Origin of the sequence: Streptococcus sp. Marseille-Q5986 (assembly GCF_946902915.1) — a bacterium.
Classification (GTDB): Bacteria; Bacillota; Bacilli; order Lactobacillales; family Streptococcaceae; genus Streptococcus.
This window is the reverse complement of sequence record NZ_CAMPPY010000003.1, coordinates 1-57671: the sequence shown is the minus strand read 5'-3', so window position 1 is coordinate 57671 and position 57671 is coordinate 1. Positions and strand designations below refer to the sequence as shown.

The following is a 57671-nucleotide window of genomic DNA, read 5'->3' as shown; positions in this document are numbered from 1 at the left end:
TTTATGCAGTATCCAGTCACGGTTTATTTGTTGAAGGTGCAGCAGACCTCCTTGATGCTACAAACATCAAGGAAATCCTTGTGACAGACTCCGTAGCAACCAAAGAAAGAACTCCAGAAAATGTATGCTACATTACTGCTAGCGAATTAATCGGAGATGCTATCGTCCGTATCCATGAAAGAAAACCAGTCAGCCCACTCTTTGCTTACAACAAAAAGAAATAAGGTGATTCTTTGATTTATTTGGACAATGCTGCTACAACTCCTATGTCAGCAGTAGCTATTTCTTGCATGACCAAGGTCATGCAAGAAACTCATGGTAATCCTTCTAGTATTCATGGTCATGGTCGACAGGCTGGCAAACTCTTGCGAGAAGCTCGTCAGGAACTAGCCCACTTACTAGGAACCAAGCCTCGACATATCTTTTTCACATCTGGTGGTACAGAAAGTAACAATACAGCCATCATTGGCTATTGTCTCCGTCATCAAAATCGTGGAAAACATATCATTACGACAGCTATTGAGCATCATTCTGTGCTTGAGACTATCAATTATCTGGTGCAACATTTTGGTTTTGAAGCGACTATCATCCAACCAGTAAATCAAGAAATAACTGCCCAGCAAATTCAAGAAGCCTTACGTGACGATACCATTCTCGTTTCCACTATGTATGCTAATAATGAAACGGGCAGTCTCTTACCTATCGCTGAGATTGGACGTGTTTTAAAAGAGCATCCTGTGGCTTATCATGTAGACGCTGTTCAAGCTATCGGAAAAGTTTCTATCCATCCCGAGGAATTAGGAATTGATTTCCTCAGCGCTTCTGCCCACAAATTCCATGGACCAAAAGGAGTTGGCTTTCTTTACGCTTCTTCCGCGGTCTTTGATTCCTACCTTCACGGTGGAGACCAAGAACAAAAGAAACGGGCTGGAACAGAAAACCTCGCTGCCATTGTAGGTATGGTCGCTGCTCTCAAAGAGGATTTAAATTACCAAGTTGAGCATTACCAAAAACTAGAGGGATTAAAATCTGCTTTTCTAGATGAGATTGCAAATCTAGAATATTATCTCAACGAAAGCCAACACCAGCTTCCTTATGTTGTCAACATTGGCTTTCCTGGTCAAAAAAATGATTTGCTCTTGCTACGGTTAGACCTTGAAGGAATTTCAATTTCTACCGGTTCAGCTTGTACCGCTGGTGTCGTGCAAACCAGTCATGTGCTTGAAGCATTTTATGGACCAGATTCGCATCGTTTAACAGAATCTGTCCGTATCAGTCTTTCTCCTCTTAACACTGAGGAAGAACTGAAACAACTCGCACAAACCTTAAAAAATATTATTGGAGATTAATCTAATGGCATTCGAAAAAACCATTAAACTACAAAACTGCCGCTACGACTATACACTTAGCCCATCTGTCAAAAAATTCACGCTCAAAGACAATACTTTCTTTGAAACAAAAGTTGGAAACTTCGAACTGACTCGTCTGCTTGAGAAAGTACCTAACAGCGGTGAAGGTTTCAAGCTAAAAATCGTCATTAATAAAGACCTTACAGGTGCTAAACTCAACATCACTGACAAATCTGGCCTTCGTTTGGTGAATATCTTTAAATCAGAAGACCATCATATCCACCAAGAGAAATTCTACTTCCTCATGGATAGCTTGGTAGAACGTGGTATCTTTACAAAATCGGAAAGATAGAGCCAAAATGTTTGAACTGACCTATAAGGACAGCTATCATATAGAGCGCACTCTCAAGTATGAGGATTATGAAGCTCTCATGCTGGCTCTGTCAGGATGTGTGCCCCTACCAGATACACTTTATGTGACTTCTCTGACTTTTAATGGCCAGAAAGTTTATCAGGGTCTGGTCGGAGACCTCTACCGTTTTCTATCACATGCAAATTTTTTACATCAAAACTAAGATTTTTCTTAGTTTTTTCTTGTTTTTGTTGATTTTTTCACAATGTTTCTATAAAATAGAAGAATAGAAAGGTTGTGATTTTGTGAAAGATAAACAGTCTGCTATTCCAAAAGCTACAGCGAAAAGACTCTCTCTCTATTATCGAATTTTTAAGAGATTTCATGCAGAAAAGATTGAACGTGCCAACTCTAAACAAATTGCAGAGGCCATTGGGATTGATTCAGCGACCGTACGTCGTGATTTTTCCTATTTTGGTGAACTAGGTCGTCGTGGTTTTGGTTACGATGTCAAAAAATTAATGACTTTTTTTGCTGACCTCCTAAATGACAACTCCATTACCAATGTTATGTTGGTTGGGATTGGGAATATGGGGCATGCCCTTCTCCACTATCGCTTCCATGAGCGTAACAAGATGAAAATCATCATGGGCTTTGATCTAGATGACCATCCAGAAGTCGGGACCCAGACACCTGATGGAATTCCAATCTATGGTATCTCACAGATTAAAGAAAAAATCAAAGAAGCAGATGTTAAAACTGCTATCTTAACTGTTCCAAGTGTTAAATCACAAGAAGTTGCCAATCTTTTGGTCGATGCGGGTATAAAAGGTATTCTCAGTTTTTCCCCTGTTCATCTCCACCTTCCAAAAGATGTGGTCGTTCAGTATGTCGATTTGACAAGCGAACTCCAAACCCTCCTCTATTTTATGCGTAAAGAGGATTAGAAAGCGAAAGCATTTATGAAAAAACCAGTTATTGGGATTACAGGAAATGAAAAAGCTCATCCAGATGATGACATCATGATGAGCTATGCAGCGAAAAGCTTTGTTGAAGGAGTCAAGGACGCTGGCGGAATTCCGATTATCCTACCGATTGGTGATCAAGAAATGGCTGCCCACTATATCAGTATCATTGATAAGCTCATCCTAACGGGGGGGCAAAATGTTGATCCAAAGTTCTATGGTGAGCCTAAAACCATTGATAGCGATGACTACCATCTTCAAAGAGACCAGTTTGAATTATCCCTTATCAGAGAAGCGATTAAACAGAAGAAACCAATTTTCTCTGTTTGCCGTGGTACTCAGCTTTTCAATATCGCTATGGGAGGTACGCTTCACCAAGATATCGAGGATCATTGGCAGGACTGTTCAGCCGAATACACGACCCAACGCCTCGTAACGGAACCTGATACGATTCTCCGAGAAATTTATGGAGAAATCTCTCATATCAACTCCTTCCACCACCAGAGTATTAAAGATCTAGCTCCTAATCTTAAGGTTGTAGCACATGATCCTAAAGATGGAATCATTGAGGCTGTGACAACTACGGACGGCTTTCCTTACCTTGGTGTCCAATGGCATCCAGAATTTCTATTTGAAAATCGCCCTAAAGATAAAACATTGTTTGACTATGTCGTTAATGAACTCTAAATCAAGTCCGTCTTTTCACGGTAACTAAAGTAATCCGAGTGTGAGACAATCAGATGGTCCAAGAAAACGATTCCCATCAGTTCGCAAGCTTCCTTTACTAGCTTAGTGACATGGTCATCATTTCGACTAGGGGATACAGCACCGGATGGATGATTGTGAACGAGAATCACTGAGGTAGCCATATGCTTCAAAGCATAATGAAGGATTTCCCTCGGTTCAGCAATGCTACGTGTCGCAGATCCTATAAAAATAGTTTGCTGATGAATGATTTGATTTTGAGTATTGAGATAGAGCGCCACTAGGTGCTCTTGTTTTTTGTCGCCAAGTTCCTGTTGCATTTTCTTAGCTAGCTTTTGACTGCTGAGAATACTTTCCATCTCAAGGGTTTCATGTTTGTGAATGCGATGTCCCAGTTCAATCACTGCTTGTAGTTCAATGGCCTTAATCCGTCCGATACCAGACAGACTTTGCAATTCCTGCAGGGTCATTTTCTTTAAATCAGTTAGACTGTTAAGACTATTCAAGACTTTTTGGGAAATTTCAAAAACGTTGGTCTGACGTGTTCCTGTTCTGAGTAGTATAGCTAGCAATTCTTGATTGCTCAGAGCCTCTACTCCTTCTTTAACTAGTCTTTCTCTAGGTAAGAGTGAATCTTCTTGGAATGAAATACTGTACATAAAAATCCTCCTTACTTTATTATTCGTGAGAAGGATGAAAAATTAGATTTTTTTCTCAATTGGGGCAACACTGGCTAAGAGTTTTTTCAGACCTACTTCTGGGAAATTGATTTTCAGTTCCTGAGTAGCGCCGCTGCCTGAAACTTCAAGGACTGTCCCTTGCCCCCACTTTTTGTGAAGGGCAATATCCCCAATAGACCAGTTGGTATCGCTTGAATCTTTTTTATTTCCTGCCGCAAACTGTCCAAATGGGAGACCACTTGACTGGATAGAGCTTGGTGCAGCATTGCGTTTTCGTTCTTGAAGGGCCTGAGCTAAGCTCATACCTTGACCGAAAGCAATCCCACCACTGCTATAAGATACCTTAAAGCTAGTATTCGCCGGACGAGCCAGACCTTGATACTCAAGCAAGTCCGAACTGATTTCATTAATAAAACGAGTTGGACGATTGTAGCTAGTACGACCAAAAAGCAAGCGTGAGTTGGCATTGGTCAAATAGAGGAACTTTTCTGCGCGCGTAATCCCTACATAAGCCAGACGGCGTTCCTCTTCTAGCTCATCAGGATCCTCAGCTGCACGGCTAAGTGGAAAGACATTTTCCTCCATCCCAATGATAAAGACAACTGGGAACTCGAGTCCCTTAGCAGCGTGCAAGGTCATCAAGGTCACTTCTGATATCTCCTGACTGCCCGAATCTGTGTCTGCAATCAAAGCCAAGTCATTCAAGAAACGACTGAGTTTATCCAAACCTGTTTCTTCTTCTTGACTATCAGGATTGTCATCAAAGTTCTTGGTAACAGATAGGAACTCTTCGATATTTTCAACCCGAGCCTTGCTCTCTAAGGTCGCTTGAGCATTGAGAATATCGACATAACCTGTTTTTTCTAGAACAGCCTCAACCAGCTCGGTGATGGTTAATTGGTCCAGTTGCTCCCGCAAATCCAAAATCATATTGGCGAACTCCCAGATAGACTGAGCTGCCTTACCCTTGATTCCTGATAACATGATATTTGCTGAAGCATCCAGCATAGACATATCTTGCAAACTAGCAAAGTCACGTATTTTCTCAACAGTACCTGGCCCAATTCCACGTTTAGGCTCGTTGATAATACGCTCAAAACTGATATTGTCACTCAAATTAGCAACAAGATTAAGGTAGGCAATAATATCGCGAATTTCCTTACGGCTGTAGAACTTGGTCCCTCCAACCATAGTATAAGGAATATTGGACTTGAGCAGGGCTTCCTCAATGGTACGGGATTGTGCATTAGTCCGATAAAGAACCGCAAAATCCTTGTGGAGGAAGTTTTGACTACGACCAAGTTCATCGATGGTTTTTGCTACAAAAATAGCCTCGTCTTGTTCATCATTTGCGCGATAATAAACGATTTGCTCCCCATCGGCATTCTGGGTCCAGAGATTCTTAGGACGACGGTTTTTATTGTTTTTGATAACGTCGTTTGCTGCTTGAAGAATGGTTTTAGTTGAACGATAATTTTCTTCCAACAAAACGACCTTGGCTTGAGGGTAATCTTTCTCAAAATCCAAGATATTCTGCATATCAGCCCCACGCCAACCATAGATAGACTGGTCCGCATCACCGACCACGCAGATGTTTTTAAAGCGTGAAGCTAAGAGTTTGACCAGTTGGTACTGGGCATGGTTAGTATCTTGATACTCATCAACGTGGATATATTGGAATTTTTGCTGGTAATAGGTCAAAACATCAGGATTCTGATCAAAGAGACGCAAGGTCAACATAATCAAATCATCAAAATCAACAGACTCAGACTGACGAAGCTCTTTTTGGTAAGCAGTGTAGCACTGGGACACGATTTGCGTGTACATATCTCCAGCTTGGGCAGCATAGGCCACATCATCAATCAAATCATTCTTAGCATTGGAAATGGTTCCCAAAATGGTCCGTTCATTCCACTTTTTCGGATCCAAGTTTAACTGCTTGAGAATGCGTTTCATGAGGGTTCGCTGTTCACCAGGATCTATAATGGTGAAGTTCCGATTGTAGCCAATATGATTCGCATCGCGACGTAATATACGAACACACATGGAGTGAAAGGTCCCAATCAGACAGTCCTGGGTGGCTGGGTTGAGCCCATAGGCACGCTCCTTCATCTCACGCGCAGCCTTATTGGTAAAGGTTATGGCCAAGATATTCCAAGGATTGACCATCTTTTCATCAATCAAGTAGGCAATACGATGAGTCAAAACTCGAGTCTTTCCAGAACCAGCCCCGGCCATGATCAATAATGGACCTTCTGTCGTTTGCACCGCCTCAGCTTGACGGTCATTCATTCCATTCAATAATGCGTTCATTTTCTCTTCCTTACTCTTGAAGTCAATGTTTCTATTATATCAGAATTCAGGGAAAATAGAAACTTTACAGAGACTAGACAGATAGTAAAATCCCATAGGATTTTTATCAGACTAACTTCCACTTGGATTAGCGGTGAAACTTAGTTTAGGAATTTACCGCAAAACCCCATCCAGATATAGATGGGACTTCTTACAATACTTAACGTGATTATCTAGTTGAATTATTTAAATCATAAAGAATCTCTAGTAAAGGTGTAATATTCCAAGTATAAAAATAGTTATTTTTTTCTTCAATCCATCTACTAAAGTAATTTGGAAATTCACTTTTGAACTTACTTTCCAATTCATCAATCGTTTTAATACCTAATTGTTCACAATAATTGACAATTTTAGAAATTCTATCATCTTTAAATTTTCCACCAGGATACCTAATTTCTATATTATGTTGATCATAATTTTCTTCAATAAAATTGATATAAGATTCACTTTCTAATAAGGCTGAAATACTTATAGAATCAATTTTTATACTTTTAGAATTCTCTTTGAATCCTTCTTCAACTCTATTAGTATATTCCTTTTCATATCGTTTAATTTCCATGAATTCATCGTCAGCTAACTCAATTAAACCAGCTAATCTTGAAAATCTTCTTCTAATTTTTTCAGGAACATCATTATCAGATTTATATCCAAAGTCATGTTCTATCTCCGCCCAAGCATGCTGCAAAATAGTCCTGATCTGAACTTCAAATTTTAATTCTTTATAATTAATATTTTCAGTTAATTCTGCTCTACTTCCTCCTAATTTTAAAATATAGTGTAAAGATACATAGCCAAATTTAGTAGGATCTTGAGTTTTTCGTTTATCAATAGAATTGTCCTGATCTAAATCAAATTCCTCTTCAAGCAAAGAAGCAATTTTATCTACATCGTCCGAAAAATATGTAATAATTCTAATTCCACAAATATCAGTTATTTCTGACAAACTGGAATACTTATAATCTTTAGTTTCAATTTTTTTGCTTAAACTTTCTCTATCTTTAATCCTTCCTTTAATTTCATGAATTTGTATTTTTTCATTTTCCATAAGACTTTTAATTGTCGCTTCGATATATTCTAAAAGTCTCTCGTAATTATTTTTAGTTGAATCAAATTGTGACAATATTTCTTTCAAATTTTTTTCCATAATTTTATATCTCTCAATATACTAGAACAATCCTAAAACGGTTCCATCGCTTTCAACATCCATGTTGAGAGCGGCAGGTCGTTTTGGAAGGCCTGGCATGGTCATAACATCACCTGTTAAGGCAACGATGAAGCCTGCACCCAATTTTGGTACCAATTCACGAATGGTAATTTCAAAGTTTTCTGGCGCTCCAAGTGCATTCGGATTGTCAGAAAAACTGTACTGAGTTTTAGCCATACAGATTGGCAATTTATCCCATCCGTTTTGAACGATTTGAGCGATTTGCGTTTGAGCTTTCTTCTCAAAGTTCACTTCGCTACCACGGTAGATTTCAGTGACAATCTTTTCAATCTTTTCTTGGACAGAAAGGTCATTGTCATAAAGACGTGTATAGTTGGCTGGATTTTCAGAGATAGTCTTAACAAGCGTTTCAGCAAGTGCTACACCACCTTCTGCGCCATCAGCCCAAACACTAGCCAGTTCAACTGGAACATCAATAGAAGCACAGAGTTCTTTCAAGGCTGCGATTTCAGCTTCTGTATCAGAAACAAATTCGTTGATAGCTACTACTGCTGGAATACCAAACTTACGGATATTTTCAACATGGCGTTTCAAGTTGGCAAAACCTGCACGAACTGCTTCTACATTTTCTTCAGTCAGAGCGTCTTTAACCTCACCACCATTCATCTTAAGGGCACGAAGTGTTGCGACGATGACTACTGCATCTGGAGACGTTGGTAAGTTTGGCGTCTTGATATCAAGGAATTTCTCAGCACCAAGGTCCGCACCAAAACCAGCTTCAGTAACTGTGTAATCAGCCAAGTGAAGGGCTGTGGTCGTTGCCAAGACAGAGTTACAACCATGAGCAATATTGGCAAATGGGCCACCGTGTACAAAGGCAGGTGTACCGTAAATTGTCTGAACCAAGTTTGGCTTAATAGCGTCCTTCAAAATCAATGCTAAAGCACCCTCAACCTGCAAATCACCAACAGAAACAGGCGTACGGTCATAGCGATAACCGATAATGATATTGGCCAAACGGTGTTTCAAGTCCTCGATGTCCGTTGCCAAGCAAAGAATGGCCATGATTTCTGAAGCTACGGTAATATCGAAACCATCCTCACGTGGAATACCGTTAAGAGGACCACCGAGTCCAACAGTCACGTGACGAAGGGCGCGGTCGTTCAAGTCCACAACACGTTTCCAGAGAATGCGACGTTGGTCAATTCCCAGCTCATTTCCTTGGTGCAAGTGATTATCAATCAAGGCAGAAAGAGCATTGTTGGCAGTAGTAATGGCATGCATGTCTCCAGTAAAGTGGAGGTTGATGTCTTCCATTGGAAGAACTTGAGCGTAACCACCACCAGCTGCGCCACCCTTAATCCCCATGACTGGACCAAGTGACGGTTCGCGGATAGTAATCATCGTTTTCTTGCCAATTTTATTCAAGGCATCCGCAAGACCAATGGTAATAGTTGATTTTCCTTCCCCTGCAGGCGTTGGATTGATGGCAGTAACCAAGATCAATTTCCCAACTGGATTGCTCTCAACTGCACGAATTTTATCAAAACTAAGCTTAGCCTTGTACTTTCCATACAACTCCAAATCGTCGTAAGAAATACCCAATTTCTCTACAACATCAACAATTGGCTTCAACTCAATACTCTGTGCGATTTCAATATCTGTTTTCATTCAAAACTCCTCTAGCCTCCAATGTGATAATTCATTATAACACAAAACAAGATTTTTAACATCCTTAAACCCTCTAAACGTTCGTAAATATCCCTGTTTTTAAGGTTTTTAGAGTCCTTTCTTAAATTTTATATGGCTTTATAGTTTGAAACTATAGTAGAGCTTCGTTTTTACCCAAAATTTATCACTTTTATTTTACTTACTGTTTATTTTTGTGTACAATAGTCCTATGAAAATTTTAGTCACATCGGGCGGTACCAGTGAAGCTATCGATAGTGTCCGCTCTATTACTAACCATTCAACTGGTCGCTTGGGGAAAATCATCACTGAAACCTTGCTTGCTGCAGGGCATGAAATTTGTTTGATTACGACAAAACGAGCTGTGAAGCCAGAAGCTCATCCCAACCTAAGCATTCGAGAAATTAATAATACCAATGATCTCCTTTTAGAGATGAAAGAGCAAATTCCGAATTACCAGGTCTTAATCCACTCAATGGCTGTATCCGACTACACTCCTGTTTATATGACGGGGCTTGAGGAAGTTCAGGCTAGCTCCAATTTGGAAGAATTTTTAAGCAAGCAAAATCATCAAGCTAAGATTTCTTCAACTGACAAGGTTCAGGTTTTATTCCTGAAAAAATCACCCAAAATCATCTCTCTAGTTAAGGAATGGAATCCTACTATTCATCTGATTGGCTTTAAACTGCTGGTTGATGTTACCGAAGATCATCTAGTTGAAATTGCTAGAAAAAATCTTATCAAGAACCAAGCAGACTTAATTATCGCAAATGACCTGACTCAAATTTCAGCAGATCAGCACCGTGCAATCTTTGTTGAGAAGGATCATCTTCAAACGGTTTACACCAAAAAAGAAATTGCAGAACTCCTCCTTGAAAAAATTCAAGCATACGATTCATAGAAAGGAATGCCATGGCAAATATTCTCATCGCAGTGACAGGTTCCATTGCCTCCTATAAATCAGCTGACCTAGTCAGTTCCTTGAAAAAACAAGGCCATCATGTCACTGTCTTAATGACTGAGGCTGCTACAGAGTTTATCCAACCGTTGACACTACAGGTCCTCTCTCAAAATCCTGTCCATCTTGATGTCATGAAGGAACCTTATCCCAATCAAGTCAATCATATCGAACTTGGAAAAAAGGCAGATTTATTTATCGTGGTACCTGCAACTGCTAACACTATCTCAAAACTAGCCCACGGATTCGCTGACAATATGGTGACAAGCACAGCGCTTGCCCTGCCAAACCACGTCAAAAAGTTAGTCGCACCTGCTATGAATACAAAGATGTATGACCATCAGGCAACTCAGGCTAATCTGAAAACATTAGAAACCTACGGGTATCAGCTGATTGCTCCTAAGGAATCCCCACTAGCCTGTGGCGATTACGGAAAAGGCGCCCTAGCTGACCTGAATACTATTTTAGAAAGAATAAAGGAAACCCTCGATGAACAAACGCTCTAACATTGCACCTATTGCTATCTTTTTTGCAACCATGCTCGTGATAGAATTTCTGAGCTCGCTTATCTTTAACCTTGTTCCATTGCCAATCAAACCGACCATCGTTCATATTCCTGTCATTATTGCCAGCATTATTTACGGTCCACGCGTTGGGATTACACTTGGATTTTTGATGGGACTACTTAGATTGACCATGAACACTATTACAATTCTACCGACAAGCTACCTCTTCTCTCCATTTGTACCAAACGGAAATATCTACTCAGCTATCATTTCCATTGTCCCACGTATTTTGATTGGTTTAACTCCTTATCTAATCTATAAACTAATGAAAAACAAGACTGGTCTGATTCTAGCTGGTGCCCTTGGTTCCCTGACCAATACTGTCTTTGTACTTGGAGGAATCTTCTTCCTATTTGGAAATGTTTATAATGGAAATATCCAAAAACTCCTAGCAACTGTTATCTCAGCAAACTCCATTGCTGAATTGATTATCTCAGCTATCCTGACTGTAGCAATTGTCCCACGTCTCGAAACCTTGAAGAAATAAAAATAATCTCCGCTTTCAAGCTTGAAGGTGGGGATTTTGCTCTGTATAGTTTGGATTTTTAGTGAAATGTTTACGAGACTTTAATTAAAAAATGACTTATAAACCTAAGTAAATCCTTGCTTTATTGTTTTCTTTATTGTACTATACTAGTGTATATACAGTAAAAAGGAGATTCTTATGAATACACGGAAAAAGACACAATTTATGACAATGACAGCCCTTTTAACGGCTATTGCAATTTTGATTCCAATTGTTATGCCTTTTAAGATTGTTATCCCACCTGCTTCCTATACTTTGGGGAGCCATATCGCCATCTTTATCGCCATGTTCTTGTCGCCCTTGATGGCAGTTTTTGTCATCCTAGCCTCTAGTTTTGGATTTTTGATGGCTGGCTATCCCATGGTTATCGTTTTTCGGGCCTTTTCACATATCTTTTTTGGTATTTTGGGAGCATTTTACTTAAAAAAATTTCCTGAAACCTTGGATAAACCAAAATCTTCCTGGATTTTCAACTTTGTTTTGGCTGTCGTTCATGCCCTTGCTGAAGTATTGGCCTGTGTCGTTTTTTACGCAACTTCTGGTACCAATGTAGAAAATATGTTTTATGTTCTATTTGTGCTAGTTGGATTTGGCACAATTATCCATAGTATGGTAGAGTATACATTAGCACTAGCTGTCTATAAAGTGCTTCGAAAACGCCGTTAAAAGGAAGAACTATGACAAAAGATCGCAAACAAGCCCTGCTCCAACTCTTGAAAGAAGCTCCTAAAGCTCTCAACGGCCAAAGTTTGGCGGAACATTTTCATGTCACACGTCAGGTCATTGTGCAGGATATTGCAATTTTGAGAGCCGATGGCGCTCCTATCCTATCCACTAATCGTGGCTACATCTATAAGCAAGTTTATGTCACTCCATATGTCCACAAACTTTTCAAAGTCAAACATGAAGTTGAAGAAATCGGTCAGGAACTCCTTGCTATCGTTGATAATGGTGGACGTGTTCAAAATACCTTGATTGACCATCCTGTTTATGGAGAAATTGAAACCTTGCTGAAACTGTCTTGTCGCAGAGATGTGCAACATTTTCTAGAACAAGTCGAGCATTCAGACTTTAGACCTCTGTCTGAATTAACAGATGGCACCCATTACCACCTAGTCGAAGCCGAAACACAACAAGACCTCCGCTATATCGAGGAGGCCTTGGAACAGCTAGGTTATTTAGTAAAGGATTAGAAAATTTTCTTTTCCCAATCGTCTTCTGTACGGCGAGGGTAGAAAAATTCAGACTTGTCAGGAGCTTCCATCATCTCCATCAAGGGTAGCATATCTATCATAGAGGATGGGGAAGAAGCCTTTAAAATTACAAAACGCATAATATCAAGTGTTGACAAACCTCGATACTATGCGTTTTATTATGGGGATATTTACTTCATTTTCTCCTGAAACTGAGTTTTTCTCCAGCCGCTTTTTACACTCAAAAGCTCAAATACTAACAATAATATTTAAAAACTACATTGAATGAAAATTAACAACTACCTACTTACTAAAAATATATCACCAGTTATGTTGATCAACATTATCCTTGGTCACAAGATAAATTGGAGAAACTGTTTCTTTTTCCAGTTTTTTCCCTTGATAATGATCGATTGCTGATTGAATAGCGATCTCACCCATCTTAGCTGGTTGCTGAGCAATAGTGGCAGTAATATCACCTTTTGCAATAGCGTCATGTGCATCTGGTTGGCCATCAATACCAACAATTAATACACTGCTAAGACCAGCTGCTTTTACTGCTTGTGCAGCTCCTAACGCCATCTCATCATTCTGTGCAAAGATTGCTTGTACTTCTTTGTTTCCTTGAATCATATTTTGCGCTGTATTCAAAGCTTTTGCGCGATCAAAATTAGCGGATTGACTAGAAAGAACATCTAAATGTGTCTTTGAAATTTGTTCAAATCCTTTACCTCTATCTACTGTTGCAGAAGCGCCAGGGACTCCTGATAATTCAAAAGTTTTTGCTTTTTCTCCCAATTGCTTGGTAATAAATTCGGCAGCCATTTTACCTGCTTCTACGTTATCAGAAGCAACAGTTGTCAAGACTTCACCACCATTACTACCGCGGTCAATTAAGATTACTGGAATGTTTGCATTATTAGCAGCTTTAATAGATGTAACAATTGCATCAGAATCAACTGGATTAATTAGTAAAGCATCTACATTTTGACTAATAAAATTTTGAATATCATCTGCTTGTCTAGCAGCATCATCTTGTGCATCTGCTATCTTCAAAGTTACTTCTTTTTCTCTTGTGGCTTTTTCAAGACCATCTTTCATAGCTACAAAATAGGGATTGTTAGTAGTCGAAATAGAAACTCCTAATTTTAAGTCTTTTGCCGACTTTTGAATCGTAGATTTATTATCATTTGATGAATTTCCTAAACCAGTTTTTCCACAAGCTACTAAAGCAAAAATAAATGTTACAAACAAAGCAAAAATGCTAATTTTTTTAATAATTTTCATGTTATTACTCCTCGTAATATATATCTATAGGGATAGTTTCAATCCCGATTATTGTACGTCATCTAATAAATTGTTACTATTTCCAAAAAAATTGAAAATGATTCTACTGTTTTACAACTTTAAAACGATCAATCAGAACAGCAATTAAGATTACAACTCCTTTTACTACTTGTTGCCAAAATGCTGAAACACCAATAATATTAAGTCCATTATTCAAAACTCCAATAATTAAAGCACCTATTAGAGTACCCAGTATACGACCTTTACCTCCAGATAAAGAGGTTCCTCCAAGAACAACAGCTGCAATAGCATCCATTTCATAACTAGCACCTGCTGTTGGTTGAGCAGAACTTAATCGTGATGTGATAATCAATCCAGAAATTGAAGCCATCATACCTGATATTGAATAAATGATAATTTTCACTTTATTTAATTTCACACCTGATATATATGCTGCTTTTTCATTCCCCCCTATAGCATATACAGATTTACCAAATGCTGTTTTATGAAGTAAAACATATAAAACAATAAATACAATAAACATAATAATTACAGGAAATGGAATTCCGACTATGTAACCTTGCCCCAAAAATTGAAATAAGAATGTATCACTTAATCCTTTTGTAATAGGATTCCCATTTGTATAAACAAGTGTTGCTCCCCTAAAAATAGTCATAGTCGCTAAAGTGACGATAAATGGAGCTAATTTCCCGTAGGAAATCAATAACCCATTCATCATACCTAGAATGCAACCCAAAATTAAAGAGATGAGAATTGCTAACGTAACAGGCATTCCAGATCCTAATAAACCAGCTGTTAGCGCACTGGATAAGGCTAAAATTGATCCTACTGATAAATCGATTCCACCTGTTAGAATAACAAAAGTCATTCCAAAAGCAATCAGTGCATTTGATGTTACTTGCAATAGTAAGTTTAACAGATTATTTGCTGTTAAAAAATTTGAATTGATAATAGTGATGACAGCCATTAAAATTATCAATGCTATTACTGTCGTCAATTCTGACATGTACTTCATAGTATTTTTCACACTATTGTCCTCCTGTAGCTAGTTGCATAACTTTTTCTTGTGTAGCTTCTCGGCGTGTTAATTCCCCACTAATTCTACCTTCATGCATGACCATAATGCGATCGCTGACTCCAATTACTTCTGGTAAATCTGAAGATACCATAATAATCGGCACACCTCGTTCAGCCAATTCATTCATTAATTGGTAAATTTCACGCTTAGCCCCAACATCTACCCCACGAGTTGGTTCATCTAGAATCAGTACTTTTGGTGCAATGCCTATCCATTTTGCTAAAACTACTTTCTGTTGATTACCACCGGAAAGTGTTCCAACTTCCTTATCTGGATAACCTGATTTAATTCGTAGCCTATCAATTAAACGTTGTACAAATATATCACTTGTTTTATTATCAAAAATGCCATTTTTAACAAAATCACGAGTACTAGGTAAAGTCATATTATCTTTAATAGAAAAATCTAAAATCAATCCCTCATCTTTACGATCTTCTGTTAAGAAACCAATTCCATGCTTAATTGCTTCAAAAGGATTTTTAATTATCAGTTGTTCTTCGTTTATTATAATTTGACCAGATTTTAAAAAATCAATTCCAAAAATTGCTCGCATTATTTCAGTACGACCAGCACCCATCAAACCAGAAAAACCAAGAATTTCCCCTTGACGTACATAGAAAGAAATATCCGTAAAAGCATCACCAAAAAGATTCTTAGCTTGAAAAACAATATTTCCAATCTCAGCCTTTTTTTCTGGATAGTAATCTTCTAATTCACGCCCCACCATCTTTTGAACTAATTCATCCGCATTACTTAACTTCGTTTTCTTGGTATCAATTACAAACCCATCCCTCATAACAGTTATAAGATCTGTAATCTTAAAGATTTCTTCCATCCGATGTGAAATATACACAACACCTACACCATCAGATTTTAATCCTTCTATCACTTTAAAAAGCGTTTCAGTCTCACGATCAGTTAAAGCTGCTGTGGGTTCATCCATAATTAACAAGGAAACTTCTGATAATAAACATTTTGCTATTTCTATCATTTGTTGTTGTCCGACTGATAATTGACCAATGATTGCATCGAGAGGAATAGAGATATTAAGACGTTTAAATGCTTCTTTAGCTTTCCTTTCCATACTAGCTTTATCTAGAAACCCAATCGAATTTTTAATTTCTCTTCCTAAAAAAAGATTATCAAGTACAGTCATATCTGGCCAAGTATTCATTTCTTGATGAATAAAACTCAGTCCAAACCGTTCTGCCTCTTGAGGATTAGAAAATGTTTTTTCTTTTCCATCAATAAAAATAGTTCCTGAAGTAGCTGGAAAAAGTCCAGTTAAAATATTCATTAAGGTTGATTTGCCTGCACCATTCTCTCCCATTAAAGCATGAACTTCTCCTGAATTAAGAACCAAATCAATACTTTCTAAAACACGATTATTCCCAAAAGATTTTGAAATGTTCTTCATTTCAATTTTCATAGGCAACCCCCTTCTAAATAATAACTCCTGATTGCAAGATTATATTCGAATATGGTGTATCTTCCCCAGTGCGAATAACTGCCTTAACTTTAGTATTCATAGCTTTCAATTCTTCATGACTAATATATTCAATAATTATATTCGATCCTAAAAGATCTAGAACTGCTTGCCACTGTTCTTTGTTTTTTTCCTTAATTTCTTCTGCTAAGAAAATTTTTTCAATAAGTACATGATCTGAATATTCTTTTAAAACTTCTAAAAAACTTGGACTACCTTTTCTTAATGCTAAATCAATTTTATCAACACCTTTTGGAACTGGCAATCCTAAATCTCCGATACAAACCAAATCCATATGACCTAAATCATCAGCTAGTTTTGCTATATTACTATTTAAAATCCCATATTTCTTCATATCCTGAATGCTCCTTTATTTCTTTCAAACTCAGCATGCCTCCTTGCGCTCCAAATCTTTGAACAGAAAGATGTGAAGCAATCGTTGCAAAGGACAATGCAACATTCATCTCTTTTCCTTTTGAGATAGCATAAGCAAAAGCACCATTAAACGTATCTCCTGCTCCTGTAGTATCAACTACTTCTGCTTTTATAGCAGGAATCTTATGAACTGCTGTCCCATCATAATAAATAGAACCTTCAACTCCTAATGTCACAATCATTTTATTAGGATACATTTTAATAATTTCTTCTAATTTCTTATCTGGAAAAAGCTCTGAACATTCATGCTCATTAGGAGTAATAAAATCACAAAAAGGAATCATCTCTAGGTCTGTTTCTCTAGCTGGTGCAGGATTGTAAAGCACCTTAACTCTATTTTCTTGACAAAATTTAGCTATAGATAAGTTGGCTTCATGTGGTATTTCATTCTGTAATACAACAACACTTGCATCACTAATCAATTCCCACTCATTTTTCCAATCATTTGTTTTAACTACATTATTCGCTCCGGGATAATAAATAATCCTATTATCACCTCCATATAAAGTAATTTGTGCAACCCCTGTAGATTGTGGTACCGTTCCCACATGTTCTGTAGAAATATTATTATTTTGCAGATTGCTTAGTAAATCTGCTGAAAAAATATCTTCTCCGACGTTTCCAAATATGTAAACATTATCTTCTACACTGGATAATCGACCAATAGCTACAGCTTGATTTGCACCTTTTCCACCTGGAGCTATATTAAACGAATCCCCAAAAATCGTTTCACCTCCTTCTGGAATCCTTTTTGTTCTCATAACTAAGTCCATTGAAATACTTCCAACAACAACAATTTTACTCATTACTTTCTCCTTAATGTATTTCTTTCTACGTATCTAACAGGTAGTTTAATTTTAGCTTCATCTATAGAGAACTTATTTGCCATATTATAGATTAGTTTTGCAGCCTGTTCTCCCATTTTATATGAAGATTGATGGATAGTTGATAAAGAAGGATAAATAAATTGACTAAGTATAATATCATCGTAACCAATGATTTGAATATCATCTGGAATTTTTTTCCCAATTGCTAAAATTTCATGAATATAAGCTATCGCATGAATATCAGAAGGTGCTATAATACTATCAATATTTGGATTTCTTTTTAGATTCTCTTTAGCTTCTTTTTGAATTTTTTCAAAGTCAAACGTTTCACTTTTTTCAATACAAATCTCTAAAGATTTATTCCTCAAATAGTTTAAACTTGCTTCAAATCGTTCCGCAATGTTCTCAGCTTTATCATCTAAAACTTTAATAATCATAACTTGCTTAGCGCCAGCATTCCAAATTGCTTTAGCAGCCAAACGTCCACCCAACTGATTATCAGAAAAGACACCGTAACCTGTATCTTTACTAATTCGGTCAACCACAACAACAGGTAATGATAAATCTGGATATTCTTTTGTGAAATCATGTGTAGTAATAATTCCGGCAGCATTTGTTTTTAGCAGCAAATTAACATATTCACTTAAAGAGTCCTGGTCTGAAATCGTACCAACCATAATTCTATAGCCCTTATCTTTTAAATAGGATTCAGCTCCTCGAACCAATCTTGGGAAAAAGGGATTAGAAATGTCTGGTAGTAAGAGTCCGACCATTTGATTTTTTTTAGTTTTCAAAGATTGTGCTAATACATTTGGTGTGTAATTTAATTTTTTGATAGCATTTTTTATCTTTTCTCTCGCATCATCTCCGACATAGCCTTTTTTCGAAATATATCTTGAAACTGTTGATTTCGATACTCCAGCTTCTTCAGCAACCTGTTTTATTGTAGTCATCATTCCTCCTTCTTACATTGTGGAACCGTTCCCTTATTCTATAGTAAGCGTTTTCTTTTGATTTGTCAATACTTTTCTAAAAATATTTTAAATTTATTTCAGAGTATATATATTTTCTACTAATCTATTATTACTATTAGACAGGAAACTAAGCAAGACCTCCACTATATCGAGGAGGCCTTGGAGCATCTCGGTTATTTGGTAAAGGATTAGAAAATTTTCTTTTCCCAATCGTCTTCTGTACGGCGAGGGTAGAAAAATTCAGATTTGTCCGGAGCTTCCACCATTTCCATCAAGGGTAGCATATCATAGGCCAGATCCAAGTTTGGAATCTGGTCTTTTTGCACCCAAGAAACTTCTCCTTCATCTGAAGAGCGAAGGGTACCAGAGAACTCCGTCGCCTTATAACAAATGACAATATAGCGCCCACCTGTATCTAATGACCAATTTTTAATACCGACCAGTTGGGGATTCTGAATCGTCAAACCAGTTTCTTCATAGATTTCACGGATAACTGACTCGGCAAAAGACTCGCCATTTTCTACATGACCTCCAGGAAAGGCATAACCAGACCAGCGATTAGTTTCAGGAGAACGATATTGCATGACTACACGCTTATTTTCTAGATCTTCGATTAGACAGATGTTGGTTAAAATGGTTGATTGGGCACGGGACATATTTTCTCCTTCTATGATTTGGTTAATACTTTTGTCATATTAAAAATTATATCTATTAGTCTTTTCCTAATATACTCAAAAATAGCTCCTACAAAAAATAATAAAAATGTTACTATCAAAATAATAATAGCAAACATAAATAATTCTTTCCCATCAATTAAGAAATTTATGCTAGGTAGAACTCTCCTGAAAATAAGAGGATGAACATGAAATAGATAAACCCCAATGTGAGCGGAGATAAAAATAGAACTATTTTTTCAAGTGAAAGTGGAATGTTTTTTATATTTAAGCATAATAAAAATATCAATATTCCTTGAAGAGTTACTGTCGGTGAACTATAACTCCTCCACTGTTCATAATTAAAGAAGTACAATACAAAGGTTAGACTTGTTAATAATAATATCCCAAAAATAACTTTCCATGATTGAAAATAGCTTTCATACTTAAATTTTCTGATTATAGCACCCACTATATAGAGTAATATCATCCATAGAACACTATAACCTCTCCATATTCCTAATGAATCTTGCTTGAAAATTGTAGGAATAATAGAGAAATATATAAATCCTCCTGTTATAATCGGAAGTAATAATTCTTTCTTCATTGTTAAAATTGCCTGATTTAATAATGGTGCTATTAACATTAGACCAAAATAACAACTCATATACCAATACTGACCGTTACTGATTGGGGTTAAGGCATAAAACCATTCAGTTGGAGTTACAGATAGTTTTGAAAAGACTGCAAAAGTTAATGTAATTGATATGGTATAAAAAATAATTTGTATCCAAAACTTAGACATTTTTTTATAACTAAACTGCGAATATAACCCCACATAACCACTAATTAAAACAAAAATATTAACAGCTGGATAAGAAAAAGCTTCTAAGATATTAGCAAGAAAATAATATATATCTTTTTGATACTCGACTTTATCTAAGACTCCTCCCATACCTAAAACATGCAAATTACAAATCATCAACATAGCTATAATTCTACAGCATTCAATCCCTATATATCTTGTTTTATTTGTTACCATATCTTCCTTATCTATTATCCTATAATGTTTGTTAATCCAACGCCTTGACTTCCAGCATCATATCACGAATCTGAGCTGCGAGTTCAAAGTCAAGCACTTCGACGGCTTCTTGCATTTGTTTTTCTAATTTCTTGACTAGTTCTTTGCGTTCTTGTTTGTTGAGGCTATTGATGTCGACTTCCTTGTCCTCTTCCTTAGCAACTGCCTTGGTCACGGCAATCAGGTCACGGATTTCTTTCTTGATTGTTTGTGGTACGATACTATGTTCTTCATTATAAGCCATCTGGATTTTCCGACGGCGGGCCGTTTCATCGATGGCACGTTGCATAGACTGAGTCATCGTGTCCGCATACATGATGACATGCCCTTCGCTATTACGGGCAGCACGTCCAATGGTCTGGATGAGTCCACGTTCGTTACGGAGGAAACCTTCCTTGTCAGCATCGAGAATAGCAACCAAGCTTACCTCAGGAACGTCAATCCCTTCACGGAGCAGGTTGATTCCGACCAAGACATCAAAGACACCCAAGCGCAGGTCACGGATAATCTCTGTCCGCTCCAAGGTCTTGATATCCGAGTGCATATACTTGACCTTGATGCCCATTTCCTTGAAGTAGTCGGTCAAATCTTCTGCCATTTTCTTGGTCAAGGTGGTGATAAAGGTTCGTTCATTCTTTTCAACACGGACATTGATTTCACCTAAGAGATCATCAATCTGTCCCATAGTCGGACGGACTTCCACCTCAGGATCCAAAAGACCTGTCGGACGAATGATTTGCTCAATCACTGTCTCGGTCTGTTCATTTTCATAGTCACCTGGTGTCGCTGAAACGTAAACAATCTGGTGCACATGGCTTTCAAACTCTTCACGACGGAGAGGACGATTGTCCAAGGCCGACGGCAAACGGAAACCATAATTAACCAGCATTTCCTTACGAGAGCGGTCTCCATTGTACATGCCCTTGATCTGCCCCATAGTCATGTGACTCTCGTCAATCATGATCAAGAAATCATCTGGGAAGAAGTCGAGAAGCGTATAAGGAGGCTCTCCTTCGCTGCGTCCATCCATATGACGTGAGTAGTTTTCGACACCATTTGTATAGCCCATCTCACGTAGCATCTCAATATCATACTCTGTCCGCTGTTTCAAACGCTGGGCTTCTAGCAGTTTGCCTTCCTTCTCAAAGACAGCTAACTGCTCTTCTAATTCTGCCTGAATTTTGGTAATGGCAACTTCCATATGGTCGTCATTGGTCACAAAGTGAGTAGCTGGGAAAATCGCCAAATGATCCACTTCTCCCAACACCTGACCTGTCAGAGCATCCACTTCACGGATACGGTCGATTTCATCTCCGAAAAATTCTACTCGAAAGGCGTGTTCATCACGGGAAGCTGGGAAAATCTCCACTACATCCCCACGCACACGGAATCTTCCACGTTGAAAATCAATATCATTGCGCTCAAACTGGATATCGACCAAGTCATTAAGCAGTTTATCACGAGAAATTTCAAGACCTGGACGCAGACTAACGACACTATCAGCGTATTCCTTGGGTGAACCCAAACCATAGATACAAGAGACTGAGGCTACGACGATGACATCATTGCGCTCAAGAAGGGCTGAAGTCGCTGAGTGGCGGAGCTTGTCAATCTCATCATTGACAGAGCTGTCCTTTTCAATATAGGTATCGCTAGAAGGGACATAGGCCTCTGGCTGGTAATAGTCATAGTAAGATACAAAATACTCAACAGCATTCTCAGGGAAAAATTCCTTAAACTCCCCGTAGAGCTGGCCTGCCAGAGTCTTATTGTGAGCGATGACCAGAGTGGGTTTATTGACTTTGGAAATGACCTGACTCATGGTATAGGTCTTCCCTGTACCCGTCGCCCCCATCAGAATCTGAGCTTTTTCTCCACCTTCGATATTATCAACCAACTGCTCAATTGCTTGGGGTTGATCTCCTGAAGGTTCATATTTTGATACTAGTTTAAATTTATTATCTGTAATTCGATTAATCATGATTGCCTCATCTGCATTTTTCTATCTTTCTATTTTACCATAAATTTGCCTTTCAGACTCTTCTCCAAACTGATAAGAAAGAGCATCCTATGTTATATTTCCTTACATGAAATTCATAAAATTTGCCTTTTTTTACTTTTTCTGATATAATGGGAAAATATTCGGAAAAGGAGACTAAAAATGAAGAAAAAATTTCTAGCATTTTTGCTAATTTTATTCCCAATTTTCTCATTAGGTATTGCGAAAGCAGAGACGATTAAGATTGTATCTGATACCGCCTATGCACCTTTTGAGTTTAAAGATTCAGATCAAACTTATAAAGGAATTGATGTTGACATTATCAACAAAGTCGCTGAGATTAAAGGGTGGAACATTCAGATGTCCTATCCTGGATTTGACGCAGCGGTCAATGCGGTTCAAGCTGGTCAAGCTGACGCTATCATGGCAGGGATGACAAAGACGAAAGAACGTGAAAAAGTCTTCACCATGTCTGATACTTACTATGATACAAAAGTTGTCATTGCAACTACAAAGGCACACAAAATTAGCAAGTACGACCAATTAACTGGCAAAACCGTTGGTGTTAAAAACGGAACTGCCGCTCAACGTTTCCTAGAAACGATTAAAGATAAATACGACTTTACCATTAAAACATTTGACACTGGTGATTTGATGAACAACAGCTTAAGTGCTGGTGCCATCGATGCCATGATGGATGACAAACCTGTTATCGAGTATGCCATTAACCAAGGGCAAGACCTCCATATTGAAATGGATGGGGAAGCTGTAGGTAGCTTTGCTTTCGGTGTTAAAAAAGGAAGCAAATACGAGCACTTGGTTACTGAATTTAACCAAGCCTTGGCTGAAATGAAAAAAGATGGTAGTCTTGATAAAATCATCAAGAAATGGACTGCTTCATCATCTTCAGCAGTGCCAACTACAACTACTCTTGCAGGCTTAAAAGCTATTCCTGTTAAAGCTAAATACATCATTGCCAGCGATTCTTCTTTTGCACCTTTTGTTTTCCAAAATTCAAGCAACCAATACACTGGTATAGATATGGAATTGATTAAGGCAATCGCTAAAGACCAAGGTTTTGAAATTGAAATCACCAACCCTGGTTTTGATGCCGCTATCAGTGCTGTTCAAGCTGGTCAAGCTGATGGTATCATTGCTGGTATGTCTGTCACAGATGCTCGTAAGGCAACTTTTGACTTCTCAGAATCATACTACACTTCTAATACTATCCTTGGGGTCAAAGAACCAAGCACCATTGCTTCTTATGAAGATTTGAAAGGGAAGACAGTCGGCGTTAAAAACGGAACTGCTTCTCAAACCTTCCTAACAGAAAATCAAAGCAAATACGGTTACAAAATCAAAACCTTCGCTGATGGTTCATCAATGTATGACAGTTTAAACACTGGTGCCATTGATGCCGTTATGGATGATGAGCCTGTTCTCAAATATTCTATCAGCCAAGGACAAAAATTGAAAACACCAATCGCTGGAAGTCCAATCGGAGAAACAGCCTTTGCTGTTAAAAAAGGAGCAAATCCAGAATTGATTGAAATGTTCAACAACGGACTTGCAAACCTTAAAGAAAACGGTGAATTCCAAAATATTCTTGACAAATACCTAGCTAGCGAATCTTCAACTGCTTCAACAAGCACTGTTGACGAAACAACTATCTGGGGCTTGCTCCAAAACAACTACAAACAACTCCTTAGCGGTCTTGGTATCACTCTTGCTCTAGCTCTTATCTCATTTGCTATTGCCATTGTCATCGGTATTATCTTCGGTATGTTTAGCGTTAGCCCATACAAATCTCTTCGTCTTATCTCTGAGATTTTCGTTGACGTTATCCGCGGAATTCCATTGATGATTCTTGCAGCCTTCATCTTCTGGGGAATTCCAAACTTCATCGAGTCCATCACAGGTCAGCAAAGTCCAATTAACGACTTTGTAGCTGGTACCATTGCCCTATCGCTCAATGCGGCTGCTTATATCGCTGAGATTGTTCGTGGTGGTATTCAGGCCGTTCCAGTTGGACAAATGGAAGCCAGCCGAAGCTTGGGTATCTCTTATGGAAAAACCATGCGTAAGATTATCCTGCCACAAGCAACTAAATTAATGTTGCCAAACTTTGTTAACCAATTTGTTATCGCTCTTAAAGATACAACTATCGTATCTGCTATCGGTCTGGTGGAACTTTTCCAAACTGGTAAGATCATCATCGCCCGTAACTACCAAAGTTTCAAGATGTATGCAATCCTTGCTATCTTCTATCTTGTAATTATCACACTTTTGACTAGACTAGCGAAACGCTTAGAAAAGAGGATTCGTTAATGGCAAAACTAAAAATTGATGTAAATGATTTGCATAAGTATTATGGACAAAACGAAGTTTTAAAAGGAATTACGACTAAATTCTATGAAGGAGATGTTGTCTGTATCATCGGTCCTTCTGGTTCTGGTAAATCCACTTTCCTCCGTAGCCTTAACCTTCTCGAGGAGGTAACGAGTGGTCACATCACTGTGAACGGTTATGACTTAACTGAAAAAACAACCAACGTTGACCACGTCCGTGAAAATATCGGAATGGTGTTCCAACACTTCAATCTCTTCCCTCACATGTCCGTTCTAGAGAATATCACTTTTGCTCCTATTGAACACAAACGAATGACCAAAGAAGAAGCTGAGAAATTGGGGATGGAGTTGCTTGAAAAGGTTGGACTAGCAGATAAGGCTAAGGCCTGTCCAGATAGCCTATCAGGTGGTCAAAAACAACGTGTGGCCATCGCTCGTGGACTAGCAATGAATCCAGACATCATGCTTTTCGACGAACCAACTTCTGCTCTTGACCCTGAGATGGTCGGAGATGTACTGAATGTTATGAAGGAATTAGCGGAGCAAGGCATGACCATGATTATTGTAACCCACGAGATGGGATTTGCTCGTCAGGTAGCCGACCGCGTCATCTTTACTGCAGATGGCGAGTTCCTAGAAGACGGAACACCTGATCAAATCTTTGACACCCCACAACACCCTCGTCTAAAAGAGTTCTTGGACAAGGTCTTAAACGTATAAAACGAAAGTGTGAGGTTCTCCTTACACTTTTTTATTGCGTATTGGATTTTTGATTTTTTTGAAAATTATGATAAAATAAAAGCTATGACAATGAGAAAATCTCATCCCTAGTCCAACTAGGAAAAAATATAGAAATTAGGTAGCTAGATGTCATCAAAGGTTATTGTTACAATTTTCGGTGCGAGTGGAGATTTAGCTAAACGCAAACTCTACCCTTCCCTTTTCAGACTCTATAAATCAGGCAATCTCTCTGAGCATTTTGCAGTTATCGGAACGGCTCGTAGACCTTGGAGTAAGGAATATTTTGAATCTGTAGTTGTCGAGTCCATCCTTGATTTGGCAGATAGTACCGAGCAAGCCCAAGAATTTGCTAGCCACTTCTACTATCAAAGCCATGATGTGAATGATACGGAACATTACATTGCTTTGCGCCAATTACAAGCTGAGCTGAATGAAAAATACCAAGCTGAACACAACAAGCTCTTCTTCTTGTCTATGGCACCCCAGTTCTTTGGAACCATTGCCAAGCACCTCAAATCTGAAAACATTGTCGATGGCAAAGGTTTTGAGCGCTTGATCGTTGAGAAACCATTTGGTACAGACTACGAAACAGCAAGCAAACTCAATGAAGATCTCCTTGCGGCCTTTGATGAGGAGCAAATCTACCGTATCGACCATTACCTAGGCAAAGAGATGATTCAGAGTATCTTTGCTGTTCGTTTTGCCAATATGATCTTTGAGAATGTTTGGAATCGCGAATATATCGATAATGTTCAGATTACCTTTGCGGAACGTTTAGGTGTTGAAGAACGTGGTGGCTACTATGATCAATCTGGTGCCCTTCGTGATATGGTACAAAACCATACTCTACAACTCCTCTCTCTTCTAGCCATGGACAAACCAGCTAGCTTTACAAAAGATGAGATTCGTGCTGAAAAGATAAAGGTCTTTAAAAACCTCTATCATCCAACTGAGGAAGAATTGAAAGGACAGTTTATCCGGGGTCAATATCGCTCTGGTAAAATCGATGGCATGAAATACATTTCCTATCGTAGCGAACCAAATGTCGATCCTGAATCTACAACAGAAACCTTTGCATCTGGTGCCTTCTTTGTAGATAGCGATCGCTTCCGTGGTGTTCCCTTCTTCTTCCGTACAGGGAAACGCCTGACTGAAAAAGGAACTCATGTCAATATCGTCTTTAAGCAAATGGACTCTATCTTTGGAGAACCATTGGCACCAAATATCTTGACCATCTATATCCAACCAACAGAAGGCTTCTCTCTTAGCCTCAATGGGAAACAAGTCGGTGAAGAATTTAACCTAGCACCAAGCTCTCTGAATTACCGTACAGATGCTACTGCTACTGGAGCCTCACCAGATCCATACGAGAAATTAATCTACGATGTCTTGAACAACAACTCAACCAATTTTAACCACTGGGATGAGGTAAGTGCTTCTTGGAAATTGATTGACCGTATTGAAGAACTCTGGGCTGAAAACGGTGCTCCACTCTACGATTATAAAGCTGGAAGCATGGGACCACAAGCTAGCTTTGACTTACTTGAGAAGTATGGAGCCAAATGGACCTGGCAACCAGATATCGCCTATCGTGAAGACGGCCGTTTAGAATAGCAAAAATATCCTGCAAGATCGACTTGCAGGATATTTATTTTGTATTAAATCAAGCCTTCTAAGAGACCCTTCATAAAGTTTTCTGAGTTAAATTCACCTATATCATCAATTTTTTCACCGAAACCAATCAATTTTACAGGGATATTGAGTTCTTCACGAATTGCCAGAACGACACCACCACGGGCAGTTCCATCAATCTTAGTCAATACAATTCCTGTTAAAGGAGTGATTTTTGAAAATTCTTTGGCCTGTACAAGAGCGTTTTGACCTGTTGATGCATCAAGAGCTAAGAAGGTTTCATGGGGCGCTTCTGGTACAACACGTTTGATGATACGTCCAATCTTTTCCAACTCAGCCATGAGGTTATCCTTATTTTGCAGACGACCAGCAGTGTCAATCATAAGAATATCAATACCTTCAGCCACGGCACGTTCCATGCCATCAAAGACTACACTGGCTGGATCAGCTTTTTCAGGTCCAGTCACAACGGGAACATCCACACGTCGACTCCATTCAGCTAGCTGGGCAACAGCTCCAGCACGGAAGGTATCTGCCGCAACCAACATGACCTTCTTGCCAGCTTGTTTGTAGCGATGAGCTAATTTCCCGATAGAAGTTGTTTTCCCAACACCATTAACTCCGACAAAGAGCATGACGGTCAAGCCGTCTTGGAAATGGATTTGTTCATCGTAGTTGCCATCCTTTTCGTAGAGCTCAACCAATTTCTCGATAATGACACGACGAAGTGCGTCAGGTTTCTTAGCATTTTCGAGTTTAGCTTCATAGCGTAGTTCTTCTGTTAAGTTTGAAGCGACCTGCACGCCGACGTCGCTCATGATGAGCAGTTCTTCCAATTCCTCGAAAAATTCTTCATCAACAGAACGGAAGTTGGCAAAGAAGGCATTCAAACGAGCACCGAATCCCGTACGCGTTTTCTTGAGACTGCGGTCATATTTTTCCTGAACGGTTTCTTCAACCTGAGGAAGCTCTTCTTCAGTTTCTACAGTTTCTTGGTTCTCTTCTTCTAGAGCTTCTTCTGTCTCTTGGATTTGCTCCAGTTCATCAGCTTCTAGCTCAGGCTCCTCTTGGTCTGTTTTCTCGACTGCTTCTGGTTCAATAACTTCTTCTGTCGAGACCTGAGGAATTTCTTCTTGAGCAAGTGTTTCTTCCACTTTGTCCCTTACTGTTTCTTCCTGAGAAGTTTCTTCGACTGCCGTTTGGGTTTCTTCAACCTCTTCTGACAAATCAAGATTTTCTAGAGCTTCTTTTACAACATCTTCAATTTTCGGCTCTTCCTTTTTCCCGAATAGACGGTCAAATAATCCCATATTCTAATTCTCCTTTAGCACGTATTCTTCGATAGCCCAGGCAACGGCTTCCTCGTCGTTGGTCATCGGGGTAATCACATTGGCAACTGCCTTAACCGCTGGAACTGCATTTTGCATGGCAACTCCCAGACCTGCCCACTCAATCATGGAAAGGTCATTGGCCTCGTCCCCACAAGCCATGACTTGACTTTGGTCGATTCCCAAGTGTTTAATTAATTTCGCTAAACCTGTTGCCTTGTGGACATTTTTCGGCGACCATTCCAATAAGAGTTCACGCGATTTGAAGATTTCATATTGGTCAAACAATTCTGGAGAAATCTGTTGAATCGCTACATCCAAAGGTTCTTGGGCAAAGGCAGTCACACATTTATTATATGTCATCTGACTAGATAGATCCTCAAAAGCGACTGGTACAAAAGTCAAGGCTGGGTTGAACTTAGCATAGAGACTTTCTTGGTCCGATTGGATTTGATAGACTGTTCCTTCTGAAATGGCATCTAACGGAAGTCCGAGTTTTTCAGTTTCCTCGTACAAGCGTGCCACATCGTCGATTGAAAAGACGGTTTTATCGAGAATCTCTCCTGTATTTTTCTGTACCAGACCACCATTAAAGGTGATGGTGTACTCGTCCTCTTGACCGTCAGTCCCTAGCTCATGGAGAAAGAAATCCATAGCCTTTAGAGGACGACCCGTTGTCAGCACGACCTTGATGCCACGGTCACGCGCAGCTTTGAGGACCGCCTTGGTACGATCTGTCAGCTTTTTATCCGTTGTCAGTAAAGTACCATCCAAATCCAATGCAATCAATTTAATATCTGCCATTACAAACCCTCCATATAAGCTATCACTGACTGGTCCTTATGATGGCCAATCACTGTCTCTGCTAATTCTAAAATCTCTGGTCGTGCATTTTCAGGAGCGATTGGGTGTCCCACAACCTGCATCATGTGAAGGTCATTGAGATTATCGCCAAACGCCATAACCTGATCCATGGTTAGACCAAGTTTTTTTGCCAGCTCAACAATAGCCACACCCTTATCAACATAGTCTAAGACAATATCGATGGATTCAAAACCTGTGGTCATAGCATTGACTCCAGGAACGTTTTTGTTGACCCAGGCCTCACCAGCTTCTATCGTTTCTTCAGTAAAGTTAGTGGTGAATTTAAAAATCTCATCCGTGATATCTTCCAAGCTCTCTACTTTTTGAATGTTTTCATTGTAGTGACGGCTAAACATGAGATAGGTCTCATCCACTGTATCCAAAACATAACAAGCTTTTTTCCCAGTCAGAAGCATTTTTCTTTCATCAAAATAAGGCGATTTCTTTAAAGCTTCAAAAGTGCTCAAGTAAAAATCCTGAGACATAGTAGCCTCGTACATATCCTCGCCATGAAACTCAACATAGCTCCCATTTTCAGCTATAAAAATCACATCATCACGCACATCCGCAAATAGCTTTTTCAGGGACAAGATACCGCGACCCGAAGCCACAGCAAAGTAAATCCCCTTTTCCTTGTAGGTAACAAGTACGTTTTGGAGGCGTTCCATATCAAACCGACCCTCTCCATCTAGAAATGTTCCATCCATATCTGTTGCTATCAATTTAATCATAAAATCCTTCGTACTCCAATTGATAAATCTACCCTCTATTATACCATAGATAAACTGAAAAAGGACTAGCACAGTAGGATAGCACTACTTTTCGGAGAAACTTCAAAGGGCTTAAAAATTAGAATTGTAGAACTTTTTTCAGATAGTTTAAAAAGTTTGTATTCCCCTACTCTTTTCTCTATAATGGAGAGAAAGGAGATGACTATGACAAAAATAAAACATGAAATTGATGTAAACTTTGCAGGACGACTCAATATCCTGCGCGCGGGTGTTCTCAGTGCCAATGATGGGATTATTTCCATCGCTGGAGTCGTTATCGGGGTTGCCAGTGCGACAAGCAATATTTGGATTATCTTTTTATCTGGATTGGCCGCTATCCTCGCTGGTGCTTTCTCTATGGCTGGTGGCGAATATGTCTCTGTATCCACTCAAAAAGACACGGAGGAGGCTGCTGTCGCTAGAGAGCAATTACTCTTAGATAAAGACATCGAATCTGCAAAACAATCCCTCTATGCTGCTTACCTTCAAAATGGTGAGTGTGAAACGTCTGCCAAACTCTTGACCAACAAGGCCTTTTTAAAAAATCCACTCAAAACCCTTGTCGAGGAAAAATATGGGATCGAGTACGAAGAGTTTACCAATCCTTGGCATGCTGCTATCTCTAGCTTTATCGCCTTTGTACTGGGAAGCCTTCCTCCTATGCTTTCGATTACCGTCTTTCCAAGTGACTATCGCATTCCTGCTACTGTTTTTATCGTAGCCCTTTCCCTTCTCGTCACTGGCTATACCAGTGCTAAACTAGGCAAGGCTCCTACGAAAACAGCTATGATCCGCAACCTCTGTATCGGACTTCTGACCATGGCAGTGACTTACCTGTTTGGACAACTCTTCAGCATTTAAGATAAAAGAAATACCTCGATAAACATCGAGGTATCTTTTTTACATTTGCACAATCTTGCGATAGCTTCTTGAGGTAATCATAAAGATCAAGACGTAGACGATGAGGAAGATAGCACAGATAGACAGAGTGACAGTCAACATCATAGTCGCATCTAGCACCCCAATGACTTTTAGGATAAGGCTAAGCATATGATAGGCAAAGGCGAGGTGTAGGAAGGCAAAGAGCAATGGGAGGAAGAAAACAGTTAGCACCTGTTTGTTGATGGTTTGCTTGATTTGCTTTTGATCGAGACCGACTTTTTGCAAAATGATAAAGCGTTCACGATCTTCATAGCCTTCAGAGATTTGTTTGTAGCAGATAACAAGAACTGTTCCCACCATAAAGATGATAGAGAGGAAGATACCGATGAAGAATACTCCACCAAAGAGAGCACTCATCTGCGCACTACTATCAGCCAGATTACTTCCGTAAACATAGCTTCCTTCTTTGCTTAATTCTCTATTAAAATCATCAAGGAATTTTGAATAGTCGTTGGCAAGTTTGAGTTGTTCTTCCTCACTAGCCGTTACATTCATACCACCATAGTATTGATTAAAGATGGAAGAATTAAGATACTGGTCAAGAAAGGCGTTCAAGTCAGGAACAACCAGATAGTTATAGTCCGAAGTTAGAATATTGTACTGATTTGGGACATGTTCAAGAATAAAATCTTTTTTGATTTCTTCCTTGATTGTGTAGGTCTGGTCATTCAGAGTCAGTTCTTTCTGCCCTTGAAGTTCTTTGTTTTTAGTAAACAATCCAACTTCCTTTCCTGAAAGTGCGAGTTTTTGACCCGTCATATTCTCATAGTCTTTTTGGTCAAAGACCATAAAAACAGTTTTCGGTTGAACACGATTTTGACCTTTCTCAAAGATTGTCAATTTCGTACCTTCTTGGTTTGCCACACCAAAGTTACTGTATGTAAGGACTTCTTTCTTTGTAACAGTCAACCTCTTATCACTAGCATACTGGTCTAGGAGTTTATTTATGTCTTCTTTTTCAACATTCTGTCCTGTAATTCCAAAATCATGTGGATTCATGACTTTCTTGAAAGTTTCAGAGCCTTTAAAGATACTCGTTGCAGCAGACATAGTCACCAAGACCATGGTTGAGAGAATAGCAATCGTCGCTAGACCAACCGCATTTTTCTTCATACGGAAAATCAAGTTAGACACTGAGATAAGGTTATTTGGTTGGTAATAGTATTTCTTGTTTTTCTTTAAGATTTGAAGGAAAACGGTAATCCCTGCATTAAACAATAGATAAGTACCAAAGATAACCAGCAAAACAGCTAAGAAGAAGGTTGTTAGGGCTGTAAGAGGATCTTTTACCGTAAGGGCAAGATAATAGCCAATCCCTAAACTAATGGAACCAAGAATAGTTTGGAGAGGTAGGAAACGACCTTTTTTCTCTCCGCTTGCTTTCTCACGAGAGAGCTGGAGGGCATTCATACGGGCGATTCGAAGGGCATTCAGGAACATGAGACTTAGGAAAATCAAACCGAAGACAACAAGCACTGTAATAACAACTTTCATCTGGAAGGTAGCGACTAGTTCTACCTTTAATTTCATCAGTTTGAGCAAGAAAGCGAAAATTAACTTGTCAAACAAGACTCCAATACCGATTCCTGCTCCAACAGTTAGAATCCCAAATACCACTAACTCCTTAAAGGTCATACTGATTAGATGACGTTTCTCTAAGCCCAGCATGCCATAAATTCCTAGTTCCTTGGAACGGTTTTTCATGACAAAACTATTGGCATAGAGGACGATAATGGCTGACGCAAGGGTGACGACAAACATACCAAATCCAAGAGTAGCTTGAATGGTGTTTCTTCCACGGATTTCCGCAATCTTTGGATTAAAGGTTAGAGAATAAAAGAGGTAGGTGACGGTGACTGCCAAGAGAACAGCCAGCGCAAAGGGATAGCAGAGTTTGCGGTTTTTAATCAAGTTCGATAGCGCTAACTTATTGGTTAATCGAAACATACTAATTCACCTCGCTTGCCATGACAGTCAAGGTATCAGAGATTTCTTGGAACATCTGACGCTCTGTCTTCTCTCCACGGTAGATTTGGTTGTAAAGAATGCCGTCTTTAATGAAGATCACGCGCTTGGCCCTGCTGGCTGCTGCCGTTGAGTGGGTTACCATGAGAATAGTTTGGCCGCGCTCATTGATTTCATCAAAGACATCAAGTAAGGCTGCAGAGGACTTGGAATCAAGGGCTCCTGTTGGCTCATCCGCAAGGAGAATTTCAGGTTCTGTGATGATGGCGCGGGCTACTGCTACACGCTGTTTCTGCCCACCTGAAATCTCGTAAGGGTACTTCTCTTGCAATTGGTTGATGCCTAGATTCTCAGCTGTCACCACCAATTTCTTCATCATCTCCGTAATGGGTCTTCTTGACAAGACAAGCGGAAGCAAGATATTGTCCTTAACAGACAGAGTATCTAGCAAATTAAAGTCTTGGAAGACAAATCCTAACTTCTCACGACGGAAGCTAGAAGCCTGTGAATTTTTAATGGTTGCGGTGTCAGTTCCATTCAAGTAAACCTGCCCACGACTTGGTTTATCCAGCATAGCTAGAATATTGAGAAGAGTTGATTTACCAGAACCAGACTCACCCATGATGGCAACGTAGTCACCCTTTTCCACGGTAAAGTGAATATCCTTGAGGGCTTCTACTTGGTTGCCTTGAAAACGTGTTTTGTAAATTTTTTGAACGTGTTTTACATCTAAAAGTGTCATGAGAATCTCCTTTCTTAATATCCCATCAAATGAAATGTCGCTTGCATCATAGCGCATCCCAGCTGAACGCGCTCGATTTCTTTGTGGCTTGGTTTTCTTGTTTTCTTATGTAAGATTTGTTTCATGATGTTACTCCTTTATTCTTTATGAGTCTAGTTTACATCAAAAAAAGACCGCTTGCCATAACCTAACCTTACAAAAGAGACTTTAATCTTACATTTTTGTAAGATTGAGGGAAATGTAAGCAGATTTAATCTAGAGAAGTACACTGTAGCTTCTAAAATATTGTTAGAAATTGGTTTGAATTTCCCAATCAATTATTGAGTTTTTATTTCATTTCACTATGCAATAAATCACTTGACTTTTTACTATAAAAATTATATAATGCAATTGTGAAAGGGATTACTTTAGAAAGGAGAAAAAATCGGAAACTATAATTTGAGTAAGCTTATTTTAACTATCACTTTATTACCAAAATATTTCTACTAAAAATTTATTTTAGCTCTTTTCCAGAAAGTGTGGATATTATGAAAAAAATCTTGATTACTTTTGTTGCTATCTTTTCACTATTTTTCTACTCAACTGTTTTTGCAGATGATACCAATACAATAGTGAGCGAAACCATGACCGCTCAACAGCTTGTGAATCAATACGCAACTGATTACGATATCACATTGGAGCAAGCATCAGATTTACTTGGTATAAATTTATACGAACGCTCTTCACAGACATATAGAACAATTTCTACGCAAATAACTGTTACAAACTCCTATAAACCATCTATTTCTTTCTACTGCGAAACAACCGAATATGGAACCTATCATGGTATAATAAGGGTATTAAGAACAGAAATAAATAGAAATTATAACGGAATGTCCAAACAGTTTTCCGGTTCATTGTACGTAAATTTAGAACAGGCTGATAGAATATTCTATATAATTAATGGAGATTTCTTTAATAATGGTAGTTCAACTTTAAGTGGTGGACTAAATATCGGAATAGGAGAAAGCGCTAGTGTAAATTTCGGAGGTTCCTACGTTTCTAATCACTATAAATATGTATATCATGAAGGGAGAGTTCATTTTTAATGAAACACAAAGAACATATACTCATCGGACTTCTCTATCTGCTCTCTCCATTCATCGGTCAGCTCTTAGTTGAACACACACACTTTATCGGTACAGAATTTACAGGTACTGCTTATGTTATTTGCTGGTTATCAGTTGTTATCAGCATCTATCATTTTTCAAAAACAGTTTTCTCTCAGCAGCAAGACACAGATTAGAAACTTGAGGTCAAAATAATGATTTTAGTTTGTATATGAAGCTGAGAAAATCTTATTAAAAGTAAAAAAGCTTTAAATCAAGCAGTTTAGACTATTGATTTAAAGCTTTTTGCTTATTCCAAATCTTCTGTAGAACCTCACCAAAACCACCCATCATTGTCATCAATGGCCTCGGCTTCCTTGCGTTTGCGTGGTCCTGTTCCGTACATTTCTGCTTCGATTTCTTCCTTAGTTGGCAGGATGGAGGCGAGGATGATGTAAATAATCACACCAACTCCAAAATTTGATATGGTAAAAATGGCGAAGAGAAAGCGAACTAAGGTTACATCAAAATTCCACTTGTCTGATAGACCTGCTAAAACTCCCGATACCATGCGATTTCGTCTCATTTTATAAAATTTTTTATTCATGATTATTTCCTCTTTCGGTATTCTTACAGGTAGTATAGCATGAAACAGGTTCACAAACATCAGTCCTTAGGCCGATTTAAGATAACAAGTTTACCACGGCAGACGCCACAGCGATAGCGTTTCGTGTCAATCTTCCTCTTGCGTTGGTGGCAGGATGGACACTGATAGACTAGGTAACTACTTTGGGTTTGGGCTCTCAAAGGGGGAACAAAGCGTAGTCCGACCACTTCTTTCAAAAGTTCCTTAAAATCTCGGTCCTTATACCGATGACCCTTTTTTTGAAAATAAAGGTGATAGTGACAGAGTTCATGGCGCACGATTTTCCGAAAAACCTCCAAACCAAGTTCATTATAGACCTTGGGATTAAAATCCAAATGCCCATCCTTGAGGAAAAATCACCCACCTGTCGTTCGCAGACGAGAATTCCACTGGGCATGATGGCTAAAAGGTCTCCCAAAGTCTTCGAGTGAAACAGACTGAACGTACTCAGTTAGATTCATCTGGAGCTAAGAGAGACAGATTGACTTTTTCACGTTCGGTATCGATTTTCTCAACCCAAACCGTTACCAAATCTCCAACAGACACCACTTGGCTGGGATGTTTGATAAATTTACGACTCATATGTGAAATATGAATCAAGCCGTCCTCGTGAATCCCGATATCAACGAAGGCACCGAAGTCAACGACATTACGCACCACGCCTTCCAGCTTCTGGCCGACTTTTAAGTCTTTGATATCCAGGACATCTTGGCGAAGCACAGGTGCATCAAAGGAATCACGAAAATCTCGACCTGGTTTGAGAAGATCGGCAATGATATCTTTAAGGGTTTCTGGACCAAGATCTAGTTCTTGCGCTATTTCTTTGACTGATAGAGACTTGAGTTTGCTTTGTGCTTCTTCATTCAAATCCTTGATATCCAAGCGTTTGAAGAGCTCCTTAACCGCAGCATAGTTTTCTGGGTGAACTCCTGTATTATCGAGGATATTGCCACTTTCTGGGATACGGAGGAAACCTGCAGCTTGCTCAAAGGCTTTGGCACCTAGGCGAGGAACTTTCTTGATTTGAGCGCGTGAAGTAATTTTTCCTTCTTCCTCACGATATTTGACAATATTTTCAGAAATGGTTTTATTGAGTCCAGCTACATGTGACAGTAAGGCAGGACTAGCTGTATTGACATTAACACCGACTTGGTTGACCACGGTATCGACAACAAAGTCCAAACTTTCAGATAGTTTCTTCTGACTAACATCGTGCTGGTACTGACCGACACCGATTGACTTGGGATCGATTTTGACCAATTCTGCAAGGGGATCTTGCAAACGACGGGCAATAGAAATAGCAGAGCGTTTTTCAACAGTCAAGTCTGGAAACTCCTGACGAGCAAGTTCGCTGGCAGAATAGACAGAAGCACCACTTTCATTGACAATAGCATAGCTGACCTCAGGAAACTCTTTCAGAACTTCCGCCACAAAGGCTTCACTTTCCCGACTGGCCGTTCCATTTCCGATGGCAATGATTTCTACGCCATACTGACCGATCAAGTCGACTAAGTCTCGCTTGGCATCTTCAATCTGACGAGCAGAGGCTGGTTTGACAGGATAAATGACCTGAGTCGTCAGCATTTTTCCTGTCGCATCAACGACAGCCAACTTGGCCCCTGTACGAAAGGCAGGGTCGAATCCTAGAACCACGCGCCCTTTCAGCGGAGCAACTAAGAGGAGATTGCGCAGATTGTCAGAAAAGAGTTGGATAGCTCCTTCTTCTGCTTTCTCTGTTAATTCTGTCCGAATGCGTCGTTCGATAGCAGGCAAGACTTTTTTCTTAACTGACTGTTGAACAACTTCATCTATATAGGCATTTTTCACCTTGAAACGAGCAGCAAAAAAAGCTAGAATACGGTCCGTCGCATGTTCAAAGCCAACCTTCAAAATACCTAATTTTTCCCCACGATTGAGGGCCAAGGTACGATAACCCTGCATGTTGCCAACTGTCTCTGAAAAATCATAATAAATCTGAAAAACTTGTTTTTCATCGAGATTTTCACCCTTGACTTGCGAAGTGATTTTAGAGTGTCTCAACACTTCTTGATAGGTCATAGCACGTAGATTGACATCTTCGGATAAGGCTTCGACCAAGATATCAACCGCACCAGCCAAGGCTTCTTGACCAGTCACAAATCCTTCACAGACAAACTTCTCAGCTTCTTTCTCTAATCCATCTACGTTTTGCAAGATCAAGCGAGCAAGAGGAAAGAGTCCAGCTTCACGAGCAATGGTTGCCTTGGTTCGACGCTTTTCCTTGTAAGGTAGGTAAAGTTCTTCAACGTCTGCTAATTTTTCGGCAGCTAAGATAGCTTCTTCCAATTCCTTTGTCAGCTTGCCTTGTTCTTGAATCTTAGCCAAGACAGTTTCCTTACGGTCATTGAGGTTAGTCAGACTTTTATCCATGTCAATAATAGCCTTAATTGCCACCTCATCCAAACTACCAGTCATGTCCTTCCGATAACGCGCGATGAAGGGAATTGTCGCCCCTTCAGCCGTCAAACTTAGAACTATATCGATTTGCTTTAAGGTTACACCCAAATCTTGGGAGATTTTTTCATATTTTTTATCCATAAACCTATTATACCATAAGGAACTGCTCTTGTTTTGCCTTACCTGTTTTTGCATCTTTGAATATCAAAATAATCCCATTTCCACAAAATAATAGTATAATAGAGGTAGAATGTAGAAAAGAGGTAGGCCCATGGCTGTTAAATTTACAAAAACGGATGACTTGGACAAGATGTTTGAAGAATTCGCCAAACTTCCTGACTTAACACAAGTCACTTTCCCAGATGACAAAAACAAAAAAGAAAAACTTGAGAAGAAAAAATAGATGACGATTTTCCAATCTCTTCCTCCTAGCATCTTACAAGCAGGGGCTATTTTTCTCTCCATCATGATTGAAGTCCTTCCTTTTGTCTTGATTGGGAGTCTCATTTCGGGATTGATTGAGGTCTATATCACGCCTGATAAAGTTTATGAGTTTCTTCCTCGCAATCGTTGGGGGAGGATCTTTTTTGGTACCTTCATTGGTTTTCTCTTTCCTTCTTGTGAGTGTGGAATCGTCCCGATTATCAATCGTTTTTTGGAAAAAAAGGTGCCCAGCTATACAGCAGTTCCCTTTCTGGTGACTGCTCCCATCATCAATCCTATCGTTCTTTTCGCCACATATTCTGCCTTTGGGAATTCAATAAAACTTGCCTTCTTGCGAGCTCTGGGAGCCATTGTGATTGCTTTGGTGCTTGGGATTTTCCTAGGATTTTTCTGCAAGGAACCCATTCAAAAAGAGAATTTTATCACTTGTCATGAACATGACTTTTCACACTTGACTCCTGCTAGAAAGGTCTTTCAGATTTTTATACAGGCTATTGATGAGTTTTTCGATATGGGACGTTACTTGGTCTTTGGCTGTCTCTTTGCGGCTATCGTGCAAGTCTATGTCCCAACTCGGATCCTGACCTCTATCAGTGCTAGTCCAGTCCTTGCGATTCTTTTGCTCATGTTTCTAGCCTTTCTCCTCTCTCTTTGTAGCGAGGCGGACGCCTTTATCGGCGCTTCTCTCCTCTCGAGCTTCAGCCTAGCGCCAGTCCTTGCTTTTCTGGTCATTGGCCCCATGCTTGATATCAAAAACCTCCTCATGATGAAGCACTATCTCAAAGTGCGTTTCATCTGGCAATTCATGGGCATCGTGACAGTGCTTGTCTTGCTTTATTCTTACATTATGGAGGTGATACTATGATTCGATTTATCATTTTACTGGGTTATTTTGCCCTGACTCTGTATCTGCAGCTATCTGGCAAACTCAGCCACTACATCAACCTCCACTATTCCTATCTAGTCTATATCTCCATGGTCCTTTCTCTTTCGTTGGCTCTGGTTCAATTCTATATCTGGATCAAAAAAATCAACTCTCACAGCCATTTAGAAAGTCGTCGAGCTAGACGAATCAGCATCCTTTTACTGTCACTACCCCTATTGATTGGAGTTGCCTTTCCGACAGTAAGTCTGGACTCGAGAACCGTGTCTGCTAAGGGATATCATTTCCCACTTGCTGAGGGAATCAATACTGCTATTCAGGCAAGCGAAGGCACATCCAGTCAATACCTCAAACCCGATACCAGTTCCTATTTTTCCAAATCTGCTTATGAAGAGGAAATGAGGGCTACAGCTGATAAATACCTTTCCCAAACACCCATTCAGGTCACTGACGAAAACTATATGGAGGTCATGGAAGTTCTCTATGACTATCCTCAAGAGTTTGAAGGAAAGAAAATCGAGTTTACAGGTTTTGTCTATAATGATCCTAGCCATCCAGATAGCCAGTTCCTCTTTCGCTTTGGGATTATCCACTGTATCGCAGACTCTGGTGTATATGGACTCTTGACCAAGGGGAACTCACGCCAGTATCCTGACAATACTTGGATCACCGCTATGGGAACCCTGACCCTCCACTACCATAAAGAGCTCAAACAAAAACTCCCAACACTGGAAGTTGAGAGTTTCACAAAAGTAGACAAACCAGAAAATCCTTATGTCTATCGTGTGTTTTAATAAAAAGTAGCCTTTTCAGGCTACTTTTTTTGTCCATTATATGAATTTCATTCTACCTTCTCTTTCGAATTGATAAAAAACTCGCACTCTCCATCCTTCCAGTTTCGAGCAATCTCTTCGTCTTTCTGGAGTTGGTCTACCAATTCTTCAACGGAGTCAAATTTGACCATATCGCGGACACGATCCAGCCAGTAGACAATGACGGTCTCTCCGTAAATATCATCTGAAAATTCGAAAATATTGACTTCAAAACGTGGTTCTTCGCCATCAAAGGTGACATTTTTTCCAACACTCGCCATGCCACGATATCTCTGACGTTGTACTTCTACATCAACTACATAAACACCGTCTGCTGGCATATAGGTTCGATCTCTTAGGACCAGATTGGCTGTCGGATAACCGATAGTACGCCCACGAGCATTTCCATGAACGACCATCCCACGAGATGGGAGTGATGTGCCGAGCAAATGATTGACTTCCTTGACATCTCCATCAAGAATAGCTTGGCGAATCCGTGTAGAACTAATCTTGCCCTTTTCGTCCTCGACTGGAGGAACAATGATGACCTCTCCATCAAAATAGTCCTTCAGGTCATCCGCAGTTTTCTTATCAGAGCCAAAGGTATAGTCAAATCCTGCTACGATAATCGCTGGTTTTAAAGCTCTAACATAGGTATCAAAGAATTCTTGACCCGTTAAACTAGCAAATTTGCTACTAAAGTCAAGCAAGAAAAGAGCTTCTACCCCATGCCACTTCATCTTGTGCTCCCGTTCTTCGTGATTGACGATGTGAAGCATTAGCTCAGGTTGATAAGGTTGTAAGGCAAGTTTTGGCGACTCTGTAAAAGTCATCACGACAACTGGCAGATAATCCTTCATCGAAGCCTTGCTGGCCACCTCAAAAAGTTTCTGATGCCCCTTGTGGATGCCATCAAAATAACCTAGTACAAGGACTGTTTTCCCTGGTACTGCAATATCTTTTTCGTTCTTAATAGGTACTGTTGTAATCATGAAACTATTATATCATAGAGAAAGTCTTTTCTCTATGAGGAAATCCCAAATGTCATTTTTTGCGCCTGAACTGACCTTAAGAGAAAATTTAGCACTTTAGTTTTAAAAAATAGCACCTCGTAAGAGATGCTATCATTTGGTAACTAGCCTACTGTTTCTTCCAAATCTTTTAACTTAACCGAAACAATCTTAGAAACACCTGACTCTTGCATGGTAACTCCATAGATAGAATCCGCTGCCGCCATCGTTCCCTTACGGTGGGTCACGACGATAAACTGACTATCCTTATCAAAGCGATTGAGGTAATCCCCAAAACGTTTAACATTGGCTTCGTCTAGCGCCGCCTCTACCTCGTCCAAGATAACGAAAGGAATAGTCTTGACTCGAATGATAGAGAACAACAAGGCAAGAGCCGAAAGGGCTTTTTCACCACCACTCATGAGGTTGAGAGACTGGATTTTCTTACCTGGTGGTTGGACAGAAATCTCCACACCAGCTGTTAAAAGATCGCCCTCAGTCAATATCAAGTCTGCCTGACCTCCGCCAAACATCTGTCTGAAGGTCACTTTAAAGGACTCACGAATAGCCTCAAAGGTTGATTTGAAGCGTTCCTTAACCTCATCATTCATCTCTGTGATGGTCTCAAGAAGCAAGTTTTTCGCAGACAAAATATCATCTCGCTGACTATTGAGGAAATCCAGACGGTTGTGAACTTCTTCGTACTGATCAATAGCGTCCAAGTTGACAGGACCCAGTGAGCGAATAGCCTTCTCTAAATCCTTAACCCCTTGCTCTGCCAGATTGAGATCTTCCAGTTCATGAGCCTTTTCTAGAGCCTCAGTGTAGCTGAACTGGTATTGGTCAGTTAATTGAGCTTGTAGATAGCGCAAGCGTTCGCTGACCTTTTCCTTCTTAGCTTCGGCACGTGTTTGCTTGCGAATCCACTCCTCATTCTGCTGGCGAGCCTGATCCAAATGGCTGGCAATATCATCCAGCTGACCCTCGATATCATCCAACTCAAACTGCTGGCGAATCAGACCTTGTTGAAGATTGGTTTTCTGAGTTTTGGCCTCTTCCACCTGCTGGCTTAGTAAATCCGTATCCACTTTCTCAAGATTATCAACTTTTTCTTGGAGGAGACGCTGGATTTCCTCTTGCTCGATATCCAGATTATCCAGTTCCTTACCTAAGCGTTCAATATCAGTAACTTCGTACCGCTTTTGTCCTTGCAGTTCTGTCTTAAGCAATCGAGCTTGCGCCACCTCTTCCTGCAAGTTTTGATAGCGTTCTTGGATGGCGTTTTTGTTAGACTTAATTTCTTCAATCTCAGTTTCCAGATTTTGCTTTTCACTGGCAATGGTAGCAAGGCGCTCTTGGCATTTTTCCTTGTCCGCTTGCCAATCTCCTTCAGTAAGGCGATTTAATTCCTCTTCTTGAAGTTTCCAAAGCGTTTCTAACTCTTCCACTTGCTGATTGGTTTGTTGATAAGCAAGGGACAAGCCTTGCTCCTGAATACGAGCCTGCTCTCCTTGAGATTTGATTGCTTCTAATCTTTCTGTCAATCTAAGCATCTCATCTTGCAAGGTCTTCAAACTCTCTTCATCTTTACGCAAGCTTGCTTCTTCTTCACCAATTTCTTTTTTCAATTGCTCCAGCTCTGGCTTGATGAAAATACTGTTATTCTGGCGATTGGCTCCACCTGCATAGGAACCACCTGTACGCAATTCGGTACCATCCAGTGTCACCATACGGACTTGATAGCGAACTTGACGAGCTGCGGCACGCGCATGTTCTACAGTATCAAAAATTGCTGTCGTAGATAGCAAGTTCTTGAAAATGGCTTCTAATCTCTTGTCAAACGACACCAACTCATCTGCCATGCCCAGAAATCCTGGACTTGATGCGATAGTATCTTGATTCTGACTAGAAATCGTACGAGCCTTGATAGTCGTCAACGGAAGGAAGGTTGCACGACCGGCTCTGTTACGTTTTAGGAAATCAATCGCCTTGGTTGCCGCGTTTTCATCTTCTACGATGATATGTTGACTACTAGCTCCAAGTGCAACCTCTAAGGCAGTTTGATAATGCACATCAAAGGTCAGATGCTCACTGACTGCCCCAATAATCCCACCAAGACGGTCTTTTTCTTGGAGGATACTCTTGACACCTGCGTAAAAGTTACTATGATTTCTCAGGATATTTTCCAAACTTTGGGCTCTAGCCTGCTTATTTTTGAGACTATCTAGACGGTCAAAGAGTTGACTTTGTTGAGCTTGATAAAGAGATTTCTGCTCCTCGTTCTCTTTGGCACAGATTTGGTAGTCAGCCAATAATTTCTGAACCTGCTCCTTGGCAGTTTCAAGCTCTTCTTTTTGCTGACTAGCCTTCTCTTTAGCTGTAGCCAACTGTTCTTTCAGCTTTTCTAATTGATTTGCTTGTTTTTGAGAAAGCTGACGACTATTTTCCAACTCGTTTTCGATACGGGTCAACTGGTTTGAGACATCTGCTTCTTCTTGTAAAAGGGCTACAAAGCGTTCACGTAAGAGCTCAATCATCTGATCAGGATCATCTGAAAAAGCTAGTAATTCAGCCTCTAATCGATTCAGTTTTTGATTATTTTGGACTAGATTTTCATCTAACTGTGCCAAATTCGCTTCTTTTTCAGCTTTTTCCTTACTTAGAGACTTTCTCTTATCCTCCAAAGCAGACAAACGAGCTTGTGCTTCTTGTTGATTCAGGGCTACTTGCTCAGATTCTAGTTTCGACAGGGCTAATTTTCTCTCTAAATCACTAATCAGACTAGTCAAGTCCATTAAACTGCCCTGATCTTTGGCCATTTCAGCCTGTAAATCCTGGCGTTGCTTTTTAAGAGTTTGATTTTCTTCTTCTAATTTTTCCCGCTTTTGGTAGTAGCTCGTCAAGAGTTCCTGAACCTGTGCCAACTCTTCTTCTGTCGAGTCTAGTTCAGCCTTATTTTCCTTGATTTGAGCAACCAAAACATCCAAGTAAATAGCTTTACGTTGGCCTTCCAAGTCTAGAAACTTACGAGCATTTTCAGCTTGTTTCTCAAGAGGCTTGATTTGATTATCCAACTCGTAGATAATGTCCTCTAAGCGGTCTAGATTATTCTGGGTTTGTTGTAGTTTACTCTCAGTTTCTTTTCTGCGAGTCTTGTATTTTAAAACTCCAGCAGCTTCTTCAAAAATAGCTCTGCGTTCCTCAGGCTTAGAATTAAAAATCTCCTCAACCTTCCCTTGGGAAATGATAGAGAAGGAATCTCGTCCCAAACCAGTATCCAAGAAAAGATCATGAATATCACGCAGACGGACTTTCTTACCAGCAATCTTGTATTCGCTATCTCCACTACGATAGATATGCCGTTCCACCCTAATTTCTTGACCTGCATCCTTGATAAATCCATCATGATTATCCAGAGTCACAATTACAGAAGCATAATTGAGCGGTTTGCGACTTTCAGTTCCAGCAAAGATGACATCTGGCATCTTGCCCCCACGGAGACTCTTGACACTGGACTCCCCCAAGGTCCAACGCAGACTTTCTGTAATATTTGACTTTCCAGATCCATTGGGTCCAACAACTGCCGTCACACCTTGGTCAAAAACGATCTTGGTCTTGTCAGCAAAAGACTTGAATCCCTGAATTTCGATTTCCTTTAAATACATGAATCCAGCCCTTTCTCAACGGCATTTTTGGCAGCCTCCTGCTCTGCTAATTTCTTAGAACGACCTTGGCCTTGACCAATACTCTTGCCTTCAACTAGAACTTCTACATCAAAGACCTTATCATGGGCAGGACCCGTTTCAGAAATCACCTGATAACGAATAGCCACATCCCCATTGACCTGAAGTAACTCTTGGAGATGGGTTTTGTAGTCTGTAATCATCTCAAACTCGCCTGCTTCAACCTTAGGAATCATGACTTGATAGATAAATTCCTTGACCTTGGACACATCCTTATCCAAAAGGAGGGCACCTAGAAAGGCTTCAAAGGCATCACCAAGAATGGTGTCTCGATTACGACCGCCAGATTTTTCTTCCCCTTTACCCAGCTTGATAAACTGATCAAACTGGCAATCACGCGCAAAACCAGCCAAACTCTCCTCGCGGACAATCATGGCACGGAGTTTAGACAAGTCACCCTCAGGTTTTTTAGGATATTTTTTATACAGATATTCTGAAATCAATAACTGTAGAACAGCGTCTCCTAAAAATTCCAAGCGTTCATTATGTGAAATTTTTAAGAGGCGGTGCTCATTGGCATAACTCGTATGAGTAAAGGCAGTTTCCAGTAACTTTTTGTCTGCAAATTCGATTGCAAAATGGTTCTTTAGTACAGTTTGTAATTCTTTCATACCAACCTCTTTCTAACTGATAACAGTCCTTTTTATTATATCAAAAAAAGCCTCCTGAGTCACTTTAAAACGGAACTGGAGGGGGATTGGGGCATTCTTTAGACAAAGATCTTCAGTTTTAGGGGCAAATTTGAGACGGTGTAAAAAAGCCCTATTTAAAGGCTTTTTTAGGCTATTTACATCCACCCTGAGGGAATCGAACCCCCATCTCAAGAACCGGAATCTTACGTGATATCCATTACACTAAGGGTGGAAACTTGTTTTATTATAACAGAAATTTGCTCTAATAACAAGTTTTTTTCTAGTGAGATAGCCCGTCTTAGTGGGAAGCATCCCCATTCCAGATAGAGTTTTTCACGATTACATAATCAACGTGTTTAAGGTCAGCAACCTGACGTCCACCTGCATAAGAAATAGCACTTTGAAGGTCTTGTTCCATCTCAGTTAAAGTGTCTTGCAGATGACCTTTGGCAGGAAGCAAGATACGTTTGCCTTCCACATTTTTGTAAGCACCTTTTTGATATTGTGAAGCTGAACCATAGTATTCTTTGAACTGTTCACCATCAACTTCAATCGTTTTCCCTGGACTTTCGATGTGTCCTGCAAAGAGGGAACCAATCATGACCATGCTGGCACCGAAGCGGATAGACTTGGCAATATCACCGTGAGTACGAATTCCTCCATCAGCAATGATCGGTTTACGCGCAGCCTTGGCACACCAGCGTAGGGCAGCCAATTGCCAGCCACCTGTACCAAAACCAGTCTTTACCTTGGTGATACAAACCTTACCAGGACCGATTCCAACCTTAGTGGCATCCGATCCAGCATTTTCCAATTCACGCACAGCTTCTGGAGTTCCAACGTTACCAGCGATTACAAAAGTGTCAGGTAATTCTTTCTTGATGTGCTGAATCATTGAGATCACACTGTCAGCATGTCCATGAGCAATATCAATCGTGATGTACTCAGGAGCATCATCCTTGAGCTGGCTAACGAAATCATACTCATAGTCCTTGACACCAACAGAAATGGAAGCAATGAGCCCTTGATCGTGCATACGTTTGATAAAAGGAATGCGCCCTGCTTCATCAAAACGGTGCATAATGTAAAAGTAACCGCCTTTAGCAAGCTGCTCTGCTACGTTCTCATCCAAAATCGTCTGCATATTTGCTGGCACAACAGGTAGTTTAAAGGTGTGATTTCCTAGGGTGACGCTTGTGTCCGCTTCTGCACGGCTTTTAATGACACATTTATTTGGGATCAATTGAATATCTTCGTAATCAAAAATTGGAAATTCATTTAACATATCGATGTCTCGTTTCTTTTATAATGACCTACCTATGCTTGCGCATCCCTACATCTTTTACCGACGTTTCCTTGATTTATTATAAACCAAAGTACAGTTTTTGTCAAATAATTTTATAAACAAAAATATATCGTTCGGATTTTACTTATATTAAAAACAAAAGAAAGAGGAGAGATTATTTTCTCCCCACTCCTTCTCTGTCCTAATAATACTCACCCTGACGGTAGTCCCATGAGTTAAAGGTATCTGCCAGGTGCATCATGATTTTATCAATGTCAAGCCCTTTACGGATAACTACTGGAGCTGGTGAGGTTGAACGGGCTCCTCCTTGTTCTGGGATGAGTTTTCCGTCCTTTTGATGTGGTGGTTCATGCAGCTCATTTGCATGACGCAAAATCAGGCTTTTTAGTGGCTCGCAAAGTGATGCTACAATTCCCAACCATCAAGGCTTTTTCAGCCGATGCTGGTTATGGCAAAAGCTCTGAGGAGATGATGGTGAAGGAGTTTGGTTGCCCAGTAGGTATTTCTGAAAAAATCAAGGGCAGCTGGCAAATCATCCCCAAACCTTGGGTTGTTGAGCGAACTTTTTCTTGGTTGAATCACTCTCGAAGATTAGCTAAGGATGTTGAAAAATCCCTATCGTCAGAGCTTGCTTTTGTCAAACTTTCACACATTAATCGGCTTTTAAAGGCTCTATCATTTTGTGAATACAGGTTCTAAGCCTTAAAAACTTCTTTTTTACGTGAACTTCCCCAGCTTTCTATAAATAGAATCCCCAATAGCAAAAAGATAATCAGGCAAGGAAGTAAGACTAGCCCCATACCCCAATTCAGATTGACATTATCAATTTGCTTAGGTAATCTTCCAGATAAAATCTCCACTGAACGCAAGTAAGTAAAGGGAATCAGATGTGCAATCTTTTGAAGAGGCTGAATGGTTTGGATGCCAAACAATAAGCCAACAATCCCAATGAGTGAAAGAAAGAGGATAGGCATTTTTTGCTTGAAAAAGTAAGCAATCAAGTAGACGACTTCCACAATGACGATAAAGGCTAAGAAAGCTAAGAGCAAGCTAGGAAATAACACATCCTGCATCTTTCCAATAGTTACCTCTTGGTTCACTAAGCTATAAATTGGGTAGGGATAATCTAACTGTCCAAAACCACTTATCAGACTTCCCACTAGGAAAGAAAAACCACAGATTCCGATAAACAGCACACTTACATAGCCCACTCCAACTCCAAGAGAGGACATGGCAAATGTCACTTTTGAAAAAGGATATAACTGAGCTGTGTCCAGATGATTTTGATATCTTTCTGCAAATAGTTGCGTTAGCATAAAAATAATAGCAACTACAAACAAGCTTGGGACAATAACCTCTAAAATCCAGACAATCTGGTCAATCCCGTGGGTCGGATAATCTAAATGGTGTGCTTTTATGTTCAAGGGATATAGTGCTTGGTAAGTCTTTCGTTCGCGGTCAACCCCCATTTTTAGTCCAGAGCTAGCAGTCGGGTCATTTGATACAAATTCATAATTCTTCTCTTCATCTTGCCACTGCAGATAGTAGGCTTCTTTCCAGCGCCCTTCTTTTAACAAAGCCAGAATTTCTGTCTTTCGCTTCAAAAGATTTTTTTGCAATTCTAAATCACTTTTAGCAATCTGGTATTCCTCCGAGCTGGTGTCAGACATTTGGGAGAGTTTCTCTTCATTTTCATTGATAGCTCTCTCGTTGGCTGGAAGATGAGTTTCCAACCGAGTCTCCAAGCTGTGTGAGTTTGCAGTCTGACTATTTAAATAAAAGGTGACACCGAGTACAGATGCAAATAAAGCTAAGATAATCCAGTTTAAGCGACTTTTGAAAACTTTTTTCAATAAAAATAGACCAACATCTTTCATAAACTAAACCTCTTCTATCTGCCCCTGATGAATGGTTAGGATTCTATCGCAGATATCAATCAACTCTTCCTTATAGTGGGAACTCAAAAGAACCAGCTGCTCTTGTCTATCGATTTGTGCTAGTCTATCAAAAAACTTCTGTCGATAATACTCATCTAAGCCATTTGTAATTTCATCCATAAGCCAGCATTTGGCCTGACTGAGGAAATACATGGCAATCACCAAGCGTTGCTTCATGCCTAAGGAATACTTGCGAATGGGAAGGCTGATATAATCAGACATTTCCCAGTAGGCGATTTCATCCCTCAAGTTCAGACCTGACTTCCAGATGTTTTTTATAAGGCGAAGGTAGTCCATCCCACTTAAGTTTCCATCCAGCCATTCAACACTCTCATAATAAAATAAAGAAGGAGGGGCTGCGATATTTCCGCTACTTATAGGAATTAAATTGCTAATGGCGCGGAATAGTGTCGTCTTTCCAGAGCCATTGATAGCAAGAAGACCATAAATCCTACCCTTTTTAAAGGTGAAATCCGCATCTTGCAAGATGACTTGTCGCGTCTTTAAGGTCACATGAGTAAGATGCAACATATCTAGCCCTCCTTTTTATCACTCTTTAAGGATTAATAGCCTCCGCTGTAGAGGTTTAGTACCTCATAACGACCATAGTTCCAGCCTCCGCCAACTTTATACTCAGAATAGCTGTAATAATGAGACCATTCCGGAATGTCCCTATATCTATATCCATGGAAATTCATACTAGACCTATAGAAGATATTCCAATCATACCGATAACTTTTAAGAACGCTTTTAGCAGATACACTAGACTGAAAAAGACCAAGTGATAACAAACTAGCTAATAAAACGACTTTTGCTGATTTTTTCATGTTTTTCACCTCACTAATATATTTACTTTCGAAAGCGCTTTAATTATATCATTTTTTTATTTGTTATGCAATAGTTTTTTTGATTTATTTTACTAATATATAATATTTGTCCTTCCTATCGAACGCTTTCAATCTTCCAACTATTCCATCCTTTAAAGCGTATAGCTCCATGCTGGTCAGTTCGGTAAATCTTACTCTTGATACCTTCCAATCGTGTCAAGGTTTCCTGATGGGGGAGTTTCGTTCGATTGTTCTTTCCAACTGAGATGAGAGTCATCTCTGGTTTGAGCTGTTCTAGAAAGGCTGAACTTGATGAGTGTTTCGAACCATGTTGACCAGCTTTCAAAACATCTACTTTCAAGTCTGGATAATGCTTCAGCAAGTCCTTCTCTCCTTTTTCCTCCAAATTGCCTGTGAAAAGAAAGTGCTTATCCAAGAATTTTCCATACAGAACTAGGGAGTCTTCATGCCCTCCATCTCCCATTTTCCTTGGGGATAGGACTTCTAACTGACTTCCGAAAATTGGCAAGTTCTCTCCTACTGTCACACTACGAACTTTAGTTTGAGTCGCCTGTAGTTCTGCCACAAATTCCTTCTGTTTCAAACTGCTTTTTGATACTATAATTTCACCCACATGGAAAGCCTTGGTCACCTCCAACAAATCTCCAACATGCTCCTTGTCTGTATTAGTCAAAACCAGCTGGTCAATCTTGGCTACTCCTCGACTTTTTAGATAGGGTATCAAGTTTCTCTGTGCATTGCTGGTCGTCGCCTTTTCTTGCCATTTTTCAATTTTCTTATTTGACTCTGCCTTGCCACCTACATCTATGAGAATGGTTTTCCCAGTTACATCCCGTAGGAAAAGACTCTCGCCTTGCCCTACATCCAGCATGGTAATTTCATTTTCCAGTGGATGCTTGCTCAAGAAAAAGAGAACCACAATAAGTAAGCTGAATCCAGCTGCTCTTTTGATATTTTTCCTCAAATCATAGACCAAAGCCAAAGAAAACAACAGTATCAGCAACAGCCATGTATTGGGTTGACCAAAAACTAGAGGCCTACTTGCCACCTGTGATACCAAGCGAATCATTCCCTCCAACCATTCAAAGATAAAGTTCAGCTGAATGACTGGATATAGAAAGGAAAGGGCAAATAAGATAGACAAGAGCGGTAAGAAGACCAAGTCAAAAAGAAAGGAAAAGACAAAGGTCAAGAGGATGGACCAAGGTTGAAATTCCGCAAAATAGAAGGACAGAATGGGCAATATTCCCAAGGAAATGACTAGACTTTCTCTGGCAATAGCCTTGAGACCCTCCCCTTCTTTGCTGGTCATGGTCAAGATAAAAGCATAAGCACATGACAAGACTCCTCCTGCTGTCAAGAAAAAGTTTGGCATGACAATAAAGAGGACAAGCACAGTCAGGGCAAAATTATCTAAGCCCTTAATCCCATGTTGAGCCAGTAACTTTTGCAAGAGACTGCGAATGACCGAAGCTGAAAATCCTGTCAGACCTGCATAGATAAGGGAAAAGGGATAGGTTAGCCACTTCAACTGTTCTTGGATCAAGCCCAATCGCAAGAGAAGTTTCTTAAATCCATTCATGAAAAAACCTACCTGCATGCCAGATAGGGCAAAGAGGTGGATAATTCCTAGACTGGAATAAAGCTCATTCATCTCCTCAAAGTCGGTGTCCAGATGTCCCAGCAAGAGTCCTGTCATGTAATTGCGCATAGGGTCTGGAAAGTGCGTCTTAATCCAAACCACAGCCTTTCGACGTAAACTGGACAAGTTTTCTCCTATATCCCAACTGCCAATCTTTTGAAGTGACTGGATTTTTTTGATATTGAGAGTCTGGTAAATTCCCTGAGTCTTCAGATAGGATTGGTAGTCAAAGCCACCAAAATTTCTCTGCCCTTCTAGTTCTGAAAGTTTTCCTTCAAGTTCTATCTCATGAACGTTTGTTAAGGTTTGAAATTGCTCTTTTTCATTCTCGGACTGGAGTTTATAATAGACTTGAAAAATTCGTCCATCAGACTTACCACGAAAGGATAGGCTATCACCATTAACCTTAATAGTGTCAGGCAAAATCCGCACCCTTTCAACAGAGTCCGCTAGGTTTTGACTAGCTTGACTCTGTTGCCAAGTTTGAAACAGAAACCAGAAGGCAAAGATTCCGCAAAGCACTAGAACTTTGCTAGCAGACTTCCACGGAAATTGGATAAAGAGACAGATTAGCAGAAAAACGAAGCCCAACAAAGCAAGATAGGATGCTGAGAAAATGGCGTAGTAAAACCAAAGCAACAAAAAGCTCAGATAGATTAGGGGAATAGGGAAACTCTTAGTCCACTGTAACATAGTCTTTTAACTTTTCTATGGTCTTTGCACCAATTCCAGAAACCTTCTTGAGCCCATCTACCGACTTGAATTTGCCATTTGCCTCACGATGGTCGATAATATCCTGTGCTCGTTTTCCTCCCAAGCCTTTGACCTGCTTTAGTTCTTCCAGACTAGCTTTATTAAGGTTGACCTTCTTTTCTTTACTTGTAGAAGGAGTCGTTCCAGAGGCAGCCTGCTGACTAGCTACTTCTTCTCCCTTAGTTGGAACATAGACAAGCGCCTCGTCACTGACTTTCTGAGCTAGATTGAGCGACTTGCTGTCTGCCTCATCTGTCAAGCCACCAGCCTTTTGAACCGCATCATTGACCCGACTACCTACTGGCAAGTCATAAATCCCTGGCGATTTGACAGCACCTTTGACATCTACTGTGACTAGATCTTGTTCAACCGGTTCTTCCTTCTTCACATCCTTTTCGGTCGATGAATCCTTGGAAACAGCTGCAACTTCTGCCTGTAAATTCGTTTCTTTTACAGGTGTTTGTGAAGTTGGTTTTAGTAGGAAAAATCCGCCTAAGACCAAACCTAAACCTGCGCAGATGACAATAATTTTATACTCTTTAACTTTCTCGATAATTGCTTCCATTTTTTCTCCTCTCTTAAATTATTCGCAAGAGGAAGAAAAAAACAGCTGAAAAATCTTTTCAACTGCTCACTTATTTATAAAATGGTCTGCCTTGGTCAAGACATAATGAACTCTTGTGACGACTCGTCCTGGTTCTTTTTTGTCCATTCTAGCATATGGTTCTTCGTGGGAAAAGTGCATACCTGATTTCTCCATGACTTTTCCTGATGCGGGGTTGTCTTTATCGTAAAGAGCGGTCAACTTGTTCATTCCAATCTTTTCAAAAGCCAGCTCAATCACGGCACGATTAGCTTCTGTCGTCAAACCTTGATTCCAATATTTTTTATTGATAATGTAACCAATAGCTGCCTTCTTAAGAACAGGGTCAATCTTGTGCAAATCAATAGTTCCGACAAACTGACCATTGCTTTTTAGTTCGATTCCCCACCGTCTCAAAGGATTAGCCAAGTAGAGCTGAGCGATGTTGTTCTTTGTTTCTTCTAAGCTTTGATTTGTTGGAAAAGTGTAGCGTGTATTTTCTCTGTCTGAGGCATACTCAAACATAGCTTCTGCATCATCCAAGGTTACAGGTCGGAGCAATAAACGCTCCGTTTCTATAGATGGATACTGGGCAAATTTCACAAATATTGATTCCATACTTTTTCCTCCATTAAAGCTTGATTCCCATTAGTATAGCATAAATAAATTTGGATAACAAGTCTCCCTTGCAATTTAAAACGGTTTCATACACAATAAAGTCATCACATTTTCGATTTATGAAATGGAATGTGACAACTAAAACAATCCCGTCAATTGAAAGATAGGTTATCTCTATGTTAATCGGAATCCCAAAAGAAATTAAAAATAACGAAAACCGTGTTGCCCTCACTCCTGCTGGCATCCATAGTTTAGTCAGTCGTGGACATCGTGTCCTCATCGAAACAAATGCTAGTCTCGGTTCAGGATTTACTGATGCGGACTATCAAAAGCAAGGAGCTGAGATTGTCGCTACTGCTACTGAAGCTTGGGCAGCTGAGTTAGTCGTAAAAGTAAAAGAACCTTTAAGTTCTGAATATGGTTACTTGTGCGACGTTCTTCTCCTCTTCACCTACTTGCACATGGCCACTGCTCCAGAATTAGCAGATGCTATGTTAGCAGCTAAAACAACAGGAATTGCCTATGAAACTGTTCGTGACAATCAAGGACAACTACCGCTCCTCGTTCCGATGAGTGAGGTTGCAGGTCGTATGGCTGTTCAAATCGGAGCTCACTTCCTTACTAAGCAAGCTGGTGGCTCTGGTGTTCTACTTGGTGGTGTCCCAGGTGTTCCAAAAGGAAAAGTAACCATCATCGGTGGTGTCGTCGGTACACATGTTGCCCACATCGCCCTTGGTCTTGGTGCTCAAGTGACTATTTTAGATATCAGTGCGAAGCGTCTCTCAGTTCTAGAAGAAGTCTTTGGAAACCAAATCCAAACTCTTATGTCTAATTCATTCAACATCGAAGCAAGTGTGAGAGATGCTGATGTGGTGATTGGTGCAGTTCTCATCCCTGGTGCCAAAGCACCGAAATTGGTGACAGATGAGATGGTCAAACAAATGCGCCCAGGCTCTGTCATCGTTGCCGTTGCCGTTGACCAAGGTGGCGTTATCGAGACAGCTGACCGTGTGACTACGCACGATGAACCTGTCTATGAAAAACACGGTGTTCTCCACTATGCCGTTGCCAATATCCCTGGTGCGGTTGCCCGTACTTCTACTATCGCCCTAACCAATGTCACTCTTCCTTATATCGAGGCTCTAGCTGGCAAAGGATTCGCACAAGCAATTGCTGAAGATGAGGGCTTGTGGTTACTTGACCAGCCTCCCAGTTGCTCAAGGTCTCGATAAAGATCACACGTCAATCGACGAACTTGTTTAAAGCTAGACACTCAATCAAGTAGGGGATAATCTCTAGCCCCTCTCACACCACCGTACGTGCCGTTCGGCATACGGCGGTTCAACTAACTTTTAACGCATGTCGTTCAAGGTAATAATCCAAACACGAAACCAGTCCACGTTTTTCAAGGACTGGTTTTGATATAGCACGCTTAAGTACCGACTTCTGAGCTACTAATTGATAGTGGTCGCCCCAGCCAGATACCTTATCTGCTATCCATTTAGGAACTCCTAACTTAAGCAATCCCCACAATCGTCTAGATTTCTTCTTCCATTGCTTCTAAATAATCACTCGTAGGCGAGTACGCAAGCGCTCATGAGACCTCATGGGATAAGTCGTGCATCTCTCCTCGTTTATACAAGATATGAGGACGTTAAAAGGTTTGTGTGAATTCAATTACTCTCGTGATTTACGCATATAGGTTACGACTAACTTTTGGGACTTTAGAGTTTCGTACCCCCTTATCCGCTATATACACCTTACTATCACATTCCTGTTTGTAGACCACGATTTCGCTATCCCTTCCTCTGACGATTCTTATTTCCAGCGTCAGACTTAAAACGGTCTATCCCCAGACCGTTTTAATCCGCTACCTCACGATAGTCAGGCTTGGGAATCGCTATTGGGTTCACCAGTAGCAGGTGCCCACGGAGGACTTACACCTCAGATATACGACATGCCCATCGTACTAAAAAACAGCTGTACAATTTCTTGCTCAGTTACTTTTTTACCCTATTTCCTAAATTATTTAGAATTTTCTTCTTAGTTACTTTACGAAACTTTACCATTCTTTAATGTATAAACTTTCTCATATTCATCCTGATGAAACTTATGGGCGATCTCTAAAATGGTAGCTGGCTGAGAAAATAGCAATTTATGGATTTCGTCTGCATTTTGCTTGTCCAGTGCGGCGTTGACTTCATCTGCTAGTAAAATTGGTCTTGGTCTCAACAGCGCTCTAGCAATATCGATTTTCATCATCTGTCCCCCTGAAAGATTATTTCCATCGAGATAATAATCAAAATCCTGACCCAGTTCATCCCATAGTTGAACCTTTTGCAGTACCTTTCTGATATCATTATCGTTATAATTTTGGTAAAGAGATACATTTGCCCGTAGCGTCCCTTTAAAAATATAAGGTTTTTGATGAATGGCAGATACCAAGTCATGACTTGGTGCATACTTCTTGCCATGCCCATCTAAAAAGCAAATCTCTCCGTCATAGTCTCTATCATCCCCAGTCAAGATGTGAAACAAGGTTGATTTGCCACTACCGCTGGCTCCTGTAAGCAAGACTCGATTCCCAGCTTCCATACTTACACTTATGTCATCAAAAATAATCTTATCTGCATATTTCTTGCTAACATTTTTTATAGATATTCCGAGAGTGGTTGGGAATGTTTCAGATACCTCTTCCCGTTTAATATCCTCTTGTAAAAGAATATTCAGCACTTTTTCTTTTACTACTGTCGCTGATTGAAGCGTAGAGGTTGCTTCCAAGAGTTGTTGCAATGGAGAAATCAGATTCATAGATGCTGTCATCATGGCAATCAAAACAGTCAAGGAAAGATGGGTGGTAGATATCATCACCATTCCAATCACAAAAGGCCCCACTAGCCCTAGGCCTTTCAAAGGACCTGTCCAAAACATAACCAAATTATGACTTGTATAGTAACGATATTGACCAGACTCCATCTGATCAATGGTATCATAAACATGTTGACAATATTCTTGGTCAGCTCTATTTGAAACAATAGTATCAATCCCTGCTGAAAAATCTGTGATATTGGCTAAACTGATTTCTCTAACTTTACTCAGTTCTTCACCACGTCTTTTCAATAGTTTATGAAAAACAAATTGAGGAATGATCATGAGAAAGCCACCTATGGTAAAGAGTAGACCAACCACAACATCCTGTGATACTAAATACATGACAGACACTAGGATAGAGGTGCCAAATATAGGATATAAAAAAAGTGGAGATAAATATTCCTTCCAAAACATTGGAATATCTTGGGTCAAAAAAGAATTAAATTCAGATGCTGAATACTCCAATCTTTTGTCTGCAAATAAACGCAAGGCTTTCTTAGAAATAAACAAATTGATATCTTTGATGATGGAACGTAGAAGAATGTTATTGAGGTACATGCAAATATAAATAAAGATAAAGAAAGTAAGACTCAACAGTCCAAAGTTTGCAATCATCCCTCTATTCTCAATGTCCACAGATCCGGCCATTTGGATAATCAGTGATATCAACAAGCCCTGACAAGAGTACAGTAAAGCAAAGATAACGAAACCAAGTAGTTTCCATTTTGAAATGATTTTTACGATTATTTTCATCTTAGTCAGCTTTCAATTCATAATTTATATTATTTGAACAAATTGATAACTCAAAATTATTCATAATATTTCTTCTCATTTTGAAGCATTTTTCCTCAAAACTAGTCTCATTGAAAATATCTCTCTTAGGGCAAGCTCCACCCTTACAAACTAGCAACAATTGACATTTTTGACATTTGGAGTCAAATTGATAAGAATGTACCCATCTTTTTTGATTGTTCTCGTTAATGACACTATTTCCTAGTTCACCTATTTTATTTTCTTCGTCATAAAGACTAACCGTACATTTTAATAGATTCCCTTTTGTGTCAATCGTATAAGAGTTTGATTTTTGAGCATAACATGATGAATAATTACTTCTGAATACAAAATCATCAAATAATCTGTACCCTAATTTAATTGCACTTTTTGATAATTCAAAAGAAACATCTGACTCAAATCGTTTTACCTCGTATCCCTCTTTTCTATCACCGCATCCCCAATCTCCTACATTTCGAAACAACAGATGAAATCGCTTATCATTTTTAAAAACCTGTGCATCTTCTAATAAAAATTTCTCAACATTCTTATAATTTTCCTGAGAAACATTCAAGCGAATCATAACGTGGAATTGAGATTCTAAATTTATTGCATTTTTTAAGTTTTTCATAATGCGATCATAGGAACCATGGCCATTTTTCAAAATACGCTGATTGTCATGCCCTTCACGAGAACCATCTACTGTAACTTGGTATGTTTTCACGTAACATTCTGTCACTAATCGATCTAATACTGTACGATTTAACAAATATCCGTTCGTTGTCATATCAGCGTGATAGCGAATTCCTAACTTTTGAGAAATTGAAATCAATTCTTTTGAAATATCTAAAATATCTCGATATCCTAGTAATGGTTCTCCTCCAAACCAAGATACATGTAAGTCTTCAAAGTTTTTCTCAGATAATTTTTGATTTACAAAATCTATTATTCCAGTTTTTTGAGATGTAATAGTAC

At 39.7% G+C, this 57671-nt stretch carries 54 protein-coding genes, 1 tRNA gene and 4 pseudogenes (1 of these 59 running past the window's edge); 22 read left to right on the top strand and 37 right to left on the bottom strand.

The genetic code is table 11. The annotated features are described in order from the left end of the window. The 6 genes from OVN21_RS05560 to OVN21_RS05535 form a co-directional block, all read left to right on the top strand. Positions 1-224, top strand: the end of a protein-coding gene (locus OVN21_RS05560) for a ribose-phosphate diphosphokinase (RefSeq protein WP_267247619.1). Its footprint begins 736 nt before the window's first position; only the last 224 of its 960 coding nucleotides appear in the window; the start codon falls outside the window, past its left edge; the stop codon is at positions 222-224. Between the two features lie 9 nt (positions 225-233). Then, positions 234-1349, top strand: coding sequence for a cysteine desulfurase family protein (locus OVN21_RS05555; protein WP_267247618.1), 1116 nt, complete (start codon positions 234-236; stop codon positions 1347-1349). A gap of 4 nt (positions 1350-1353) precedes the next feature. Then, positions 1354-1701, top strand: coding sequence for a DUF1831 domain-containing protein (locus OVN21_RS05550; protein WP_267247617.1), 348 nt, complete (start codon positions 1354-1356; stop codon positions 1699-1701). Positions 1702-1708: 7 nt separating this feature from the next. After that, positions 1709-1924: a DUF4649 family protein gene (locus tag OVN21_RS05545; RefSeq protein WP_267247616.1), complete on the top strand. Its 216-nt coding sequence runs from the start codon at positions 1709-1711 to the stop codon at positions 1922-1924. Between the two features lie 82 nt (positions 1925-2006). Next, positions 2007-2648, top strand: coding sequence for a redox-sensing transcriptional repressor Rex (locus tag OVN21_RS05540; protein WP_267247615.1), 642 nt, complete (start codon positions 2007-2009; stop codon positions 2646-2648). Between the two features lie 15 nt (positions 2649-2663). Beyond that, on the top strand, positions 2664-3353 hold the full coding sequence (locus OVN21_RS05535; protein WP_267247614.1) for a gamma-glutamyl-gamma-aminobutyrate hydrolase family protein: 690 nt from the start codon (positions 2664-2666) through the stop codon (positions 3351-3353). On the opposite strand, the gene radC is transcribed toward OVN21_RS05535, so the two are convergent. The 4 genes from radC to OVN21_RS05515 all read right to left on the bottom strand — a co-directional run bounded on the left by radC (position 3350) and on the right by OVN21_RS05515 (position 9239). Continuing rightward, positions 3350-4030 carry a RadC family protein gene (gene radC / locus OVN21_RS05530; protein WP_267247613.1) on the bottom strand — a complete coding sequence of 227 codons (681 nt, stop codon included), beginning with the start codon at positions 4028-4030 and terminating at the stop codon, positions 3350-3352. The genes OVN21_RS05535 and radC overlap by 4 nt on opposite strands. Before the next feature lie 42 nt (positions 4031-4072). After that, a complete protein-coding gene (gene pcrA / locus OVN21_RS05525; RefSeq protein ID WP_267247612.1) occupies positions 4073-6364 on the bottom strand; it encodes a DNA helicase PcrA in 2292 nt (763 codons plus the stop codon). Between the two features lie 208 nt (positions 6365-6572). Next, positions 6573-7547, bottom strand: a complete 975-nt coding sequence (locus tag OVN21_RS05520) for a GTP pyrophosphokinase (RefSeq protein WP_267247611.1) — start codon at positions 7545-7547, stop codon at positions 6573-6575. Positions 7548-7568: 21 nt separating this feature from the next. Then, on the bottom strand, positions 7569-9239 hold the full coding sequence (locus OVN21_RS05515; protein ID WP_267247610.1) for a formate--tetrahydrofolate ligase: 1671 nt from the start codon (positions 9237-9239) through the stop codon (positions 7569-7571). A 229-nt stretch (positions 9240-9468) separates the two neighbouring features. Here OVN21_RS05515 and coaB point away from each other — a divergent pair, with 229 nt between their 5' ends. The 5 genes from coaB (at position 9469) to OVN21_RS05490 (ending at position 12500) form a co-directional block, all read left to right on the top strand. Beyond that, positions 9469-10158, top strand: a complete 690-nt coding sequence (gene coaB, locus OVN21_RS05510; RefSeq protein WP_267247609.1) for a phosphopantothenate--cysteine ligase — start codon at positions 9469-9471, stop codon at positions 10156-10158. A gap of 11 nt (positions 10159-10169) precedes the next feature. Continuing rightward, positions 10170-10721: a phosphopantothenoylcysteine decarboxylase gene (coaC, locus tag OVN21_RS05505; RefSeq protein ID WP_267247608.1), complete on the top strand. Its 552-nt coding sequence runs from the start codon at positions 10170-10172 to the stop codon at positions 10719-10721. Then, the gene (locus OVN21_RS05500; protein ID WP_267247607.1) at positions 10705-11268 is read left to right on the top strand and encodes an ECF transporter S component; all 564 of its coding nucleotides are present in this window, start codon (positions 10705-10707) and stop codon (positions 11266-11268) included. The genes coaC and OVN21_RS05500 overlap by 17 nt, the downstream gene beginning before the upstream one ends. A gap of 177 nt (positions 11269-11445) precedes the next feature. Beyond that, positions 11446-11973 carry an ECF transporter S component gene (locus tag OVN21_RS05495; RefSeq protein WP_267247606.1) on the top strand — a complete coding sequence of 176 codons (528 nt, stop codon included), beginning with the start codon at positions 11446-11448 and terminating at the stop codon, positions 11971-11973. A gap of 11 nt (positions 11974-11984) precedes the next feature. Further along, positions 11985-12500 carry a transcription repressor NadR gene (locus OVN21_RS05490; RefSeq protein ID WP_267247605.1) on the top strand — a complete coding sequence of 172 codons (516 nt, stop codon included), beginning with the start codon at positions 11985-11987 and terminating at the stop codon, positions 12498-12500. On the opposite strand, the pseudogene OVN21_RS05485 reads toward OVN21_RS05490, so the two are convergent. The 10 genes and pseudogenes from OVN21_RS05485 to uvrB all read right to left on the bottom strand — a co-directional run. After that, positions 12497-12595 (bottom strand): annotated as a pseudogene (locus OVN21_RS05485) (NUDIX hydrolase); the annotation flags it as partial. The gene OVN21_RS05490 and the pseudogene OVN21_RS05485 sit on opposite strands and share 4 nt — an antisense overlap. Before the next feature lie 226 nt (positions 12596-12821). Further along, positions 12822-13787: a substrate-binding domain-containing protein gene (locus OVN21_RS05480; RefSeq protein WP_267247604.1), complete on the bottom strand. Its 966-nt coding sequence runs from the start codon at positions 13785-13787 to the stop codon at positions 12822-12824. Positions 13788-13890: 103 nt separating this feature from the next. Then, entirely contained in the window at positions 13891-14835 is a 945-nt protein-coding gene (locus OVN21_RS05475) for an ABC transporter permease subunit (RefSeq protein WP_023938584.1), read from the bottom strand. A gap of 1 nt (position 14836) precedes the next feature. Continuing rightward, positions 14837-16315, bottom strand: a complete 1479-nt coding sequence (locus tag OVN21_RS05470; RefSeq protein WP_267247603.1) for a sugar ABC transporter ATP-binding protein — start codon at positions 16313-16315, stop codon at positions 14837-14839. Between the two features lie 13 nt (positions 16316-16328). After that, positions 16329-16727, bottom strand: coding sequence for a D-ribose pyranase (gene rbsD, locus OVN21_RS05465; protein ID WP_000759835.1), 399 nt, complete (start codon positions 16725-16727; stop codon positions 16329-16331). Next, entirely contained in the window at positions 16702-17613 is a 912-nt protein-coding gene (gene rbsK, locus OVN21_RS05460) for a ribokinase (RefSeq protein ID WP_267247602.1), read from the bottom strand. Before rbsK ends, rbsD begins: the two co-directional genes overlap by 26 nt. After that, positions 17613-18587: a LacI family DNA-binding transcriptional regulator gene (locus OVN21_RS05455; RefSeq protein ID WP_267247601.1), complete on the bottom strand. Its 975-nt coding sequence runs from the start codon at positions 18585-18587 to the stop codon at positions 17613-17615. The genes rbsK and OVN21_RS05455 overlap by 1 nt, the downstream gene beginning before the upstream one ends. 209 nt (positions 18588-18796) lie before the next feature. Next, positions 18797-19264 carry an 8-oxo-dGTP diphosphatase gene (locus OVN21_RS05450; RefSeq protein ID WP_267247600.1) on the bottom strand — a complete coding sequence of 156 codons (468 nt, stop codon included), beginning with the start codon at positions 19262-19264 and terminating at the stop codon, positions 18797-18799. Between the two features lie 166 nt (positions 19265-19430). Further along, on the bottom strand, positions 19431-20303 hold the full coding sequence (locus tag OVN21_RS05445; protein WP_267247599.1) for an acyltransferase family protein: 873 nt from the start codon (positions 20301-20303) through the stop codon (positions 19431-19433). Positions 20304-20334: 31 nt separating this feature from the next. Beyond that, positions 20335-22323: an excinuclease ABC subunit UvrB gene (gene uvrB, locus OVN21_RS05440; protein ID WP_267247598.1), complete on the bottom strand. Its 1989-nt coding sequence runs from the start codon at positions 22321-22323 to the stop codon at positions 20335-20337. Between the two features lie 180 nt (positions 22324-22503). On the opposite strand from uvrB, the gene OVN21_RS05435 reads away from it, so the two are divergent. From OVN21_RS05435 to zwf, 3 genes are all read left to right on the top strand, one after another. Then, positions 22504-24669 carry an ABC transporter substrate-binding protein/permease gene (locus tag OVN21_RS05435; protein WP_267247597.1) on the top strand — a complete coding sequence of 722 codons (2166 nt, stop codon included), beginning with the start codon at positions 22504-22506 and terminating at the stop codon, positions 24667-24669. Continuing rightward, on the top strand, positions 24669-25409 hold the full coding sequence (locus tag OVN21_RS05430; RefSeq protein ID WP_267247596.1) for an amino acid ABC transporter ATP-binding protein: 741 nt from the start codon (positions 24669-24671) through the stop codon (positions 25407-25409). Before OVN21_RS05435 ends, OVN21_RS05430 begins: the two co-directional genes overlap by 1 nt. Positions 25410-25556: 147 nt before the next feature. After that, complete coding sequence (gene zwf, locus OVN21_RS05425; protein WP_267247595.1) at positions 25557-27044, top strand: glucose-6-phosphate dehydrogenase; 1488 nt, start codon at positions 25557-25559, stop codon at positions 27042-27044. 44 nt (positions 27045-27088) lie between these two features. Here the strand turns inward: zwf and ftsY are convergent, their stop codons facing one another. From ftsY to OVN21_RS05410, 3 genes are read right to left on the bottom strand one after another with little or no spacing between them, the layout of a single operon-like run. Further along, positions 27089-28372, bottom strand: a complete 1284-nt coding sequence (gene ftsY, locus OVN21_RS05420) for a signal recognition particle-docking protein FtsY (RefSeq protein WP_267247594.1) — start codon at positions 28370-28372, stop codon at positions 27089-27091. 3 nt (positions 28373-28375) lie between these two features. Then, on the bottom strand, positions 28376-29194 hold the full coding sequence (locus OVN21_RS05415; RefSeq protein ID WP_267247593.1) for a Cof-type HAD-IIB family hydrolase: 819 nt from the start codon (positions 29192-29194) through the stop codon (positions 28376-28378). Further along, positions 29194-29985 carry a Cof-type HAD-IIB family hydrolase gene (locus OVN21_RS05410; RefSeq protein WP_267247592.1) on the bottom strand — a complete coding sequence of 264 codons (792 nt, stop codon included), beginning with the start codon at positions 29983-29985 and terminating at the stop codon, positions 29194-29196. Before OVN21_RS05410 ends, OVN21_RS05415 begins: the two co-directional genes overlap by 1 nt. A 204-nt stretch (positions 29986-30189) precedes the next feature. Between OVN21_RS05410 and OVN21_RS05405 the strand changes: the two genes are divergently transcribed. Beyond that, positions 30190-30885 carry a VIT1/CCC1 transporter family protein gene (locus OVN21_RS05405; protein WP_267247591.1) on the top strand — a complete coding sequence of 232 codons (696 nt, stop codon included), beginning with the start codon at positions 30190-30192 and terminating at the stop codon, positions 30883-30885. A gap of 39 nt (positions 30886-30924) precedes the next feature. Here OVN21_RS05405 and OVN21_RS05400 read toward each other — a convergent pair whose 3' ends face one another. Both OVN21_RS05400 and OVN21_RS05395 read right to left on the bottom strand, forming a co-directional pair. After that, positions 30925-32913, bottom strand: coding sequence for an ABC transporter permease (locus tag OVN21_RS05400; RefSeq protein ID WP_267247590.1), 1989 nt, complete (start codon positions 32911-32913; stop codon positions 30925-30927). A gap of 1 nt (position 32914) precedes the next feature. Then, positions 32915-33673 carry an ABC transporter ATP-binding protein gene (locus OVN21_RS05395; protein ID WP_267247589.1) on the bottom strand — a complete coding sequence of 253 codons (759 nt, stop codon included), beginning with the start codon at positions 33671-33673 and terminating at the stop codon, positions 32915-32917. A 527-nt stretch (positions 33674-34200) separates the two neighbouring features. On the opposite strand from OVN21_RS05395, the gene OVN21_RS05390 reads away from it, so the two are divergent. Together OVN21_RS05390 and OVN21_RS05385 are read left to right on the top strand one after the other, a co-directional pair. After that, positions 34201-34761, top strand: coding sequence for a hypothetical protein (locus tag OVN21_RS05390; protein WP_267247588.1), 561 nt, complete (start codon positions 34201-34203; stop codon positions 34759-34761). Then, positions 34761-34958: a hypothetical protein gene (locus OVN21_RS05385; protein ID WP_267247587.1), complete on the top strand. Its 198-nt coding sequence runs from the start codon at positions 34761-34763 to the stop codon at positions 34956-34958. Before OVN21_RS05390 ends, OVN21_RS05385 begins: the two co-directional genes overlap by 1 nt. A 137-nt stretch (positions 34959-35095) precedes the next feature. Here OVN21_RS05385 and OVN21_RS05380 read toward each other — a convergent pair whose 3' ends face one another. From OVN21_RS05380 to OVN21_RS05370, 3 genes and pseudogenes are all read right to left on the bottom strand, one after another. Beyond that, complete coding sequence (locus OVN21_RS05380; RefSeq protein WP_267247586.1) at positions 35096-35368, bottom strand: PspC domain-containing protein; 273 nt, start codon at positions 35366-35368, stop codon at positions 35096-35098. 59 nt (positions 35369-35427) lie between these two features. Then, positions 35428-35868 (bottom strand): annotated as a pseudogene (locus OVN21_RS05375) (SprT family protein). Continuing rightward, entirely contained in the window at positions 35855-37984 is a 2130-nt protein-coding gene (locus OVN21_RS05370; protein ID WP_267247585.1) for a Tex family protein, read from the bottom strand. Before OVN21_RS05370 ends, OVN21_RS05375 begins: the two are co-directional and overlap by 14 nt. A gap of 130 nt (positions 37985-38114) precedes the next feature. Between OVN21_RS05370 and OVN21_RS05365 the strand changes: the two genes are divergently transcribed. From OVN21_RS05365 to OVN21_RS05355, 3 genes are read left to right on the top strand one after another with little or no spacing between them, the layout of a single operon-like run. Beyond that, entirely contained in the window at positions 38115-38246 is a 132-nt protein-coding gene (locus OVN21_RS05365) for an SPJ_0845 family protein (RefSeq protein ID WP_267247584.1), read from the top strand. Further along, positions 38247-39152 carry a permease gene (locus OVN21_RS05360; protein WP_267247583.1) on the top strand — a complete coding sequence of 302 codons (906 nt, stop codon included), beginning with the start codon at positions 38247-38249 and terminating at the stop codon, positions 39150-39152. Further along, positions 39149-39964: a TIGR03943 family putative permease subunit gene (locus OVN21_RS05355; protein ID WP_267247581.1), complete on the top strand. Its 816-nt coding sequence runs from the start codon at positions 39149-39151 to the stop codon at positions 39962-39964. The genes OVN21_RS05360 and OVN21_RS05355 overlap by 4 nt, the downstream gene beginning before the upstream one ends. A gap of 47 nt (positions 39965-40011) precedes the next feature. Here OVN21_RS05355 and OVN21_RS05350 read toward each other — a convergent pair whose 3' ends face one another. The 6 genes from OVN21_RS05350 to OVN21_RS05325 form a co-directional block, all read right to left on the bottom strand. Beyond that, complete coding sequence (locus OVN21_RS05350; RefSeq protein ID WP_267247580.1) at positions 40012-40974, bottom strand: bifunctional riboflavin kinase/FAD synthetase; 963 nt, start codon at positions 40972-40974, stop codon at positions 40012-40014. Positions 40975-41117: 143 nt separating this feature from the next. Next, positions 41118-44657, bottom strand: coding sequence for a chromosome segregation protein SMC (gene smc / locus OVN21_RS05345; protein ID WP_267247579.1), 3540 nt, complete (start codon positions 44655-44657; stop codon positions 41118-41120). Next, positions 44648-45346, bottom strand: a complete 699-nt coding sequence (rnc, locus tag OVN21_RS05340; RefSeq protein ID WP_267247578.1) for a ribonuclease III — start codon at positions 45344-45346, stop codon at positions 44648-44650. Before rnc ends, smc begins: the two co-directional genes overlap by 10 nt. 181 nt (positions 45347-45527) lie before the next feature. Beyond that, a tRNA-Arg gene (locus tag OVN21_RS05335) sits at positions 45528-45599 on the bottom strand. A gap of 66 nt (positions 45600-45665) precedes the next feature. Then, entirely contained in the window at positions 45666-46652 is a 987-nt protein-coding gene (locus OVN21_RS05330) for a GMP reductase (protein ID WP_267247577.1), read from the bottom strand. A 202-nt stretch (positions 46653-46854) separates the two neighbouring features. Next, a complete protein-coding gene (locus tag OVN21_RS05325) occupies positions 46855-47046 on the bottom strand; it encodes a hypothetical protein (protein WP_323744036.1) in 192 nt (63 codons plus the stop codon). Positions 47047-47060: 14 nt separating this feature from the next. Between OVN21_RS05325 and OVN21_RS05320 the strand changes: the two genes are divergently transcribed. Next, the gene (locus OVN21_RS05320; RefSeq protein ID WP_323743977.1) at positions 47061-47372 is read left to right on the top strand and encodes a hypothetical protein; all 312 of its coding nucleotides are present in this window, start codon (positions 47061-47063) and stop codon (positions 47370-47372) included. Here the strand turns inward: OVN21_RS05320 and OVN21_RS05315 are convergent. The 6 genes from OVN21_RS05315 to OVN21_RS05290 form a co-directional block, all read right to left on the bottom strand. Continuing rightward, the gene (locus tag OVN21_RS05315) at positions 47369-48550 is read right to left on the bottom strand and encodes a hypothetical protein (protein ID WP_267247576.1); all 1182 of its coding nucleotides are present in this window, start codon (positions 48548-48550) and stop codon (positions 47369-47371) included. The genes OVN21_RS05320 and OVN21_RS05315 overlap by 4 nt on opposite strands. Positions 48551-48553: 3 nt before the next feature. After that, complete coding sequence (locus OVN21_RS05310) at positions 48554-49141, bottom strand: ATP-binding cassette domain-containing protein (protein ID WP_267247575.1); 588 nt, start codon at positions 49139-49141, stop codon at positions 48554-48556. 32 nt (positions 49142-49173) lie between these two features. Continuing rightward, on the bottom strand, positions 49174-49437 hold the full coding sequence (locus OVN21_RS05305; RefSeq protein WP_267247574.1) for a hypothetical protein: 264 nt from the start codon (positions 49435-49437) through the stop codon (positions 49174-49176). 115 nt (positions 49438-49552) lie between these two features. Beyond that, on the bottom strand, positions 49553-51793 hold the full coding sequence (locus OVN21_RS05300) for a DNA internalization-related competence protein ComEC/Rec2 (protein ID WP_267247573.1): 2241 nt from the start codon (positions 51791-51793) through the stop codon (positions 49553-49555). Further along, a complete protein-coding gene (locus OVN21_RS05295; protein WP_267247572.1) occupies positions 51777-52418 on the bottom strand; it encodes a helix-hairpin-helix domain-containing protein in 642 nt (213 codons plus the stop codon). The genes OVN21_RS05300 and OVN21_RS05295 overlap by 17 nt, the downstream gene beginning before the upstream one ends. Positions 52419-52484: 66 nt before the next feature. Next, entirely contained in the window at positions 52485-53054 is a 570-nt protein-coding gene (locus tag OVN21_RS05290; RefSeq protein WP_267247571.1) for a GNAT family N-acetyltransferase, read from the bottom strand. Between the two features lie 176 nt (positions 53055-53230). Between OVN21_RS05290 and ald the strand changes: the two are divergent. Beyond that, a pseudogene (gene ald / locus OVN21_RS05285) lies at positions 53231-54317 on the top strand (alanine dehydrogenase). Between the two features lie 78 nt (positions 54318-54395). Here the strand turns inward: ald and OVN21_RS05280 are convergent. The 3 genes and pseudogenes from OVN21_RS05280 to OVN21_RS05270 all read right to left on the bottom strand — a co-directional run. After that, positions 54396-54650 (bottom strand): annotated as a pseudogene (locus OVN21_RS05280) (group II intron reverse transcriptase/maturase); the annotation flags it as partial. A gap of 456 nt (positions 54651-55106) precedes the next feature. After that, positions 55107-56678, bottom strand: a complete 1572-nt coding sequence (locus OVN21_RS05275; protein ID WP_267247570.1) for an ATP-binding cassette domain-containing protein — start codon at positions 56676-56678, stop codon at positions 55107-55109. Position 56679: 1 nt separating this feature from the next. Then, positions 56680-57671 (bottom strand): radical SAM/SPASM domain-containing protein (locus OVN21_RS05270; RefSeq protein WP_267247569.1); only part of this gene is annotated, 992 nt, incomplete at its 5' end.

Coding starts and splice junctions, on each gene's coding strand:
- OVN21_RS05315 (WP_267247576.1), bottom strand. CDS start 48,550: ATGAAAGATGTTGGTCTATTTTTATTGAAAAAAGTTTTCAAAAGTCGC.
- OVN21_RS05385 (WP_267247587.1), top strand. CDS start 34,761: ATGAAACACAAAGAACATATACTCATCGGACTTCTCTATCTGCTCTCT.
- OVN21_RS05305 (WP_267247574.1), bottom strand. CDS start 49,437: ATGAAAAAATCAGCAAAAGTCGTTTTATTAGCTAGTTTGTTATCACTT.
- smc (WP_267247579.1), bottom strand. CDS start 44,657: ATGTATTTAAAGGAAATCGAAATTCAGGGATTCAAGTCTTTTGCTGAC.
- OVN21_RS05390 (WP_267247588.1), top strand. CDS start 34,201: ATGAAAAAAATCTTGATTACTTTTGTTGCTATCTTTTCACTATTTTTC.
- OVN21_RS05405 (WP_267247591.1), top strand. CDS start 30,190: ATGACAAAAATAAAACATGAAATTGATGTAAACTTTGCAGGACGACTC.
- rbsD (WP_000759835.1), bottom strand. CDS start 16,727: ATGAAGAAATATGGGATTTTAAATAGTAATATAGCAAAACTAGCTGAT.
- OVN21_RS05550 (WP_267247617.1), top strand. CDS start 1,354: ATGGCATTCGAAAAAACCATTAAACTACAAAACTGCCGCTACGACTAT.
- OVN21_RS05480 (WP_267247604.1), bottom strand. CDS start 13,787: ATGAAAATTATTAAAAAAATTAGCATTTTTGCTTTGTTTGTAACATTT.
- coaB (WP_267247609.1), top strand. CDS start 9,469: ATGAAAATTTTAGTCACATCGGGCGGTACCAGTGAAGCTATCGATAGT.
- ftsY (WP_267247594.1), bottom strand. CDS start 28,372: ATGGGATTATTTGACCGTCTATTCGGGAAAAAGGAAGAGCCGAAAATT.
- OVN21_RS05350 (WP_267247580.1), bottom strand. CDS start 40,974: ATGATTACAACAGTACCTATTAAGAACGAAAAAGATATTGCAGTACCA.
- OVN21_RS05370 (WP_267247585.1), bottom strand. CDS start 37,984: ATGGATAAAAAATATGAAAAAATCTCCCAAGATTTGGGTGTAACCTTA.
- coaC (WP_267247608.1), top strand. CDS start 10,170: ATGGCAAATATTCTCATCGCAGTGACAGGTTCCATTGCCTCCTATAAA.
- OVN21_RS05445 (WP_267247599.1), bottom strand. CDS start 20,303: ATGGTAACAAATAAAACAAGATATATAGGGATTGAATGCTGTAGAATT.
- OVN21_RS05450 (WP_267247600.1), bottom strand. CDS start 19,264: ATGTCCCGTGCCCAATCAACCATTTTAACCAACATCTGTCTAATCGAA.
- OVN21_RS05490 (WP_267247605.1), top strand. CDS start 11,985: ATGACAAAAGATCGCAAACAAGCCCTGCTCCAACTCTTGAAAGAAGCT.
- OVN21_RS05435 (WP_267247597.1), top strand. CDS start 22,504: ATGAAGAAAAAATTTCTAGCATTTTTGCTAATTTTATTCCCAATTTTC.
- OVN21_RS05470 (WP_267247603.1), bottom strand. CDS start 16,315: ATGAAAATTGAAATGAAGAACATTTCAAAATCTTTTGGGAATAATCGT.
- OVN21_RS05295 (WP_267247572.1), bottom strand. CDS start 52,418: ATGGAAGCAATTATCGAGAAAGTTAAAGAGTATAAAATTATTGTCATC.
- OVN21_RS05430 (WP_267247596.1), top strand. CDS start 24,669: ATGGCAAAACTAAAAATTGATGTAAATGATTTGCATAAGTATTATGGA.
- OVN21_RS05535 (WP_267247614.1), top strand. CDS start 2,664: ATGAAAAAACCAGTTATTGGGATTACAGGAAATGAAAAAGCTCATCCA.
- OVN21_RS05410 (WP_267247592.1), bottom strand. CDS start 29,985: ATGATTAAATTGATAGCAACAGATATGGATGGAACATTTCTAGATGGA.
- zwf (WP_267247595.1), top strand. CDS start 25,557: ATGTCATCAAAGGTTATTGTTACAATTTTCGGTGCGAGTGGAGATTTA.
- OVN21_RS05360 (WP_267247583.1), top strand. CDS start 38,247: ATGACGATTTTCCAATCTCTTCCTCCTAGCATCTTACAAGCAGGGGCT.
- OVN21_RS05395 (WP_267247589.1), bottom strand. CDS start 33,673: ATGACACTTTTAGATGTAAAACACGTTCAAAAAATTTACAAAACACGT.
- OVN21_RS05300 (WP_267247573.1), bottom strand. CDS start 51,793: ATGTTACAGTGGACTAAGAGTTTCCCTATTCCCCTAATCTATCTGAGC.
- rbsK (WP_267247602.1), bottom strand. CDS start 17,613: ATGAGTAAAATTGTTGTTGTTGGAAGTATTTCAATGGACTTAGTTATG.
- OVN21_RS05365 (WP_267247584.1), top strand. CDS start 38,115: ATGGCTGTTAAATTTACAAAAACGGATGACTTGGACAAGATGTTTGAA.
- OVN21_RS05520 (WP_267247611.1), bottom strand. CDS start 7,547: ATGGAAAAAAATTTGAAAGAAATATTGTCACAATTTGATTCAACTAAA.
- OVN21_RS05400 (WP_267247590.1), bottom strand. CDS start 32,913: ATGTTTCGATTAACCAATAAGTTAGCGCTATCGAACTTGATTAAAAAC.
- OVN21_RS05500 (WP_267247607.1), top strand. CDS start 10,705: ATGAACAAACGCTCTAACATTGCACCTATTGCTATCTTTTTTGCAACC.
- OVN21_RS05275 (WP_267247570.1), bottom strand. CDS start 56,678: ATGAAAATAATCGTAAAAATCATTTCAAAATGGAAACTACTTGGTTTC.
- OVN21_RS05330 (WP_267247577.1), bottom strand. CDS start 46,652: ATGTTAAATGAATTTCCAATTTTTGATTACGAAGATATTCAATTGATC.
- OVN21_RS05310 (WP_267247575.1), bottom strand. CDS start 49,141: ATGTTGCATCTTACTCATGTGACCTTAAAGACGCGACAAGTCATCTTG.
- radC (WP_267247613.1), bottom strand. CDS start 4,030: ATGTACAGTATTTCATTCCAAGAAGATTCACTCTTACCTAGAGAAAGA.
- rnc (WP_267247578.1), bottom strand. CDS start 45,346: ATGAAAGAATTACAAACTGTACTAAAGAACCATTTTGCAATCGAATTT.
- OVN21_RS05495 (WP_267247606.1), top strand. CDS start 11,446: ATGAATACACGGAAAAAGACACAATTTATGACAATGACAGCCCTTTTA.
- OVN21_RS05415 (WP_267247593.1), bottom strand. CDS start 29,194: ATGGCAGATATTAAATTGATTGCATTGGATTTGGATGGTACTTTACTG.
- OVN21_RS05515 (WP_267247610.1), bottom strand. CDS start 9,239: ATGAAAACAGATATTGAAATCGCACAGAGTATTGAGTTGAAGCCAATT.
- OVN21_RS05290 (WP_267247571.1), bottom strand. CDS start 53,054: ATGGAATCAATATTTGTGAAATTTGCCCAGTATCCATCTATAGAAACG.
- OVN21_RS05355 (WP_267247581.1), top strand. CDS start 39,149: ATGATTCGATTTATCATTTTACTGGGTTATTTTGCCCTGACTCTGTAT.
- OVN21_RS05380 (WP_267247586.1), bottom strand. CDS start 35,368: ATGAATAAAAAATTTTATAAAATGAGACGAAATCGCATGGTATCGGGA.
- OVN21_RS05455 (WP_267247601.1), bottom strand. CDS start 18,587: ATGACTACAATAAAACAGGTTGCTGAAGAAGCTGGAGTATCGAAATCA.
- pcrA (WP_267247612.1), bottom strand. CDS start 6,364: ATGAACGCATTATTGAATGGAATGAATGACCGTCAAGCTGAGGCGGTG.
- uvrB (WP_267247598.1), bottom strand. CDS start 22,323: ATGATTAATCGAATTACAGATAATAAATTTAAACTAGTATCAAAATAT.
- OVN21_RS05545 (WP_267247616.1), top strand. CDS start 1,709: ATGTTTGAACTGACCTATAAGGACAGCTATCATATAGAGCGCACTCTC.